The sequence below is a fragment of the Lysinibacillus mangiferihumi genome (assembly GCF_003049665.1).
In the GTDB taxonomy this organism is placed as follows: Bacteria; Bacillota; Bacilli; order Bacillales_A; family Planococcaceae; genus Lysinibacillus; species Lysinibacillus mangiferihumi.
Genome location: NZ_PYWM01000018.1, coordinates 1 through 56960, shown reverse-complemented (window position 1 = coordinate 56960; position 56960 = coordinate 1). Strand labels below are relative to the sequence as shown.

76 protein-coding genes are annotated in these 56960 nt (G+C 36.1%); 16 read left to right on the top strand and 60 right to left on the bottom strand.

The window, feature by feature from the left end:
• Positions 1-78: 78 nt before the first annotated feature.
• From C9J37_RS16505 to C9J37_RS16490, 4 genes are all read right to left on the bottom strand, one after another.
• A complete protein-coding gene (locus C9J37_RS16505; protein WP_107896220.1) occupies positions 79-417 on the bottom strand; it encodes a hypothetical protein in 339 nt (112 codons plus the stop codon).
• Between the two features lie 153 nt (positions 418-570).
• The gene (locus C9J37_RS16500; protein ID WP_107896219.1) at positions 571-2382 is read right to left on the bottom strand and encodes an ABC transporter substrate-binding protein; all 1812 of its coding nucleotides are present in this window, start codon (positions 2380-2382) and stop codon (positions 571-573) included.
• 24 nt (positions 2383-2406) lie between these two features.
• On the bottom strand, positions 2407-3903 hold the full coding sequence (locus tag C9J37_RS16495) for an ABC transporter permease (protein WP_107896218.1): 1497 nt from the start codon (positions 3901-3903) through the stop codon (positions 2407-2409).
• 16 nt (positions 3904-3919) lie between these two features.
• Positions 3920-5350: an ABC transporter permease gene (locus tag C9J37_RS16490; RefSeq protein ID WP_107896217.1), complete on the bottom strand. Its 1431-nt coding sequence runs from the start codon at positions 5348-5350 to the stop codon at positions 3920-3922.
• A 168-nt stretch (positions 5351-5518) separates the two neighbouring features.
• On the opposite strand from C9J37_RS16490, the gene C9J37_RS16485 reads away from it, so the two are divergent.
• Positions 5519-7255, top strand: coding sequence for an ABC transporter ATP-binding protein (locus tag C9J37_RS16485; RefSeq protein WP_107896216.1), 1737 nt, complete (start codon positions 5519-5521; stop codon positions 7253-7255).
• Here C9J37_RS16485 and C9J37_RS28325 read toward each other — a convergent pair.
• On the bottom strand, positions 7237-7410 hold the full coding sequence (locus C9J37_RS28325; RefSeq protein WP_167397335.1) for a hypothetical protein: 174 nt from the start codon (positions 7408-7410) through the stop codon (positions 7237-7239). The two genes, C9J37_RS16485 and C9J37_RS28325, sit on opposite strands and share 19 nt — an antisense overlap.
• 55 nt (positions 7411-7465) lie before the next feature.
• Here C9J37_RS28325 and C9J37_RS16475 point away from each other — a divergent pair, with 55 nt between their 5' ends.
• Positions 7466-7636 carry a YjcZ family sporulation protein gene (locus tag C9J37_RS16475; protein ID WP_080653337.1) on the top strand — a complete coding sequence of 57 codons (171 nt, stop codon included), beginning with the start codon at positions 7466-7468 and terminating at the stop codon, positions 7634-7636.
• Positions 7637-7981: 345 nt separating this feature from the next.
• Here the strand turns inward: C9J37_RS16475 and C9J37_RS16470 are convergent, their stop codons facing one another.
• The 5 genes from C9J37_RS16470 to C9J37_RS16450 form a co-directional block, all read right to left on the bottom strand.
• Positions 7982-8548 (bottom strand): DUF4256 domain-containing protein, encoded by a 567-nt coding sequence (locus C9J37_RS16470; RefSeq protein ID WP_107896214.1) that lies wholly within the window; start codon positions 8546-8548, stop codon positions 7982-7984.
• Positions 8549-8609: 61 nt separating this feature from the next.
• Entirely contained in the window at positions 8610-9431 is an 822-nt protein-coding gene (locus C9J37_RS16465; RefSeq protein WP_107896213.1) for a hypothetical protein, read from the bottom strand.
• Entirely contained in the window at positions 9428-10717 is a 1290-nt protein-coding gene (locus tag C9J37_RS16460) for a DNA methyltransferase (RefSeq protein ID WP_107896212.1), read from the bottom strand. The genes C9J37_RS16465 and C9J37_RS16460 overlap by 4 nt, the downstream gene beginning before the upstream one ends.
• A gap of 826 nt (positions 10718-11543) precedes the next feature.
• Complete coding sequence (locus tag C9J37_RS16455; protein ID WP_024363234.1) at positions 11544-11984, bottom strand: YfmQ family protein; 441 nt, start codon at positions 11982-11984, stop codon at positions 11544-11546.
• 337 nt (positions 11985-12321) lie between these two features.
• The gene (locus C9J37_RS16450) at positions 12322-12696 is read right to left on the bottom strand and encodes an HsmA family protein (protein ID WP_107896211.1); all 375 of its coding nucleotides are present in this window, start codon (positions 12694-12696) and stop codon (positions 12322-12324) included.
• Between the two features lie 202 nt (positions 12697-12898).
• Here C9J37_RS16450 and C9J37_RS16445 point away from each other — a divergent pair, with 202 nt between their 5' ends.
• Entirely contained in the window at positions 12899-13123 is a 225-nt protein-coding gene (locus C9J37_RS16445) for a phosphoglycerate mutase (RefSeq protein ID WP_107896210.1), read from the top strand.
• Positions 13124-13254: 131 nt separating this feature from the next.
• Here C9J37_RS16445 and C9J37_RS16440 read toward each other — a convergent pair whose 3' ends face one another.
• Entirely contained in the window at positions 13255-13482 is a 228-nt protein-coding gene (locus tag C9J37_RS16440; protein ID WP_107896209.1) for a hypothetical protein, read from the bottom strand.
• 199 nt (positions 13483-13681) lie between these two features.
• On the opposite strand from C9J37_RS16440, the gene C9J37_RS16435 reads away from it, so the two are divergent.
• On the top strand, positions 13682-15064 hold the full coding sequence (locus C9J37_RS16435; RefSeq protein WP_107896208.1) for an SMI1/KNR4 family protein: 1383 nt from the start codon (positions 13682-13684) through the stop codon (positions 15062-15064).
• A 41-nt stretch (positions 15065-15105) separates the two neighbouring features.
• Here C9J37_RS16435 and C9J37_RS16430 read toward each other — a convergent pair whose 3' ends face one another.
• The 5 genes from C9J37_RS16430 to C9J37_RS16415 form a co-directional block, all read right to left on the bottom strand.
• Entirely contained in the window at positions 15106-15813 is a 708-nt protein-coding gene (locus tag C9J37_RS16430) for a DUF4274 domain-containing protein (RefSeq protein ID WP_107896207.1), read from the bottom strand.
• A gap of 31 nt (positions 15814-15844) precedes the next feature.
• Positions 15845-16048, bottom strand: a complete 204-nt coding sequence (locus C9J37_RS29030) for a DUF1963 domain-containing protein (protein ID WP_235617146.1) — start codon at positions 16046-16048, stop codon at positions 15845-15847.
• 3 nt (positions 16049-16051) lie between these two features.
• A complete protein-coding gene (locus C9J37_RS16425) occupies positions 16052-17131 on the bottom strand; it encodes a DUF1963 domain-containing protein (protein ID WP_235617145.1) in 1080 nt (359 codons plus the stop codon).
• A gap of 38 nt (positions 17132-17169) precedes the next feature.
• Positions 17170-18198, bottom strand: coding sequence for a DUF4303 domain-containing protein (locus C9J37_RS16420; protein WP_167397334.1), 1029 nt, complete (start codon positions 18196-18198; stop codon positions 17170-17172).
• 145 nt (positions 18199-18343) lie between these two features.
• Positions 18344-19399 (bottom strand): ankyrin repeat domain-containing protein, encoded by a 1056-nt coding sequence (locus C9J37_RS16415; RefSeq protein WP_107896205.1) that lies wholly within the window; start codon positions 19397-19399, stop codon positions 18344-18346.
• A 198-nt stretch (positions 19400-19597) separates the two neighbouring features.
• Here C9J37_RS16415 and C9J37_RS16410 point away from each other — a divergent pair, with 198 nt between their 5' ends.
• The 8 genes from C9J37_RS16410 (at position 19598) to C9J37_RS16370 (ending at position 26434) form a co-directional block, all read left to right on the top strand.
• Positions 19598-20002, top strand: coding sequence for a hypothetical protein (locus tag C9J37_RS16410; protein WP_024363243.1), 405 nt, complete (start codon positions 19598-19600; stop codon positions 20000-20002).
• A 501-nt stretch (positions 20003-20503) separates the two neighbouring features.
• Entirely contained in the window at positions 20504-20668 is a 165-nt protein-coding gene (locus C9J37_RS28320) for a hypothetical protein (RefSeq protein ID WP_167397333.1), read from the top strand.
• 310 nt (positions 20669-20978) lie between these two features.
• The gene (locus C9J37_RS16405; RefSeq protein WP_107896204.1) at positions 20979-21188 is read left to right on the top strand and encodes a hypothetical protein; all 210 of its coding nucleotides are present in this window, start codon (positions 20979-20981) and stop codon (positions 21186-21188) included.
• Positions 21185-21757, top strand: a complete 573-nt coding sequence (locus C9J37_RS16400; protein ID WP_107896203.1) for a hypothetical protein — start codon at positions 21185-21187, stop codon at positions 21755-21757. Before C9J37_RS16405 ends, C9J37_RS16400 begins: the two co-directional genes overlap by 4 nt.
• A 431-nt stretch (positions 21758-22188) precedes the next feature.
• Positions 22189-23283, top strand: a complete 1095-nt coding sequence (locus C9J37_RS16395; RefSeq protein ID WP_107896202.1) for an NADH-dependent flavin oxidoreductase — start codon at positions 22189-22191, stop codon at positions 23281-23283.
• Positions 23262-23468 carry a hypothetical protein gene (locus C9J37_RS16390; RefSeq protein ID WP_107896201.1) on the top strand — a complete coding sequence of 69 codons (207 nt, stop codon included), beginning with the start codon at positions 23262-23264 and terminating at the stop codon, positions 23466-23468. Before C9J37_RS16395 ends, C9J37_RS16390 begins: the two co-directional genes overlap by 22 nt.
• Positions 23469-25019: 1551 nt before the next feature.
• Positions 25020-25511, top strand: a complete 492-nt coding sequence (locus C9J37_RS16375; RefSeq protein ID WP_107896198.1) for an RNA polymerase sigma factor — start codon at positions 25020-25022, stop codon at positions 25509-25511.
• Positions 25511-26434 carry a sigma factor regulator N-terminal domain-containing protein gene (locus C9J37_RS16370; RefSeq protein ID WP_107896197.1) on the top strand — a complete coding sequence of 308 codons (924 nt, stop codon included), beginning with the start codon at positions 25511-25513 and terminating at the stop codon, positions 26432-26434. Before C9J37_RS16375 ends, C9J37_RS16370 begins: the two co-directional genes overlap by 1 nt.
• Positions 26435-27274: 840 nt before the next feature.
• Here the strand turns inward: C9J37_RS16370 and C9J37_RS16365 are convergent.
• The 4 genes from C9J37_RS16365 to C9J37_RS28315 form a co-directional block, all read right to left on the bottom strand.
• Positions 27275-27571: a hypothetical protein gene (locus C9J37_RS16365; protein WP_025219648.1), complete on the bottom strand. Its 297-nt coding sequence runs from the start codon at positions 27569-27571 to the stop codon at positions 27275-27277.
• Positions 27572-27634: 63 nt separating this feature from the next.
• Positions 27635-28036 (bottom strand): hypothetical protein, encoded by a 402-nt coding sequence (locus C9J37_RS16360; RefSeq protein WP_107896196.1) that lies wholly within the window; start codon positions 28034-28036, stop codon positions 27635-27637.
• A 62-nt stretch (positions 28037-28098) separates the two neighbouring features.
• Entirely contained in the window at positions 28099-28992 is an 894-nt protein-coding gene (locus C9J37_RS16355; RefSeq protein WP_201262176.1) for a helix-turn-helix domain-containing protein, read from the bottom strand.
• 33 nt (positions 28993-29025) lie between these two features.
• Positions 29026-29202, bottom strand: coding sequence for a hypothetical protein (locus tag C9J37_RS28315; RefSeq protein ID WP_167397332.1), 177 nt, complete (start codon positions 29200-29202; stop codon positions 29026-29028).
• Between the two features lie 165 nt (positions 29203-29367).
• On the opposite strand from C9J37_RS28315, the gene C9J37_RS16350 reads away from it, so the two are divergent.
• The 4 genes from C9J37_RS16350 to C9J37_RS29705 all read left to right on the top strand — a co-directional run bounded on the left by C9J37_RS16350 (position 29368) and on the right by C9J37_RS29705 (position 30952).
• A complete protein-coding gene (locus C9J37_RS16350; RefSeq protein WP_107896252.1) occupies positions 29368-29571 on the top strand; it encodes a helix-turn-helix domain-containing protein in 204 nt (67 codons plus the stop codon).
• A 1-nt stretch (position 29572) separates the two neighbouring features.
• Entirely contained in the window at positions 29573-29740 is a 168-nt protein-coding gene (locus C9J37_RS28310; protein ID WP_167397331.1) for a hypothetical protein, read from the top strand.
• Between the two features lie 90 nt (positions 29741-29830).
• Complete coding sequence (locus C9J37_RS16345; protein ID WP_107896195.1) at positions 29831-30571, top strand: FxLYD domain-containing protein; 741 nt, start codon at positions 29831-29833, stop codon at positions 30569-30571.
• 174 nt (positions 30572-30745) lie between these two features.
• A complete protein-coding gene (locus C9J37_RS29705; protein WP_107896194.1) occupies positions 30746-30952 on the top strand; it encodes a helix-turn-helix domain-containing protein in 207 nt (68 codons plus the stop codon).
• A gap of 20 nt (positions 30953-30972) precedes the next feature.
• On the opposite strand, the gene C9J37_RS16335 is transcribed toward C9J37_RS29705, so the two are convergent.
• The 40 genes from C9J37_RS16335 to C9J37_RS16150 form a co-directional block, all read right to left on the bottom strand.
• Positions 30973-31611 carry a GNAT family acetyltransferase gene (locus C9J37_RS16335; RefSeq protein WP_107896193.1) on the bottom strand — a complete coding sequence of 213 codons (639 nt, stop codon included), beginning with the start codon at positions 31609-31611 and terminating at the stop codon, positions 30973-30975.
• A gap of 11 nt (positions 31612-31622) precedes the next feature.
• Positions 31623-31805: a hypothetical protein gene (locus C9J37_RS16330; protein WP_107896192.1), complete on the bottom strand. Its 183-nt coding sequence runs from the start codon at positions 31803-31805 to the stop codon at positions 31623-31625.
• A gap of 301 nt (positions 31806-32106) precedes the next feature.
• On the bottom strand, positions 32107-32880 hold the full coding sequence (locus C9J37_RS16325; RefSeq protein ID WP_107896191.1) for a peptidoglycan recognition protein family protein: 774 nt from the start codon (positions 32878-32880) through the stop codon (positions 32107-32109).
• Positions 32877-33140, bottom strand: a complete 264-nt coding sequence (locus C9J37_RS16320; protein WP_107896190.1) for a phage holin — start codon at positions 33138-33140, stop codon at positions 32877-32879. The genes C9J37_RS16325 and C9J37_RS16320 overlap by 4 nt, the downstream gene beginning before the upstream one ends.
• Positions 33130-33444: a hypothetical protein gene (locus C9J37_RS16315; RefSeq protein WP_024364938.1), complete on the bottom strand. Its 315-nt coding sequence runs from the start codon at positions 33442-33444 to the stop codon at positions 33130-33132. Before C9J37_RS16315 ends, C9J37_RS16320 begins: the two co-directional genes overlap by 11 nt.
• A gap of 46 nt (positions 33445-33490) precedes the next feature.
• The gene (locus C9J37_RS16310) at positions 33491-33673 is read right to left on the bottom strand and encodes a hypothetical protein (RefSeq protein ID WP_107896189.1); all 183 of its coding nucleotides are present in this window, start codon (positions 33671-33673) and stop codon (positions 33491-33493) included.
• 12 nt (positions 33674-33685) lie between these two features.
• The gene (locus tag C9J37_RS16305) at positions 33686-33952 is read right to left on the bottom strand and encodes a hypothetical protein (RefSeq protein WP_107896188.1); all 267 of its coding nucleotides are present in this window, start codon (positions 33950-33952) and stop codon (positions 33686-33688) included.
• A gap of 12 nt (positions 33953-33964) precedes the next feature.
• Positions 33965-34465: a hypothetical protein gene (locus tag C9J37_RS16300; protein ID WP_107896187.1), complete on the bottom strand. Its 501-nt coding sequence runs from the start codon at positions 34463-34465 to the stop codon at positions 33965-33967.
• On the bottom strand, positions 34465-35331 hold the full coding sequence (locus C9J37_RS16295; RefSeq protein ID WP_107896186.1) for a hypothetical protein: 867 nt from the start codon (positions 35329-35331) through the stop codon (positions 34465-34467). Before C9J37_RS16295 ends, C9J37_RS16300 begins: the two co-directional genes overlap by 1 nt.
• Positions 35332-35333: 2 nt before the next feature.
• Positions 35334-36431, bottom strand: a complete 1098-nt coding sequence (locus C9J37_RS16290; protein WP_107896185.1) for a siphovirus ReqiPepy6 Gp37-like family protein — start codon at positions 36429-36431, stop codon at positions 35334-35336.
• A 2-nt stretch (positions 36432-36433) separates the two neighbouring features.
• On the bottom strand, positions 36434-37312 hold the full coding sequence (locus C9J37_RS16285) for a phage tail domain-containing protein (protein ID WP_107896184.1): 879 nt from the start codon (positions 37310-37312) through the stop codon (positions 36434-36436).
• 15 nt (positions 37313-37327) lie between these two features.
• Positions 37328-42157 (bottom strand): phage tail tape measure protein, encoded by a 4830-nt coding sequence (locus C9J37_RS16280; RefSeq protein ID WP_107896183.1) that lies wholly within the window; start codon positions 42155-42157, stop codon positions 37328-37330.
• Between the two features lie 194 nt (positions 42158-42351).
• A complete protein-coding gene (gene gpG / locus C9J37_RS16275; protein WP_107896182.1) occupies positions 42352-42663 on the bottom strand; it encodes a phage tail assembly chaperone G in 312 nt (103 codons plus the stop codon).
• A gap of 72 nt (positions 42664-42735) precedes the next feature.
• Positions 42736-43320, bottom strand: a complete 585-nt coding sequence (locus C9J37_RS16270; protein ID WP_107896181.1) for a major tail protein — start codon at positions 43318-43320, stop codon at positions 42736-42738.
• A gap of 30 nt (positions 43321-43350) precedes the next feature.
• Positions 43351-43638 (bottom strand): DUF2829 domain-containing protein, encoded by a 288-nt coding sequence (locus tag C9J37_RS16265; protein WP_107896180.1) that lies wholly within the window; start codon positions 43636-43638, stop codon positions 43351-43353.
• 24 nt (positions 43639-43662) lie between these two features.
• Positions 43663-44007 carry a hypothetical protein gene (locus C9J37_RS16260; protein ID WP_107896179.1) on the bottom strand — a complete coding sequence of 115 codons (345 nt, stop codon included), beginning with the start codon at positions 44005-44007 and terminating at the stop codon, positions 43663-43665.
• Positions 44004-44429 carry an HK97-gp10 family putative phage morphogenesis protein gene (locus C9J37_RS16255; protein WP_107896178.1) on the bottom strand — a complete coding sequence of 142 codons (426 nt, stop codon included), beginning with the start codon at positions 44427-44429 and terminating at the stop codon, positions 44004-44006. The genes C9J37_RS16260 and C9J37_RS16255 overlap by 4 nt, the downstream gene beginning before the upstream one ends.
• Complete coding sequence (locus C9J37_RS16250) at positions 44430-44762, bottom strand: phage head closure protein (protein ID WP_107896177.1); 333 nt, start codon at positions 44760-44762, stop codon at positions 44430-44432.
• On the bottom strand, positions 44740-45072 hold the full coding sequence (locus C9J37_RS16245) for a head-tail connector protein (protein ID WP_107896176.1): 333 nt from the start codon (positions 45070-45072) through the stop codon (positions 44740-44742). Before C9J37_RS16245 ends, C9J37_RS16250 begins: the two co-directional genes overlap by 23 nt.
• Entirely contained in the window at positions 45072-45305 is a 234-nt protein-coding gene (locus tag C9J37_RS16240) for a hypothetical protein (RefSeq protein ID WP_107896175.1), read from the bottom strand. The genes C9J37_RS16245 and C9J37_RS16240 overlap by 1 nt, the downstream gene beginning before the upstream one ends.
• A 45-nt stretch (positions 45306-45350) precedes the next feature.
• Entirely contained in the window at positions 45351-46532 is a 1182-nt protein-coding gene (locus C9J37_RS16235; RefSeq protein WP_407656260.1) for a phage major capsid protein, read from the bottom strand.
• Between the two features lie 72 nt (positions 46533-46604).
• Positions 46605-47357, bottom strand: a complete 753-nt coding sequence (locus C9J37_RS16230; RefSeq protein WP_107896173.1) for a head maturation protease, ClpP-related — start codon at positions 47355-47357, stop codon at positions 46605-46607.
• On the bottom strand, positions 47350-48588 hold the full coding sequence (locus C9J37_RS16225; protein ID WP_407656259.1) for a phage portal protein: 1239 nt from the start codon (positions 48586-48588) through the stop codon (positions 47350-47352). The genes C9J37_RS16230 and C9J37_RS16225 overlap by 8 nt, the downstream gene beginning before the upstream one ends.
• A 15-nt stretch (positions 48589-48603) precedes the next feature.
• Positions 48604-50307 (bottom strand): terminase large subunit, encoded by a 1704-nt coding sequence (locus C9J37_RS16220; RefSeq protein ID WP_107896172.1) that lies wholly within the window; start codon positions 50305-50307, stop codon positions 48604-48606.
• Complete coding sequence (locus C9J37_RS16215) at positions 50304-50822, bottom strand: phage terminase small subunit P27 family (RefSeq protein ID WP_107896171.1); 519 nt, start codon at positions 50820-50822, stop codon at positions 50304-50306. Before C9J37_RS16215 ends, C9J37_RS16220 begins: the two co-directional genes overlap by 4 nt.
• A 124-nt stretch (positions 50823-50946) precedes the next feature.
• The gene (locus C9J37_RS16210) at positions 50947-51318 is read right to left on the bottom strand and encodes an HNH endonuclease (RefSeq protein ID WP_107896170.1); all 372 of its coding nucleotides are present in this window, start codon (positions 51316-51318) and stop codon (positions 50947-50949) included.
• A 13-nt stretch (positions 51319-51331) separates the two neighbouring features.
• Complete coding sequence (locus C9J37_RS16205; RefSeq protein WP_137067839.1) at positions 51332-51661, bottom strand: hypothetical protein; 330 nt, start codon at positions 51659-51661, stop codon at positions 51332-51334.
• Positions 51627-51812 (bottom strand): hypothetical protein, encoded by a 186-nt coding sequence (locus C9J37_RS16200; protein ID WP_107896168.1) that lies wholly within the window; start codon positions 51810-51812, stop codon positions 51627-51629. The genes C9J37_RS16205 and C9J37_RS16200 overlap by 35 nt, the downstream gene beginning before the upstream one ends.
• Positions 51809-52384, bottom strand: a complete 576-nt coding sequence (locus C9J37_RS16195) for a hypothetical protein (protein WP_107896167.1) — start codon at positions 52382-52384, stop codon at positions 51809-51811. The genes C9J37_RS16200 and C9J37_RS16195 overlap by 4 nt, the downstream gene beginning before the upstream one ends.
• A 3-nt stretch (positions 52385-52387) precedes the next feature.
• Entirely contained in the window at positions 52388-52621 is a 234-nt protein-coding gene (locus tag C9J37_RS16190; protein ID WP_107896166.1) for a hypothetical protein, read from the bottom strand.
• 3 nt (positions 52622-52624) lie between these two features.
• On the bottom strand, positions 52625-52801 hold the full coding sequence (locus C9J37_RS28305) for a hypothetical protein (RefSeq protein ID WP_167397330.1): 177 nt from the start codon (positions 52799-52801) through the stop codon (positions 52625-52627).
• A gap of 113 nt (positions 52802-52914) precedes the next feature.
• Positions 52915-53079, bottom strand: coding sequence for a sporulation protein Cse60 (locus tag C9J37_RS16185; RefSeq protein ID WP_107896165.1), 165 nt, complete (start codon positions 53077-53079; stop codon positions 52915-52917).
• A 668-nt stretch (positions 53080-53747) separates the two neighbouring features.
• Positions 53748-54104 carry a hypothetical protein gene (locus C9J37_RS16180; protein ID WP_107896164.1) on the bottom strand — a complete coding sequence of 119 codons (357 nt, stop codon included), beginning with the start codon at positions 54102-54104 and terminating at the stop codon, positions 53748-53750.
• 106 nt (positions 54105-54210) lie between these two features.
• Positions 54211-54633, bottom strand: a complete 423-nt coding sequence (locus tag C9J37_RS16175) for a DUF722 domain-containing protein (protein ID WP_107896163.1) — start codon at positions 54631-54633, stop codon at positions 54211-54213.
• Positions 54634-54663: 30 nt separating this feature from the next.
• The gene (locus C9J37_RS28300; protein WP_167397329.1) at positions 54664-54837 is read right to left on the bottom strand and encodes a hypothetical protein; all 174 of its coding nucleotides are present in this window, start codon (positions 54835-54837) and stop codon (positions 54664-54666) included.
• Positions 54838-54861: 24 nt separating this feature from the next.
• Entirely contained in the window at positions 54862-55317 is a 456-nt protein-coding gene (locus tag C9J37_RS16170; protein WP_025220154.1) for a class I SAM-dependent methyltransferase, read from the bottom strand.
• Between the two features lie 14 nt (positions 55318-55331).
• Positions 55332-55859: a nucleoside triphosphate pyrophosphohydrolase family protein gene (locus C9J37_RS16165; protein WP_107896162.1), complete on the bottom strand. Its 528-nt coding sequence runs from the start codon at positions 55857-55859 to the stop codon at positions 55332-55334.
• Positions 55846-56280 carry a YopX family phage-derived protein gene (locus C9J37_RS16160; RefSeq protein WP_167397328.1) on the bottom strand — a complete coding sequence of 145 codons (435 nt, stop codon included), beginning with the start codon at positions 56278-56280 and terminating at the stop codon, positions 55846-55848. Before C9J37_RS16160 ends, C9J37_RS16165 begins: the two co-directional genes overlap by 14 nt.
• Positions 56277-56693: a YopX family phage-derived protein gene (locus C9J37_RS16155; RefSeq protein ID WP_107896160.1), complete on the bottom strand. Its 417-nt coding sequence runs from the start codon at positions 56691-56693 to the stop codon at positions 56277-56279. The genes C9J37_RS16160 and C9J37_RS16155 overlap by 4 nt, the downstream gene beginning before the upstream one ends.
• Positions 56680-56907, bottom strand: a complete 228-nt coding sequence (locus tag C9J37_RS16150; protein WP_107896159.1) for a hypothetical protein — start codon at positions 56905-56907, stop codon at positions 56680-56682. The genes C9J37_RS16155 and C9J37_RS16150 overlap by 14 nt, the downstream gene beginning before the upstream one ends.
• Positions 56908-56960 lie beyond the last annotated feature (53 nt).

Below are 56960 nucleotides of genomic sequence, written 5' to 3'. Positions count from 1 at the left end.
GGATAATGGTAGAAGGGCTTTTTAATGGAAGTAAAGTATTTTTAAATGTCGGAATAAAAGCTGCATAACTTTTCTATATTACTTTGCACTAGGTGGAATAATCTCTGCAATTAGTAGGAGAAAAAACACCAGTCCAATTAAACAAAATAATACAGAAGCCAAAAATATCGGACCTTTCTTGGTAGTAAATCCCTCGCTTTTGTGAATGATTCCTGTTTGCGCAGTAACTTGAACTTCATTGTATCTAGCCATTGGTCCACCACTACTAGAAAGGTAAAAAATTCCACATGCAATGGCAAAGCCAACAAAAAACATAATTTCGATAAATCGAACAGAGAAAAACGATGCAATCAAGTAAGTAATGATTCCTTCTACAATCAAAGTGACTAGCATAATAAGTACATCTTTCTTTCGCATATGCCTCACTCCCCTTCTTTATCTTTTTTCTCCATATACGATTAAAACTCAGAAAAGTTCCAATTTTAAACAAATAATGTATCTTTGTACTAAAAAAAGCACTTCAACCATAAAAAATGGCTTTGAAGTGCTTTGCATAAAGTGGCAGATACTTTATTTACTAGCTTTATAAGCACTTAGAAATTCTTTGACCTTTGTGCTATCTGCTGTTAATTTTAGGCCTGTGTCAACAAGTGGGGAAACTGTTGAAACGGCTGGTTTTTTATTACCTTGATAGAAACTAATAAATTCATCTTGGTTGATAGAGTAAAGGATGGCTTTACGCAAGTCTGTAGATTTCGAAACTTCACGGCCTTTTGGATTGATTAGTAAATATGATACGGCATTACTATCCGCTGTTTTTAACGCTAAGTTTGCATCACCTTTTACAACATCAATTTTCGTTTCAGGCACAGATTGTAATACGTCAATTTCACCATTACGTAGAGCAGAAAGTGCTGAGTCATTATCTTCAATGAATCGAACGTTAATATGATTAATTTTCGGCTCGTTTTCAGTCCCTACTTGGTAAGCTGGATTTTTGACAAACGTTGCTTCATAATCATTTTTTTGAACTAAAATGTAAGGTCCAGATGCCGCTAAATGATTGGCATATGTTGCCCCTTCCGTTACAGTAGCTTGGTCACCGTATGCCACATTTACATTTGGGTCATAACTTGCTACGTCAAATGTATTGACTGCTTTAACTGCCGCTTCAGACACAATTCCGCCCGATTGGTGAGCTAAATAGTTTAGCACTTGTGGGAAAGGATTCGGTGTTGTAATTTTCACAACTTGATATTTACCTGCTGCATTGTCTACACTCGCTTCGTCCGTTACAACTTGTGCAATCGCTGCAGGAAGTTTAGCCGATAATTCATCTAAAACTGATTGACCGTCAGCCGTTTTCACTGCTTCAAGTGCAGTTATATCTGAAACAATTTCTACAGAATCAATATTCTCATGAATAGAGTATGTGCGGTGATCTGGTACTGAATTTTGATCTTTTGCACGTTGTAAAGAGAATACAACGTCTTCAGCCGATACTAAATCGCCAGTATCTACCGCTTTGCCATTTTCCACCTTAGCAAAATTGATATCATCACGTAAGACGAAATAGTATTCTTTGTTATTTTCGGAAATAGCGTGATTATAGGATAGTGAACCATTAGAAACGACCTCATCCGTATCAGATAAATTCACTAATCGTACATACATATTTGTATTTAATGTATTAATGGAACCGTCATTTCCTTTTACCGGGTCAAGAGAAGTTAAGGAAGCAATCCCTTGATGTAAAACTAATGTATCTGTTGCATTTTTAGCGGTATCATTAAATGAAATTGTTTCCCATGCTTGTGCACGTGATTTTGATAAACGTACAGTGTCTGGGTTTACTTCTTTTGCATAAATACCTTGGAACTTTTGAGAAATATATAATGGCGCAATATACGCATTATCAAACACTAATGCTTGCTCTAGCTCTTTATACTTCTCTTTTGCAGCATCCCCCGTTAACGTACTGGCTTCATCTATTAATTTATCGACAGTAGCATCGGCATGTACACTAGAACTTCCATTTGTTCTGAATAACCCACGCACTGCATAGTCTGGATTGCCGGTTACAGTTGTCCAGCTAGATACCGCTACATCATAGTTACCAGCATCTTTTTGTGCCGAGTAAGAACCGTAGTCTGGTTGAATATTTAACTTTACTTCAAAACCATTTTTCACTAATTGGTCTCGTACAATATTCATATCTTGTTCTTGTGAAGCCATCCCTAGCACTTCAAGAACTGGTTTAGTACTAGCTGTTTCTGATTTATCATCTTTATTTTCTACATTTGATTTTGTTTCTACACAACCAGCTAACGCAACCGCAGCAACAGTTGCTGATGTAGCCAATGTAAATAATTTTTTGTTCATTGTCTTTTCCTCCAATATAATAAGTTAATTTGTTTTAGGATCAAGGGCATCGCGTAATCCATCGCCGAAAAAATTAAACGATAAGACGAGTAACATAATGCATAACCCTGGGAAAATAGCCACATAAGCATTGGTTTCTAAATACGTACTACCAACTTTTAAAATATTGCCCCATTCTGGTATATGCGGCTCTATACCGAGTCCAAGGAAGCTTAAACTACTAGTCGAAATGACCGCTCCGCCAATTGTTAAAGTCGCTTTTACTATCATCGGAGCAAGAGCGTTCGGTACGATATGTTTAAAAATAATGGCGGCATCTGATACGCCTAGCGCCTTTGCTGATTCAACAAATTCAAAATTGGCAATTTGCATCACATTGGCGCGCATCGTTCTTGCATAGGTTGGAATAGCCCCTACACTTAATGCAATAATTAAGTTCACTGTATTTGCACCAAATGCTGCAATAATTGCAATAGCTAGTAAAATGCCTGGGATAGCATATAAAATATCTAGCAAACGCATGATAATGTTATCTGTATTTTTTCCGTAATAGCCTGAAAACGCACCGAGTGCTCCTCCTATTACAGCTGGTATAATCGTAGAAAAGAAACCAACGATTAATGAAATTTGAGCACCAAATACGATTCTAGAAAATAAATCCCGACCAAAATTATCAGTCCCGAGCGGATAGTCTAAAGATGGCGTCTGTAGCAAGGCACTATAATTATTTTGCACGGCAAAATCGTAATCAAATGTCCATGAACTCACGACTGACAGCGAGAACATAAAAATAATAAAGAACATGCCGAATACAGCCATCATATTGCGCAAGATTTTATTCCATATTTTTTGCCATTTTTCTACTGCCGATGGATCTGTATTGCGCGCTTTTTTAATTAATGTCAAGCCAAGCAGTAATGAAAATAAATTGCCAGTTAGTGTAGGTAAAAGTAACACCACACCAAGGGGTATCATCCATTTTGGCGCATTACTAGCCGTAACGTAACGCGCTACAAGTATAGCCATCACGGCATAAAAGACAGCGAGTGCTAAAAACGCACCCATTGCGAATAAAAATGTATCGACTACATACGGCTTAAATAAATTGAGTGCCGAAATACCGATAATAAAAATTTGTGTAATGAAGGCATAGATAGCAAAAGTATATTCTGCCGTTTTATTTTTTGTTGCGAGCATAAAACCGAAACCTGCTGCAAAAACATTGCCCACAACGACTGTTAGCATTAATGGGTAACCAAGCAGTCGTGTTCGCTTTTGAATTTCTCGGTGTTTTGCTAAATCCTTTTTTATTTGCCACGTTGCGACCCATACATATAAAGTGGTAGCAACGTAAATGATAAATAGCCCAAGGACATAGGGACGCCATACACCGTCAGCAAAATTAAAACTATTTAGTAAAAACAGCACTGAAAAAATAGCAGAAAAGACAATGGTAAACTGTGCATTGACATATTCTTGCGTTATTTTCATTAGCAGCTTTACATTCGAGATGAATTTCACACTATACCCTCTCCTCCTAAGATTTCTTCATTTTTGAACGAATACGTGGATCAAAGAATGCATATAACACATCAATCACCATGTTGACTATCGAAATCGTAATCGCAATATAGACAACCCCTCCAAGGAGTGCCGGTATATCCGGAATAAATTGTTTATCAACGATATAGCTACCGATACCACTGATGTTAAATACTTTCTCTGTAACAGAAGCACCGCCAAGCATACCACCAAATAACAGACCGATTACCGTAACAATAGGAATCATTGCATTGCGAATTGCATGTTTTGTGATAACCTTGCGCTCACTCAATCCTTTCGCTTTGGCTGTAATAATATAATCCTCATGAATCACTTCAAGCATGCTCGACCTTGTCATGCGAGCAATCGATGCTGTAATAGAAGTACCTAATACAACAACTGGCATAACAATGGATAACCAATTATGCGGATTATACGTAGCTGGGAACCATTGTAATTTTAATGAAAACGTTAAAATAAAAATCAAACCTTGCCAGAAGCTCGGTATGGATAAACCAATAAGTGCGATAAACATAAACGCATAATCTGCAAAAGAATTTGGTCTTACCGCTGAGATAATCCCAACAGGAATGGCAATCGCCACCGCCATTAGTAATGACAATAGGGCAATTTCCAATGTCACAGGAAATTTATTCATAATACTTTGCGTAATATTTTCCTTGCCTTCAAACGAATTGCCTAAATCAAACGTAAACAGCCCAGATAATGAATGCCATAGTTGCACTAAGTAAGGTTGATCGAGTCCATAAATTTTATTAAAATTTGCGACTTGTTCAGGTGTTGCCTCAATACCTAGCAAATTGCGAGCAGGGTCAAATGGTGATAAATATAAAATCGTAAATACTAATGTGGCAACACCAACGATGACAAAGGCACTTTGAACTAAACGTTCAACGATAAACCGACTAAATGCGTTACTACATAAGATAAGGAAAATATACATAAAAACGCCTGGAATAAATGACAAAACTAAAAACAGTGGATTTCCAAGCAGTTCGCTAAAATAACTCTTATAGGAAGGCTTTGCTAAACCATCCTTTGTTAATATTTTTTCTATTTCTCTATGTAGCTTTTGTTCTGTTAATTGATTAACAACCAAATCCAGTTGACGTTCATTCAGTGATTTATTAAAAAATGCAGCCTTTGTTTGTTCCTGTAGCCTATATTCCGCTGCCCAAGCATGTACTTTTCCCTCTGAAATAAATTGTTGTTTCATTTGTGCAAACAACGGCACATATAAATTTTTATCCTTTTTTAACAAATATAAAAAATATGTAACAACATGAACTGGGAATCCTAGTAAAAAAAGTGCAATTGAATAACTATGTTTCCTCGTTATCTCGCTAAAAACCCGCTTGAAATAATAATTCCCATCAAACTTTTTAATATTCTGAAAATTAATCATGTATTTCCTCCTTTCTGCGTTTACTATAGTAGTAAGGTATGAAAATCAAACGAAATAATTTACATGACAGGTTATATTGTACAATCCCTACCTGTATAGTATAGTATGTATGAACGACTACATTTCGTCAACAAGAATATTTAAAATTTATAAAAGGATGAGCATTCGATGAGTGAAAAAATTCTTGAAATACAAGATTTACGCGTTTCTTTTATTACAGGTGAAAGTGAATTTGAAGCAGTAAAAGGGGTAAACTTTTATGTCAATAAAGGAGAAACAGTGGGCATTGTAGGCGAATCTGGTAGCGGTAAAAGTGTAACGGCTCGATCCATCATGCGCCTTCTCCCTTCCCCCCCTTCTTTTTTAAAGTCTGGAACAATTCTTTTCCAAGGGGACAATCTAGTGACACAATCGGAAAAGCAAATGGAAGCAATTCGGGGAAAAGATATTAGTATGATTTTCCAAGACCCAATGACTTCCACTAACCCAACCATTCGTGTTGGTGAACAAATCGCTGAAGGTTTAATGAAGCATCAAAAAATGACTAAAAAGCAAGCCTACGAAAAAACGATTGAATTATTAAAATCTGTTGGTATAAAAAATAGCGAGGAGCGTTATCATCAGTACCCGCATGAATTTAGTGGTGGTATGCGTCAACGTGTCATGATTACCATGGCTCTTGCCTGTAACCCTGCCCTGTTAATTGCTGACGAACCAACAACAGCACTGGATGTCACAATCCAAGCACAAATTTTAAGCATTATGAAACAAATGCAAGAACGTCTAGGGACATCTATTATCTTAATTACGCATGATTTAGGTGTAGTTGCCGGTATGTGTGATCGTGTCATTGTCATGAAAGAGGGAGAAATCGTTGAGGAAGGCACTACGGAAGAAATATTCGCTAACCCACAGCATCCCTATACAAAGCGTCTGTTAAACGCATTGCCAAAGCTTCATGAAAAAAAAGAACCGAAACAGCCACCCCATATCGCACAAGATATCGATTTAACTGTACCGCTAATTGAAGTTCGCAATTTATCAAAGCATTTCGATTTAAAGAAAGGTGAACTTTTAAAGGCAGTCGATGACTTATCATTCCGTATTTTCCCTGGCGAGACATTGGGGCTCGTTGGTGAATCCGGATCAGGCAAGTCAACAACAGGACGTACGATTTTACAGCTCCATGAACCAACAGATGGTGAAGTATTGTATAAAGGGGTACCTGTTACACGCTTATCTAAAAATGAGTTAAAAAGTATGCGACGCCATATGCAAATTATTTTCCAAGACCCCTATTCATCACTAAACCCTCGTAAAAAGGTCCTTGATATTATTGGGGAAGCGCTTGATGTACATAAATTAACGACATCAACAGAACAACGTCGTGCCCGAGTTGAAGAATTACTCGAACTAGTAGGCTTAAAAAAAGAACATGCTTTACGCTACCCTCATGAATTTAGTGGCGGGCAACGTCAACGTATTGGCATTGCACGTGCTTTAGCTGTCGAGCCAAATTTTATAGTATGTGATGAACCACTGTCTGCTCTAGATGTTTCCATTCAAAAGCAAGTTGTGGATTTATTGAAAGACTTACAACAACATTTAGGATTAACCTATTTATTTATCGCCCATGATTTGTCGATGGTCAAACATATTAGCGATCGCGTTGCCGTTATGTATGGAGGAAAAATTGTAGAATTAGCAGAGAGCGAAGAGCTGTATGCCAATCCACAACATCCTTATACCAAAATGTTATTGCAGTCTATTCCGATTCCAGACCCAGCAATTGAAAAACAAAAGAAACGCCAAGTCATGACCGAAGAAGAGTTGATGGTGAACCGTTTTAACTTAGACAATACACAACTTGTGGAAGTTTCTAAAGATCACTGGGTTGCGATGTAACCAATAACGAACCGAAGAACAAATGGTTTTTGTGGCGATTTTGGAGGTTTTTGTGGCGATTCTTCCGCTTTAGTGGCGATTTCTTTTGTTCTAGTGGCGATTCCAACGATTTTTGTGGCGATTTCATTATTTTTCTTACCCCAATGGATAAACACCCCTCCACTTCTTAGTAGTTTACATACTATATATTGAAGAAAGGAGGGATTTTCCATGGGATACTTCGGCGGAAATGTAGGGGGCAATTGGAACAACAATTATTGTGGTAACTATGAATACGGTAATAACAATGGCTATGGTTCAACATTCGCTCTAATCGTTGTATTATTCATTCTTTTAATTATTGTTGGCGCTACTTTCATAAATAGCAAAGAAGACTGCTAATTCTAACATACAGATTCATTGCACCTCTCTTTAAAAAGGGTTATGCCCAGCCTAATGACCCTTTTCATTGTGTTTCAAAATAGACGAGCTGGTTGAAATACGGTCTTTACATTTTTTCACTAGCTCCCGCTTTCATATGAAAGAAACAGTCACCCTGCAAATTTGCATGGATGACTGTTTTCATTATTAACAAAACTAGCTCTTCATCGTTTGGACTCTCCTTATGGTGATTAGCCTTCAAACGCTAGAAGTCGCTAGTATATGAATGTTTTGCTTTAGCATTCAATACTAAAAGCTTCCTAAACAGCATAAACGCTTTAGAAAGCTCTCCGAAGTTTTTTTATATTATACTTTAAGCGCACCACGGAAGCCTCTTGCAGCATAGTAGGAATCCGCTCCATTGTGGTACATAAAGACCGTATCGTAGCGACGATCACAGAAGATGGCCCCGCCCAGCTTTCTAATATTTGCAGGTGTTTGTACCCAGCTCGATGTTTTTAAATCGAAAGTACCTAGTTCCTGCAATGCTCGGTATTGTTCTTCTGTTAAAAGTTCAATGCCCATAGCCGTTGCCATATCTATCGCAGTATTTTCTGGTTGGTGCTTCTTCCTTGACTCCAATGCTTCACGATCGTAACAAACACTTCTGCGACCTTTCGGGCTTTCCTTCGCACAATCATAAAAAATAAACTCCCCCGTATTTTCGTCATGCCCTACGACATCAGGCTCACCGCCAGTACTTTCCATTTCATTGAGTGACCATAATTTTTCGGCTTTCGTTTCGAGCTTTGCTTGTACTGTCGCCCAATCAAGACCTTGATGGCGATTCATATTTTTCTCAAATCGCTCTTGCAAAGTTTGAAGTAATTCCTCACATTGTTCGAGTGATAACATTTTATTTTTCTTTGACATATTTGTTTCCTCCTTATTATTTCTAACTTTGCTTCATAACCTATTATTTATTCATTATTTATTAAATCTCATCCTTAAGTAAACCTTCTGAACTTAAAATATACTTTGTCTGCTGTTCAATGCTTGAAAATGATTCGGTAGCAAAAAAAACACCATTAATATGTTCATCTTTTAATCTGGTTTGTAAATTAATATGTTCACTCGTAAATGGGTAATAAATTATTGCGTAAAAGCTAGCATTCGGACAAATTTTTTTAAATTTTCTCGCCTTATTGATGATTTCATCCGCTCTTTTATGGATATCTTGTTTTGCCTCAATTCTCCTGACATCGATACCAACCTTATAGGGCGCATTGGATGGATGTACTGCATCTAATTGAAAGTTTTCCCCATCACATTCAAACTTAACTTTTTTAAAATCATCCGTTCTTGCATTCTTTTTTAAAATAGTAAGAATCGCTTTTTCCCAACTACCTTTAAATTTTCTTATTTCTTTATCTACATAAAACCATCTATCCAGCTCACATATTGCAGGAATTGCAAGTTCATTGGGTAACATCGGTTTAATATAACCTGCTAAAATAGCCGCTTTTTCTTTCGGTAACTTATCACTATATGTATCAATAGATATATCTAAATCTCGCTTAATCGCCCTTCCTGCAACATTTACCGTCGCTAAAATGGATTTGACCACGATAGGATAAGCGCTAAATGCATTCGCTAATTCACCAGCAGTCATATTACCAAAATTAATAAATGGTACTTCTTTTATAAAAATAAAAGGTTCGAATGCGTGTAATAAAGCATTTTCGACGATATTTTGTCTATCTGACACACGATGAACTTGTGCTACTTGTTCTCTATGGCTACTATACTCCGTCAATTTTTCCCCTTCTTTCTTATAAGAACAGCATCCTCATAGTAAATTTTATTTTTCACATATTTCGAAGATTTCGTATTAACATTGGCTAAATGATGTTTCACAACATCTCGTTTAATAATTTGTGCTTCTAAATTAAGGGATTGAGCCATTTCCACATACATTTCTCCTAGTTTAGCTTCTACATCTTTATAATAAGAAGATTGCACCACAAGACAAGCTTTTCCATTCGGTTTTAACACTCGTTTGATTTCACGTAATGACTCAAATGCATCTCTAAAATACTGTAGAAATATAGGTAGGTAATAACTTTGGGAGGCTTTTGCATGATGTTCTTTCACTTGTTTTAAAAAGGAACAAATACAACTACCCCATTTTTCGTTTATGTCTATATTTTTATCAGCAATAACAGGAGCTCCCATAGTCGCTCTTCTCACTCTATCAAAATCCGTATCTTGTTTATAGCCTAAAAACAATAATTCTGGCTTTGTAGAAACAGCGTAATCAATGCGTGTTAAATACGGAGGAGAAGTAATGATATTATCTGCGGTACAATCAGAAAAAATCATTTTTTTACTGTCCCCTTCATACAAAGAGGGATAGAAATAGTCATAATTTAAAATATTCGTATAGTATGTTTCTAAGTCTTTTATCATGGCCTTTACATAATGATAAAATAAATGATATGTATCTACTTCGTCGGTTCTCGCTTTGCGTATTTCATTCACTAGCCATGTTGGATTTTTACCTATCTTGAATTTCCCTACGTATCTTAAACATCTAAATAGAACTGCAAAGTAAAAAGCTCGTATTGTATCTGATAATGGTGCATCCGAAATATCGCTGTGATGCTTACAAACGTCGTCGATAGCTAGTTGAATTTTATTTAACACATTCAGATGTTTATAACTTACAAATTCTAATGTGTCTTCATTATTTAAAAATTCATCTTCTGCAAGTTTCACATGACTAGCAGTTTCCTTAATAGCATTTCCGATACTATCCAAATTAAATTCAATTAAATTTCTAGTTTTAGCTTTCGAAAAAATGACCATCACTGGGTTGATATCTATACCAAAAGATTTGATTCCTCTCTTTTGGCACACTAAAGCCGTTGTCCCACTACCCATCCAAGGATCGAGTACAATCGAGCTTTCATTAGCTCCTAAATAATCTAGCATATCCTCCACAAAGTATTCAGAGTAACTAGCATAATAGGGATGCCAATTGTGAATACCATTCCGTTCATTTTTTCCTCTTTTAGCTGACCTTATATTTTCTGCTAACATTTACTGACACCATCCATTCAAACGCCATGTATTATTAATCATTTTAACTAACCTCTAACCATTAGTAAGAAAATCACGTGTAATTCATGTATTTGCTAATTTTTATAGAAGGCAAATGCTGCTAACTTAAAGCTATTTTGTGCTGTAAAAACCACTAACTTACTAAACACAGTACACAAATTTTATAAACAAAATCCATCCTAGTCAATTTTCAAATAAATACAATATAAAAATTTTATGATCTTTCGTAATAGAATTGCAAATGCTATTCTTTTTAATTGCAGCATTTTGCTATAATTTTATAAAAAAAGGATAAAGAGGGGTTTTACTTGTAATCGTTGTTGCTAGTTTTTTTATTGCAATAAAAAGTCGAACTTATTCTGCAACAGATGTATTAACGAACGCTAATTTCAATGCAGCCAATCCAACTGTCACTGTTCATAGAGTCAATATAGGCGACAAAGATATATTTACAGAAATAAAACTCCCCGAAGAAACACAAAAAGAACTTTTAGAATCTTTTAAAAACGCCAAATTTGAAAAAGCATCAGCATCCTTGCTTGATTATGATTACCGAATCAACTTCACATTAAATACAGGTTATGCGATATTCCTTGATTCACATAATAAATCACTGACTGTCATAAGTACCAAAGAGGACTATACAATCACAAACGATAGCAATTTTTTTACTATTTTAAAAAAGACGACGCAATAAAAGGCACTTACAATTTGGTAAGTGCCTTTTTCATTTCATGTAAAACGAAAACAACCAGTCGCCGCTATAATACCGACAACTGGTTGAATCATTTGCTATGAAAGCTTTTTATACTAAACCTTTAGACGTTGAAAAGTTTTGTAAACAATCAGAACTTACACTGTACGAAACGACTTTTTCCTTGTATTTCTTCACGATATCAACGTGATTATCGTAATTAAAAACAAAGAAGTGTATATCCTTTTTGCCTTTTTTAAAATTGATAACAAATGGCGTGATATTCGATTCAGGTTCTAAAAATAACTTTTCATTACCTGGGAAAATATAATGCTTTTTTAAAAACGAAGCTTCATTAAAATAGTTAGTAAATCTACTTTTTTCTTCTTCTTCTAAATTCTTTCCGTTATAGGTTACGGTAACATCTTTTGCATCCAGTTTTTTGTGCAGTTCAAATTTACTGACAGTCCATCCTACAACGATGCTTGGAGGACTCATTACCAATTTAACAATAGATCCAATCACTATTGTCATAACTAAACCCCATGTCATATCTTATCAGCTCTTTCATAATTTATTAATGTAGTAGCAAGTAATTAAATTGTATCACCTTCATTGCTCCGTGTTTCATTAGAGGGATGTTTTCATCCACCACTCATTCAAAAGGGATTTACATTAATTGTAACCATCTAATTGGATGTTATTTTGCCCATACATTTATTTTAGAACTAAAATATAATGTTGATTTAGATAGCGCCCATTGAAAATTGGAATTCAGTAAATGCCCCATTCAAAACCATACCATATAAGATTTGAATATCAAATGAAAGTATTGTGACATAATAATAAACAGGGTAATTTTTAGAACATTTTTTCAAAGAACTAAACTTTAAATTTTATTAATCATTCCAAATATCATTCCAGATATATAAGGAAACAACCAGATGAACCATACCACCATGCTTAACTTATGGAACTTATGCTTCATTTTAGAGTCATTTTTCACCAATACAATAGAAGCCCAAATGGCATGAAATAACATTAACACAATAGCTAATAAACCTGTTACGCCATGAAAGCTAAATAAAGATCCTTCTGTAGCCATTTTTTCCATCATGGTCGTTCCAAGCGTATCGCACATGAAGCCTATCCAAAAAATAATCACATGCCACAATTTTAATGTTTTTCGAAATTTTTCTGACCATACTCCTACTGTATAAAAAATTAGTGCTGCTGTAATAAATATTGTAGCCATTATTAGCATTTCAATCACCCGATTCATAGCACAAATTTAAATGTACCTTTATAAGAATGCATACATTTATTGCCCAGATATATTTTACAAAGGCAAGATGAACAACAGATGAACTGGTTAAGATATATTTCATCAGTTTTTTGAGGACAGCGCTGTGCATTGGTTACTATTATTACTAATATTGTATTATCTATAGTGGGGGTGAGTATTAATGGATGAAATAGACATTTTAAATAAAGAAGCAATCAAAACAGATTTAGCGTTAATTAAATCTTGTTTGCGGTTAATCAATCAAACAGTCACGTTAAGCAAACGAAGAGGAGAGACGTTTAACGCTTCAGAAAATGAAGAAATACATATGTTAATTTCAAAAATTGATAGGGACTTGCACAAAATCAAAGTAAACATCCAGTATGAAACGAAACAGACGATTTAACGTTAACCTTTTTATTTACACTAATCGCCATTTTCTATAGCGTAATATTATATAAACAAAAAGGAAGCGATTAGAGCTTCCTTTTGAAATATAGTTGTAAGCATAACGATAAAAACATTAAATTCATTGAATTAATCAAATGTGACAACATTTTGCACGACCGATACCTTATAAACTTCCTTCGTGCTAATTAATATCGTTTTAAAATGTTCAGTTTCGGTAAATGAATACCAAGGCTTTTCATTAAATCCATTAGACAGTTCTTCTACAAATGTTTCTTGTCCAATATTATTTTTAATTTTATATTCTTCTTCACGGCTTTCGTTAAAGTAAAACTTCACGGTGTATTCATAATCCATTAGCCTGCACCCCCCATCTACCTATATCATGGGACAAATGGGCATGAAGTAATCAATAAACAATCAAAATGTAAATCCGGCTTAATGGTTTCATACAGGAAAATTCTAGAATCCTTCATTTATAGATGTTACTATTTTAAAGGTAAGGATTGACCAGATACATAGGTAGTATTTATTGAATAATCATTTGGAGGTAGCAATGGAACAAAAGCTTATAAATCAATTGAACGAGTGGCATGAAGTAGATGAGCATCAGCGAATTGTCGATACCCTTTTAGCAATTCCTGAAGAAGAACGAGACGATGAATTGATTAGCATTTTGGCTAGAGCCTATAACAATTTGGGTCTTTACGAAGAAGCGCTCAATCATTTTAGTAAAATTTCTGAGGCAGGTAAACAAGATGCGCTATGGCATTATCGGGTAGGCTTTGCTTTCTATTATTTAAAGCGCTATGAGGAAGCAGCTCAAGCTTTTAGCATATCTGACCAATTAGATTCCGGAGATCGCAGCACCGAGTATTTTTTAAGACAGAGTACCCTTAAAGCCAAGAAGCAAAAAAGTGAAGAACTTCGGCTTGCCCAGAAGAAAGCTTACTCCGAGCGTGGTGGCTCCGTAGAAAAGAGGATTCCTTTTTCAGAGATGTCTCTACATGCATTTTGGGAAGATAGCGAGTATGCAAGAAAATCCTATCAATCAGAGCCACCGTCGGATGAATTAATTGCCTCTATAGAGAAAGAGCTTGGTTATAAACTCCCCGCTTCGTATATTTATTTAATGAAGCAACATAATGGCGGAGTACCGAGGAATACTTGCTTTCCAACAGAGGTGGCAACTTCCTGGGCGGAAGATCATATTGCCATTACAGGTATTATGGGTATTGGACGTGAGAAAAGCTATTCCCTATGCGGAGATTTGGGCAGTCCGTTTATGATAGAGGAATGGGGATATCCAGACATTGGAGTAGTTATTTGTGATTGTCCTTCAGCCGGGCATGATGTCGTGATGTTAGACTATCGAGCATGTGGTCGAGATGGTGAACCTGAAGTGATTCATGTCGATCAAGAAGATGATTATGAGATTACGTTCCTTGCCGATAATTTTGAAGCATTTATTAAAGGCTTAGTGAATGAAGAACACTATGATACTTCTGAAGAAGACAAAGAAGAAGCCCTGGCTAAAGTAGCGCATGGGAAGTTTTCTCCTCTGCTGGAGGAGCTGTGCTCTCGTGTAACAGAGGTGGATCAAGTGGAACAGAAAATCCGTAGCATATGTACACAGATTGTCGAAGAGAAAGGCCATTTTAGTTTTCATGCAGATCAATTATCCTATACCATGTATGATGTGCAATTTTGGTTATATACAAAGTCGTATCCTGAAACTAGTTACGACCAATATATAGAAGCTTATCAAAACATCATCGCATTTGGCAGTGAGTTCGGTCTAGGTGGGTATGCACCTTCCTTTATTACAGATTGGCTCGATCATCGCCTCAACGAAGGGCTGATTATACAAGAACATGGAATTATTCGCTTTAGCAATGTGTTTGCAGAGAAAGTTATCAATAAATTAAATGCTTACTAATAATACAAAGAGCTCGCTTGCAAAGCGGGCTCTTCTTATCATTAGTGACGGCACTGCTTTAATCTTTTATACAGTGCAACAGCAAGCTCCGTAAAACGCTTCTCCTCACCTGTGTTTAATAAATCATGTGAATCCCTCTTGTCCATCCAGTAATCCCCATCTAACAAATCATACATATCAAGAAGTGTAATTTCTGGCGTTGCTGGATTATGAAAAACGCATAGCATCGGTTCCGGACCATCATCCCAGTTATATCCGTTCACAATGGCATGTAATATTTCTGGCGAATTAATGTGTGCTATTTTCTCGCATAGTTTGTTTTGTGACTCTTCATACAACAGCTCCTCAACAAAGCTTTGTTCTTCCATTGTCAACGAAAGGCGAACCGCTCCTTTTGTTGCAAGCAGAAGGTCAGCAAGCTTTTTATCTGTACGAGCTGCATTCCAAGCCGTCGCTAAAATACCCAGTGGCGAATCCAGTTCGGCTCCCGCTTCGATCAGCTTCAATATAGCATCCACTTGCTTAAACTTTACAGCTTTTTTTAGTGGCGTTTCACCAAGTTTATCTTGTGCTTCAAGTTCTGCTCCGTGCTCTATTAATATTTCAATCGCTTGTACAGGCATTCGATTAGTTAAAAAAAGCATCAGCGGTGTCCTCCCGCGCTCGTCCCGTTCATTCACATCCAGTTCCATTGCTGCCTGGTGGACAAGTGACAGATTATCTGTCTTGCTAACTTCCTTCCAACGCAAGATTATTCCCCCTTTGACATGGTAACGTTATTTAACTTTGCTGATAGATGGTTGCTGTAATGCTGTCTTTTGGACAGATAAACATGTAAAAAATACCTTCAGCATATTCATCAAAATCAGCATAATCAATCTGCCCTATAAACCGCATTCTTTGTTCACAGCAGGGGCAAAGAGGATATGCTGGATCCTGCACCCAGCTTGGATAACCACCAATCTGCGAATTTAATTGTGACATTGTTCAAAGCGCAGCATAGTAAGGTGATTGTGGCTCATGTGAAAGGGCTAACATAGGTGTGATTTCAGTAGAGCTGTTTACGTCATCACTCTCTGGAAGATACGCTGGTTCTTGATTATAACGGCTCCAAACTGGAACACCATCATTGCCCAACTCCATATAAATCGTGCTAAAGCTTCCACATAAATCACAGGTTATTACCTGCAAGTTCTTGTGCATGTTGAGGTATTGCAAAGATGGATGAGCGGTAGCCACGTCCATTAATTTCGTTAACTTCCTATTACACCACGGACAGGTTGAATGGCTTATCCCAAGAAAATGCGCATACTGCTCTTCATTGAAATCTTCACTTTGTTGATCTGTTTGCCTAATTGCATAGCAGACATGGTTAATTAGGTCACGCCTCTTTCCGTCACGGCTAAGCTCCCATCCGCCTTCAAGAGCGTAGGTTTCTGGCGTTACATACAACTGCTCTGTCCATATTGGCGGCTGTTTTTGCCATTGCCGAAACTGCTCTATGACCATGGCATTACCAATCCAACCGAGCACAAGGAGGAGATGGTTTCGGTTATCCTGATCCCATTTAACACGCTCTAAAAGGAGCTGTTGTATATCTGGTGGTGCATCTTTAAAAACAAGTGGATAATGAAACAAGCTACGCTCGATCAGTTCAGGTAAAGCATTGGCGATATTTTTATTTCGATAGCATACTAGCGACAATAGAATGTCCTCTGCTTCATTTTCATTGTTTTTAGCGAGTAATTCCATGGCATATTTCAACATATTGTCCGCTTCTTGTTCTGATAATGCTATGTATATCTGCTCCATGCTTAACGGATAAGGAATGTATTGAATAAGAGGAGCATACGTTGTCGGCGCATGCATTACCTTAAGAATGTCCACATAATTCGTAAGTCCTTCATAGAGATTAACCGTTTTGCGGTGCTGCTCAATATAAGCTTGTTGCTTTTTTCGTGCATGCTCCTGATGACATGGCATACAAATACCGCCCGTTTTGGCTGCTGTAGTCGGCAGTATTGTTGCGCTACAGCCTTCCGTCTTACATGGTAGTCGTTGCGTCATATTGGATTCCCCTTTTCGCCTTATACGATTTTGTAAAATTATAAGCGAGCAGCTTGTTCTGCCAGATCTTCTAATACCACCATTAGAATGCGCCTAGTGTCATCTTTAAGTTCACTGTTCAGATGCTCTTGAATATGTGGGATGGCTTGACCTCCAAGCCCCACAAGTTGTTCATAAGCCTCATAATCTGTTCGCCAGAAGCTTCGCATGCTGCCTTTACCAAATTCTCCTCTTTCGATTACATCTACCCAATGTTTTACCTGTTGAACAAGGGGGCGTTGCTGTATAGCATCGACAGCAGCATGGAATTCCATATCTTTCTTCATTAAGTCAGGCATTGATTGATACAATTGGTCTTCGGGTACAGTTTTTCTTATGAGCTGGCTTAATGTCAAATAATCACCACCAACGCCATCCGCGGCTGACACGTAGGCAATAAAGTCCTCCGTACGGTTCAATTGCTTTAGGTCATTTTGCAATCGATGAATAACTTGGATGGCAATTAAAAAGAGCTCTGAATCTATAATGGTCTTCTCAAATATGTAGTTCTTGTCATTACTTAAATACGCGGGTGTTTCTTGGCTAATACAGTTGAACATTTCAAGATAGGTTTCAAGACCATTCGGCATCTCGTCGTACATAAAGGGATAATCGCCTTCACTAAATTTACAGGAACGATAGATTTGCTCAAGAGTTTGATTGTAAAACTTGCTACCAGTTTCCAAGTAACTTTCTTGATATTGTGCATAGTATTGAGCAACCGTTTGCTCTAAAGAATCCCGATTATTAATGTACACTATATAGCTTCCATTATAGCTATCCGTATAGAGTGAGAAAGTATACACATCCTTGTTTCTTCCTTCTTCTATATAGCGAGCAATTGCAGATTTGCAGAAGTCGTAAAGGCCATTCTCCAAATCACGCGTACTAATAAATATCCCATCTTTGGAACCAAATGTCGTTATTTCTTGAATCGTTTGATTGGCCGTACATAGTAGATAATTACCCTTACCTTCTAATTCTCTTCTCCCACTGATTAACCTTCCGATATGAACATCATAACTCATAGTGAAACATTCCTTCCAAATATGTTTAGTAAGCCAATAAAGGTGTTTTGTCATTCCTTATCTGTCCGATTCTCTTTTTTAGCTTGTAAAGTAAGAGAATTGTTAGTGCATTAGATGCTTATTGGGCTGAACAAGGCATACATAGTTATCGCTTATAACCTGGCTGTTCCAACCTTATTGGGTTCGGATTGCTAAGTACCCAGTGCACAGCTAGTTCACACAGTCTCGCAGGTTCATCACAACCATTGCCGTTGTGAAGTTCTTTCACTAATGTTTCAGCCTCTTGCAAGGTAGCTAGGTTTAATGGCGTGCCCAGACGAAAATAATGGCCCAAACGCTGGAGCATCTTACGATATTGATTATCCCAGTTGATGCCACCGTTATCTAAAATTTCATAAGCGACTTTACCAGTAATACGAATTACCTCACCCTGTATGGTTTTCGCATGGCCTTGTGAAGGAATGAGTAAACCCCATAGTTCATTATGCTGCGCCTGCCAACCATTTGTAGATACCGTTATTGGAGAGCTGCCATCATGCGTCTTTCGTTTTCCGACTGGGGGAACAGCAAATAGCTGATATAGACGGTAAAGTGCCTCATCCGTTTGATTCAAATATTCCTTATTAAAGTTATCTCGGTGAAATTCAAAATCGTCTCCAATTCGCTTAATAGCGTTTTGCATATCCTGCGTTACAGTCACTCCAGCGTTTAACAAAATTTCTGCAACCTTTGCCATATTGACGATATCTATGTTTCTACAGGTTGCCAAAGCTTTTTCTAAGGGTGTTTGTTTCATCTTGTTTTCTGCGCTAAGATTTGCGCCTTTGCCAACTAATGTGTAAACTGCATTTGGATTAAATGACTCTGTCGCTGCAAATAAAGGTGTCTCATTTTGATAATCCAGTGCTTCTATCGCTGCACCCAACTCAAGCAGCAATTCAATATTTCCACACCAACTCATTGCCTGTTTATGTAGAGCCGTTCTTCCGTAACTATCACGCGCATTAATATCAGCCCCTTGATCCACAAGCCAGCGAACCAAATCATTCGGTACTTTAAAAAAACTTAAAGCTGTTGATTTACTGTAACCACCACGAGCATCTAATTCACATTGTAAAAATACCTCTTTTAACGCTGATAGATCTCCTATTTCAATGAGTTCCTCGAAATTTTTCGGTAAGGTTTTTCGCTTCCTGCCCATTTGTATTCTCTCCTTAAGTCAGTTTTTTTAAATCAATCCATTCCTATATTTTACTACTTATTCATTTCTTGTAGTATGCATTCTCCATAATTCGCGTGTTATTCGTCTGCTTCTAACGAAAAGTTTAATAATGCATATTTAAAGTATTAAACGAAACAAAAGTTCATAGGCTATTGTAAAATGTAATGGAGGATGGCTATGAGCATTGAAGTTATTACATTATCACCGACATTATTTCATGTGTTTAAAGCAGGCGAGTCCAATCCTAAAAAGGAAAAGCGTATTATCTATGGGCAAGCTACATCAGATGCTAATGGTGTAGCGACGTTTTATTTTACAGACAATGCTTTAGCTACGGGCAATACACTGTTATCAACAATCGACTACGCAGTGTCAAGCGTCTATTCCACCAATTCATCGATTAATGCAAGACCGCGGGTACAAATGAGAGAAAAGAACATTGCTGCAAAATATGTCTCTGCTAACGTTACCAATATTAGTGGTGTAACAGTCTTAGGCATTAATGTTTTAGGTTCAGAAAACCCCGTAAGTGGCGTAGTGGTAGATTTTATGGTATTAGGCAGCTTTGATACCCAAACTTAAATCAAAGATGTTCTGTTCCTATTATTTCCTTCTACATAACAGGATTTTTTACGATCCCCAACATTGAAGATTGCCTATTATTCCAGAATAATACCCTAACTTAAAAGTGCTGGCAGTTATCCACTTTCTAGGAAATCGAATTCTACGCTTTTATATGTATATCAAATGAAAAAGAAGTATTGATTTAAGGTAGTATTGGCTATTTTATTACGCCACCTATTTTTTGTAATGTTAACAATATTTGCACCGATTTTCTTTAGTTTGGACGCTATTCCTCATTCCAATCACAAAATTATCCTTCTATCCTAATTAGAAGAAACTTATTTCAGCAGATACCTATTATGGTTATCTGTTTTTTTATTTTTGTGTGCTATCCATTATCGTCGCTATCAAAGCCTGTCCACTAATGGTCGGAATGAAAGAATTTTGAAAATGTGAAGTTGAAAAAAATAAGGATATTTTATTGAGATAAGTTAAATACTATTTTTAGGAGGTGTCGAAATGAAAAGGGATAAAAAAGATACAGAATTTGCAACAGACGAGTCAACAAAACCATCCAATATTAAAAAACCTAATGAGCGTGTCGGGCATACTGAACCCCCTCGCCCAAAACATGAAGAAGACCTTATTATGAATGAGAAAAAAAGTAAGTCGACTTCATTATAAAATAAGACCCTTTTGATCTATTTTGACCACTTATTCGGAGTGGTCTTTTCCTTTTTACAAAATCTGTTTTATCCTATATTAGTTAATAGAAATTTTAAGTGTTTTCATGTTATAAGTGCGACAACAAACAAATCAGTTTCTCAAATGATGCTAAATTTTAGCCATTCTATAAAACGATTGTTTAAAAAACAAATTTAAAGATTTAATTATGTAAAAAAATTGAAAATAAGGAAAAGGTACTATATAATTTCATTAACCTAAGTTTTGTAAAATTTCAGGTTAAAATTTGTATACTGAATGGGGGCTGTTTATGAAGAAAACGTTATTAGCAACATCAATTTTATCTTTACTTTCTTTAAATGCTGTTAGTATTGGTAGCGCTGAAGAACCTGTAGACCTTACAAACTCAGTACAAGCAAGAGGAACTGAAAAACTATGGAGTGCAGGCAAAGTAATAAGTTCTAAGACTGTGACAGGAAAATGGACGTATACTAGTTGGAGCGATAAGGTTAAACAATGATAAAAATTAATCGTAAATATTTTATTTTTATGCTAGTTATTTTATCAACTATTTTTGTGATAGCATGCGATAATAATCAACAAATTGAAGATAAACAAAGTAAGCAATTAGAGGAAAAACAAAGTAATCATCAACAAATGGAGGAAGTCAGTAGTACCATTTCTTTAGAAAAGCAATTTATTCCACCAAATTTTGGCGTTGATGAATTTAAAATAAATACCAATGATAAATTTGTGGAATTTAAAATTTCTTACAGAATCAGTCCTCAGCTTTATGATGTGTTAAGTAAAATTGATAGTAAATATTATTTTGAATTAAAGATACCCGGAAATATATCTTCAATAATAAACAAAGATAGTACAGGGTTAGTTCCTGGAGCTATTATGGAATTTAATTCACTAAAATATATTGTTACTCTTAATATAGAAGTAGATAAACCATTGACTACTAGTGAAATAAAAGAGATAGTACAAAATCAAAATGGTTATGGATTATATATTTATGACCAAGATAAAGATGCGATTCATTACTTTGATGATGTTGAGTTGTTTTCTACGATACGTAAGTAGAGGGCTAGTTTAAAAGGTTACACGATATTGTAAGCTAATGATAGACATAGAAAAAGGCGACTCTTTGGCCGCTTTTTTTTATGTTTTATTAGAATACGTAAGTGTCCTTCGTTCGGCTAACGTGAAGCAAGATGTATCTTGCGCATTGTGTAAGGGTGAAATAACGAATAGTCGTTTTCAAAGGCTCCAATCATGGCAGTATGCTGTGAATCAATATTTTACGATAAGACCTTTTTCCAAACGAAAATCTGGTCCATCCTGTTAAATCCCCGCACCTGTTAGACCGACCACTTTTTGCCCCTCTTCCTCCATACAATCATTCTTTCTACTGATTTTTTCATTACGTTGTAGTAAATAGAGAATAGCCGTAAGCATGATCTTTGACTTTTAAATCCTATAAATTTACTCTTGTTTTAGAAGGAGTGAATAACATGACAACTTTTTTAACACCATTTACTTTTCATAACGGCGTCACAATTCGTAATCGTTACTTAATGGCGCCAATGACCACTTACTCAGCAAATGCGGATGATACGGTATCAGATGCGGAGATTACATATTACCGTGAGCGCTCATATGGCGTCGGTGCGGTGATTACAGCATGTGCTTACGTACTTCCTAATGGGAAAGGCTTCCCAGGTCAAATTTCGGCACATAGCGATGAATATATTTTGAGCTTAAAACGTATTGCTGATGCGATTCACGACGGTGGCGCAAAAGCAATTTTACAAATTTATCACGGCGGTCGCCAAGCAGTACGTGACCTTGTACCAAATGGCGATATCGTAAGTGCAAGTGAAAACGTTGCAGCAGATGGCGGTGTGGCACGTGCATTAACGGTAGAAGAAATTGAGGAAATCGTCGTAGCATTTGGTGAAACGACACGTCGCGCCATTGAAGCAGGATTTGACGGTGTGGAGATTCACGGTGCAAATACGTATCTATTACAACAATTCTTCTCAGGCTTTACAAATAAACGCACAGACCGTTATGGTGGCTCTGTTGAAAAACGTATGACATTCTTATTAGAAATTATCGAAAGTGTAAACCGTGCAAAAGCGCAATATGCGAATGATCAATTTATCATTGGTTATCGTTTTAGCCCAGAAGAGCCTGAAGAAGACGGCATCACGCTAGATGAAACGGTTCAACTTGTAAATCGTTTAGCAGATGAAAAGCTCGATTACTTGCACATTTCATTAGGTGATTTCCGCTCTAAAGCACATCGTTATAGCGGTGAAAAAGAAAACCGTATTAAAATTTTAAAACGCGTCATTGACGGTCGAATACCGTTTATCGGCGTTGGTTCAATTTATTCACCAGAAGATGCGAAAGAAGCGACGGAAACAGGTGCTGATTTACTTGCACTTGGTCGTGAGCTATTAATTGAAGCACACTGGGTGGAAAAAGTAGCCGCTGGTGAACCCATTATTACGGAAATGGATATGAGCCGTGAGAATAACATTCCAGAGCCCCTAATGAACATGATGAAACGTAATGTAGGTTGGGTGCCTGGCGTAAAATAATTGTAAAAACGAACCACCATGACGCACTAACTAAACAAATGACACAACATAAAGAACAAATTATATACGATGATCTGTTTTGGGAAGCAACAGGTTGTACCGATGCTAGCGATTGTCAACAATTATTTGTGGGCTTTCATTTTATAACTAAGCTTGTAACAACCATTCAAGACTTCCCTGCATAGTTCATTTTCTTCTGTATTCTCATTCAAAAAAAGAAAAGCGCCTCAAACCTTTAATGTTAAAGGATTTGAAGCGCTTTTTAGTTGGTTCAAACTTATTCTATCTGAACCTTAATACGTTCCCAGGAGGACATTGAATTATAGCTTTAAATCCTTTTAGTACCAAGGTTTATATTGTGTCTTGTGTAATATTTGTGTAACACCATATAAATGTGTAATTTTCTTTATTAACTTATCTAGAAGAACGCATTGTTAAGGAATTGATCATTGAAGTGGTCTTGTTTTTGGTTATTCAACTAAAGCACCCCATTCAGGTCTCATAAAATCATCGCTAAACCACAGAAAATGAAAGATTGTTCTTTCATGGGAGTTTAAGTACAAACTATCTCACATTCTTTTCTTTATATAAAATGAGCAAAATCCTGAAAGACAAAGGCAGGCTATAAACGTCCAAAAGTTAAAAAATAAATGATTAGAATAAGGGTTTAAATAGGATATTTCGTATTCAAAATATGGATTGATTTCATTTCGAAATGAAACGATTTGGTAAATCGTCATTCCCGAAATCAGCACAAACACCGCTGAATAGTAAGCTTGAAATAGTTTCCTTTTCACTGAAAAACGTTCATGTAACTTTTCAAAAACAAACATCACTGCGAAGAAAAAATAAAGAATAATTAACATTGGAAACATAACAAACATTAAACCCGGGTTTCCATTTCCTCCAACAAAATTGTCACCTGTGGGATCGAATGAAGTAGTAGACATATTAGTGAATGCAAAACAGACAACACTTACAATTCCCGATATAACAATACTTAGCAAAAAAAGAAAACGCATTATACTCCTCCTCAACAAGCTTGCTTTGTTCGTATTAATATTACCTTAAATAAAATACATTGGTTAAATTTTCCATTCACCATTCCAGCCAATTACCTAACACTGGTTCACCATGCACCATTAATTGTGGAAGGCTATCCCTTTCATTTAACCAATCATAAAAAGGCACAGGACGTTCTTTATATGGAGTTTCTTCTATAAAATGATGGTAAAGGTAACATCAAAAGAAAACGTACGCAAGCTTAATACACATATCAGAGCATGTGTAAGAGATGCAATAGACGATGGATATATCACTTTAGACTTGACTCATAAGGTTGAATTAAACGCTACAAACAACTGCGCCGTCAGTTGGATAAAAAAAGCACACAAAGCTGTTTGGGAACAATTCTTCTCTTAACGTTGTAACCGCATCCCCCTAATAAGCAAATAAGAGCTGTAATGCAACTCAATGATCTTCAAGTAAACTACTTCACTAGTATAATAAGTTCAACAGCTTGTGTACAACGATATAAAACAGAACCGCTAATTATAGAGCTTCCAGGGTAGCAGTTACTACCCCTGATATGTTTATTTTCCAGTCTTAAATGCTTGTGAATCGCTACCTTATCCAATTTATAAATATTTCTAAACCGTACATAATATTTATTTTTTGTATAAAGTGTATACATTTTAAAACGCTCATTCGTTGTTTAATTATAGGGAGGGCAAAAGATGAAAAAAGAAGATGTACTAGCCTCCTATCTTATCAAGTTAGGAGAGGAAGTGTTCCGCCTGTTACTAACGAAAGGAGCCAAAAAAGAGGATGCGGAAGATATTATTCAAAATTCCTTTTACAAAGTGTATTTATTGTTGGACGACCTAACAGAAAACAATATACGTCCGTGGTTTTTTAGAGTATCACTCAATGAATATATTGACTTGAAAAGGAAGAAAGAGCAACAGAACATTTACTTATCTGAAGAAATCTATTCAAAGCTACAGCGAGCAGATCTTGAATTGGATGTCATATTAAATAAAAATGAGATTTTCTATTTATTAAAAGATGTCAAAACAGAATATAAAGAAATTTTCTTTTTAAAGTATTACTACGATTTTACGTATGAAGAAATTGCTATTATTTTGGACATTCAAAAAGACAGTGTCAAACAAAAATTATATCGTGCACGTAAATCTATTCACTCACAAATAGGAGGGACACATTAATGGATACTTCGATTAAAACTGCTTTAAAAAAAGCTAAACGAAAACAACTACTAAAGATTATCATTACTTCAATTATTGTTGTACTTATTCTAATACCAATCTTATATAAAACAGGCAACTACTTTGCAGCCAAAAGTTCTACACGACTTCACGATTCACTTTTCTTACATAATGCAATTGCCGAGCCGAATATTCAAATCGACTCTCAAGTAACGGCTAATTCAACAACGTTTGGTGGTAACATTATTACGAATCGTTCAAAAAATATTAATGGCTATGTAGTTCAATGGAGCACACTTACAAGTTCATATGATTGGTTTCGCCGTAAGATTGATCACAACGAGTTAACACCTGGATTTTATTGGTCCAGCTCAGATTTTTATGAGTATGATAAACAAACAAAGAATAAAGTGGCTACATTTTATCATCCTTCGATTCAAGCTTATTTTGATGGTGTACAAAACGAACTAAGTGAAGTTTCACAAATGGAAAATTACGTGGCGGAAGTTGCTATTTCTTTTGATCAACCGTATACATTACAAGAAATAGAAGCAAAGATACCCGAGAATTTAAATATCGTATGGTTGTATATGACCTCACGAATTACTGATGAAAGTACGGGACCTTCTGGTACGCCAGTTTATGGATTTGTTCCACCGTCTTCACTGAAAGAGGGAGATAAAGATTTTTACAAAGGCTTTATTGATACGCTCGAAATATATGATGACAATGGTAATGATGAAACAATCCAGAAGTTTTTAAAATTAAATAAAAATAAACAGTGGAATGAAGTGGGTATTTTAGGGGTAATGTTGACCGGCCAAACGCAAAATTTTAAAGCGTTAGAAAATCAAGATTTTATTCGAGGAGCGTCAGTAGGCGCAACTGCAAAAATGGTTCCTTATATTAAACCCGAAAAATAGTGAATAGTAATTATAACAATCAGTAGTTTTACTTTGTAGGAAAAATAAAGGTATCAAGGAAAAAGAGACAGTACCCAAAATATACAGGTGCGGTCTCTTTTTCTAAGTGTTTATTCAACTAAACGACCCTGTTAGTTGAAGGAAAAAAAGTCCCCAAAGCGGGATTTGGGGACATTCCTTTGCTTAACTTTGTATATCCGCATAAATCTGACGGGCCCCCTTATTCAACAATATGGCCCGTTTGTTGAATAAATCAATTACATTTATAAACACATTTATTATTTTTCAAAACTAATCAAACTTAATGATCAAATTTTTTAAAACCCTACATTAATAAAATATTTATCGGGAAACTGCACTTTTTAAGGTCACTAATTAAATGATTAAAAAAGAATTGATTGATTATTAAAAATTAATGGAATATAGGTTGTCTTGAAGTCTGCTCGGCAATTTGTATGCAACTAACCTTATTGCGGCTTAGTTCTGTAACAGTCACCAAACGTTTTAGTAACACCTTATTTTGTGTAGAAAATGTGTAGAAACTTTTCATTTTCTATCCTTTTCTAACGTATTCTCAAAAAAAGGGAAAACGCCCCAAACCCAGTATTCCCAAGGTTTTAAGCGTTTTTCTTTTTGGTTAAAAATCAACCTACGATTTGTTATAGACGTCCCAGGAGGACATACAATAACACTGATATATCAATGGTTTACAACTACAATGTTTACCTTTTGTTTACCTTAGTTTTTAGACCCCCATTACGGAGTGGTCTTTTTCTTTTGATAATATTAAATAAAACATTTATCTTATTATAAGAATAACATATGTTAAAAACTCTAAAATTAATAACCTTCCTTATCTAGTCTAATAGCATCATCAATTAATTGACGTTTAAACTCCTCATCTCTTCGTTCAGCATCTGTCTTGATTGCTGGATCCTCATCATCTGTAGGAAACCCATCTAATATATATCTGCATAAATCACCAACGTACTTTTTATCACTTGTGTTATATAAGTTACACTTATATTCATCGTATTGTACTTTTACCATATATCCGCCAAAACTTAATATTAGTATCAATCCGATAACTATTATCACTTTTACCTCTTTATCTAGCTTATCGATAAATTTAAACAAAATATATACTCCTCTTTAACTTTAATAAATTTTATGATCCTTTGTTTTTATTTCAATTTACACCTATTTCATATCAATTATTTTAAGATGGTATTCTTCATTTAATTTAAAATTAACCCACTTTTTTGCTTCGGATACATCAATCTTTTCTGTTGTCTTTTCATTTGTTCCGTCATCATTTTTACTATACGCTATTTGGATTTCAACAGTTGAATTAGCCTTGTCTAGCGGTATATCATACCAAATGATTTGTCCTTTTTTGAAAGGAGTATTATCGGCATTAACTACATTTTCATCTGTGACCTCTTCGCCATTTACAAATTTAATTAATCTCATAAGTTTGATATCTTGAGAATTATCCATTTCTACAGAAATTCCTTTATCAAATTGTTCAGCTGTTTTACCCTTCTCTGCACATCCTACTAGTAAGAATCCAACTAAACATAATACAATTAGCCTTCTCATTCATACAACTCCCTTGATCATTTATAAAGAAAACGTTACTCCTTACAAATGGTTCCCCTTATTTACCATTCCAACCAATTATATAACAATGGTTCACCATGCACGATTGATTGTGGAAGGCTATCACGTTCCTTTACCCAATTGTAAAAAGGTACAGGACGTTCTTTAACAGGAGTTTCTTCTATAGAAGATGATTTATATACCTTATTATTTGAACACTCCACAGCCTTGTTATATGCCCCTACAAATACAGCTCTTAATGTACTTGCTACAGTTAACGTACCTTCTTTAATATCCATAGCAATTTTGAATAGAACATTTTTAGCTTTAATGAAGTCCTCCACAGAATTAACTTGTGCTGCCAATACAACCTTATTCAATTCATCTTTCAAGTTATCTGCTAATGGTAAGCTATTCATGAAATCGAACAGCATGACTTGATATTCGTTCATGTATTCCTTTTTCTTTTCAGCTTGCAAAGCTAATTCATTACCAAGACTCATAATATTATTTGCTTGTTTAGAACTTAAAAGATTAAAAGAACTAGATGGTTGGTTTTCAGATTGTGGACGACAAACCACGTCATTACTAGCTTCATCGGCTGTCATTCGTTGGGACACACTCGATGGGACATAAGGTAAAATGCGATAAATACTTGCCCCTTTAATACCGTTTAATTTCGTTCCTGGTACTTTTTCAATGATGCCTAATGACTCTAATTTTTTTACACTTCGATAAACTGTCTTTGTGCTAATCTCCAATGCTTCAGCAATTGTAGAAGCTTTTAAATGACATGCCCCAGTATGTTCTAAGCTGTGAGAAGCAAGTTTATAAACGATGGCACGTTCTGATTCTGTTAAATCGTAATAATGAAGCGCCATGTGGTCCTCCACACTCTTATCCATATCTGCTATTGAATCAAATGTTGTATATTGTTCTAAGTATTCGAATGCCATCGTTTTCCACCTCGCTTTCACTAGACCTTTACATTACTTAAATGCTTTTTGTAAATTCTCACGTATCTCTTTTACTTCTAAATCAGTCAACAGACTGTGATACCTTATAATCCATTTCAAGCGTCGCTGATACTTGTGGACATCAGATATTGAATCATGTTGTTTCATCTTTACTTGAAGATACTCATTGCGTTGTTGGATTGTTTTCAATTTGTCCACCTATCTTTCCGTTTATACGTTTTTCCGCCTAAACGTTTTATTGTTTTTAATATTATATACGTTCAAACGGAAAGTCAACTAATTTATTTACGTTTAAACGGAAATGTTATATAATGTTCATAGGAATATTATTGAAGGAAGGTGATTATAGTGGAAATGCGAGTAAAGCTTAAAGAAGTGTTAGAAGAAAGAAATATGACACAAGGTGAACTAGTAAAGATGACCGGGCTACGACAAGCTGTTGTAAGCGAATTAGTGAATAACCAACGAATGAGCTTAAAAAAAGAGCACATCACAAAAATATGTGAAGCACTCAATATTAAACGAATTGAGGATATATTAGAGCTTGTGGAGGGCTAACATGTTTAAAAAGTTGATTAGTAAAAAGAAGCGACAATTAAAGAAACAAGCTAAAAAGGCAATATACGAAGCAACTGGAATTAAGCCTATTAAGATTAAGAAGCCTAATTCGTTGATTAAGAAGCCACGTAAACCATCATTGAAACGGGCAATTAAAAAATTATTTTAAGCAGATAACTAATTATGGTTGTCTGTTTTTTTGTATGTACTTTTTCCTTCAAATTTCCTAGAATGGTAATATAGAGGGAGGAATATAAAAATGAAGAAAAAGTTAATTTTTAGTGCTGCATTAGTATTAAGTTTAGCATTAGCAGGCTGCGGAAGTGGTGGCAGCACAGCTAGTACAGGTGGAGATACAAGTAAACCAACTGAAACAAAAAAAGAAGCAGAAAAGGAAATAAAAACAGTTGCTGAAATCACTAAGCATACAGGAGTCGCTTGGACTAATTCTATTGGTTCGGTTTATGTTCATTCTGCAGCCATATTTGAAAATACAGGTGATACACCAGTAAAAGTCGGCGAAACACAAATGAATTATAAAGACAAAGATGGTGGTATGCTTGGTACATCCACAATGATTTACTCTGTTCCAAGTATCATAAAACCTGGTGAAACTGCTATTATAGCTGAATCAACAATATTAGATGGTGCACCAGCTGATGCATATAAGGAAACGTCATTTAATTTTAGTTTTGATAAAACTGAAGAAGATTCTAATCTTTTAGAAGTTAGTGGTACAAAAGGTATCGCAGGAGATTATGGATACAAGGTAACTGGTGTTGTCAAAAATATAACTAAAGAACAACAAGATGATGTACGTTTAGCTGCTGCTTTATTTGACGCAAACGGAGATTTGTTAGGAGCTTTAACTGGTAGTGTTGATGTAGGAATTGCGCCAGGTAGTGAAGCTGGTTTCGAATTGAGCTACCCTGAATTACCACCAGATGTTATAAGTAAAATTTCTACTATTGAAGTTAAATCTTATGGTTGGAGTTGGTAACGGCAATAAGATATATATTAGTCACTCAAATGAGTGGCTTTTTATTTTGTAAAGATAAACAACAAACAAATTTTCGTTTACAACCAACAACATAACGTTTATACTAAACGTAGTTACAAATTTACACTGAATCAGAATTTAGAGGTGATTACTATATACAATTTAAATGATGTAATGAGTGTTCAAGAAGCTTCTGAAAGATGGGGTGTAAGTGTTGATACCATACATAGTCGAATACGGGCTCTGGTGAAAGATGAAGCGAAATTGGAAGGAACAGTTGAGGCAGGATTAATAAAAAAATCACACAGGACATGGATTTTAACGACTACCTTAATGAAAATGTGGTTTGGTTCAGAAATACTAACTGGTAACAATGAGTAAACAAAAAAAGACCAGCTCTGCTATATTGCTGCGCTGGCCTTACTTACATTTTCAATTCGTTGTACAAATATACAATAACCACTATCTGATCTATAATTCAGGATTTCTCTAAAACCCAATTTAATATAGAAATCTTTAAGGGGTTGTACATCCTCACATTCCAGATAAAAGATTCTTCCGCCAACAGTCCTATATGCTTGATACATTGACTCATTTGCTAGTGCTATTAAATCCGCACCACTAACCATGTTAGCTGCTAGTGCTTGTTCCGAATAATTTTTTCCAAGTTGCCCAAGCAAAAAACCTTTAACTTCATAATTAGCGGCATCTGTTTTATGCCCAATTCCCATTAGACTTTTCTTCAACGAATTACTCAATTTAGAAAAATTCTTTTTACTAATAACTAATGGTTTATTGGATAGAGAATAATATCCAGCTAAGTAAGGAGTGTTTTTATATGTAGAAAACACAAGGAATGTTCTTGAAATATCCATTTTTTCAAACTCTATGGCTTTATTATGTAGGAAAAACTGTACGTCATGAACATCATCTGGATTAGAACATGGTAATGAACAAAAAGTAAGAAGGATTTGTTGTATTTCCTCCTTACTTCTACCTGTATCTAGTAAATCCTTTAATTGAACAACTTCTAATGACACGTACTCTTCACCTAGTTACCACGGGCTCCCAATAATGAATCCATCATTTTATTAATTACTTCCTTATCTTTAACCACAGTTACTTTTTGGCTGAAAACATGTTCATTTGTTTTCGAATTTTCGATTGCTTCTAGAATATTTTTGCCTGACTTTGCTGTGAATTTAAAATCGCTAAGAAAGCTTTGAGTAGCCATCGTTATCACCTCTATAATAGTCTATGGGAGAATTAATTAAAAATACATGACGATTGTATTTCTTATTTCCTATATTCTCCCATTGCTTACCCTTATTAAACACTTAATAAGACTTGTTTTCAAGTATTTCGATCATTTTTAGGTCTTATAACACATAAGATAATTAAAAATACAATAATTTTCACCTAACATTTTCTTCAATAGCATTTTTTTATCAAAAGATTCATTATAAACGCAAATATTTGTGTAATAAATAATAAAAAACATTCTATAACGATTAATAACTCTGATTTTGCAAACACTACTTATTAAATTTATCGTGGTATCTTTTAAGCATTGTTGCCATTTGTTGACGTGTAAGCGCGCCTGTAGGATTCATGCTTTTGCCGTCACCTTTAATAATACCTTCTTTAATGGCCCATTCCCAAGCCTCTTTATGTGACGATGCTACCTCTGATTCAGATTGTAGATTTGCTTTTTCTGCAATTAAGCCTTGTAATGTTTTAATTTCCTTTTTCAATTCATTATATTGGTCCACTGTTAGGCCCTCCTCGTTTAATCCGTTTTGTATGTCTCGTTTAAATTGTGCTTCTGTAATTCCCATACTTGCTAAATACGCATACGGATCTACATGTGTAGTGCCACCTAAATTATTTGTAATCCATCGATGTGACTTGATACCATTGCCACTACCATCTAGCACAATAGGTATGCCAGCGTCTTTAGCAAGTTTTCGTAATAACCAAATATAAGCTGCATAGTCCTTTTTAAACTGCTCCTTATCAGCTGTACGTGCCAATTCTACTTGGGCATAGCTAAGTGGATTGCCTTTAGGTCCACAACCATATTGCAATTTATTGACTGGGGCAACTTGTACAATTTTACCGCCATCTCCAACCCAATGTGATGTAAAGGCATTTGCTTTATTACGATTCATAAAGGCTAATTCATTTTCTAATGCATTCGGACCATTGTTTTTGGCATTACCGGATTCATGCGCAATAACATATTTAACTGTAGTTAAAGAGTAGTTCGGCAATCCTGACATTATGCGTTGTTCGATAACATAAGTCATTTTGTTTCACCGTCCTTTGGTGTATCGTAATACAATGCTTGTGTACTATCTGAAACGCCTTTTGTTGTTGGGTCAATGATAATACCAAGTAAGCCTAAAATGCTTAGAATCGTCTCTGAAATGGCTGTAATTTGCTCATTGTAAATCGTAATATCGACATTAAAAATGCCTGCGATTTGATTCGCAAGCACAAGTAATAATGCAATTAAAGACACCCAAAATTGTTTGTGTTGTAAACGTACTTTCCAATTAATTTTCATACACTTTATCCCCCAATTCATCGATTCGTTTGTGTGCTTGCTTACTTGATTCTTCAACGCGTGTAACACGTTCTGATAAGTCCATACGTGCCTTTTGCTCGACTTTCATGTCCACTCGTATGTTTTCCACACCATTATTAATTGAATCTAATTTCGTACTGATAACCGCTGATTCTGCAGCACTTTGTTGCACGTCTTTATCTCTGTTTTTCAAAAATGCGAGGTATGTGAAAAGCATTCCAAACAAAGCACTTAGCACACCTACGATAGCTGTTAATTCCATTACAACACTTCCTTTTCGCATAATAAAAGCTCTCCACAAAGTGGAGGGCATAAAAATAACGCTAAGCTTATGCTTGCGTTGCTTCTGATACTTTATTTTGCTGTTCGTTCATTAATGCACATAACTTCGAATACTCCTCTTGACTGACTTGTTTATTTAACATAAGTAAACTTAAATTTGTTGCCATTACATCATAGTTACATCCCGGACTAGTGATTAATAACTCCGCAGCACGATATACAATATTCATATTTGTTCCTCCCTACACTCCGATATTTTTCATTGCAATTAATACTTCAGTATTTAATAATGTTTGAGCCTGCATTTCTTCTAATGTTGGTTGAGGTTCGTTTGGCGTTGGTTCAGAAATAACAGGTGGCGTAAATTCGCCTGTTTGTCTATTATAAGTACTTCCCATTACAACTTTTAAATCATTAATTAATATCATGTTGTCATTATCTACTTTTCCACTTAATTGACTTATACCAACAACAATATCTTCATTATTTAATTGTGCGTATATAAACATTTAACCACTCCCTTAATAAAATTCAATTACTTGCCAAGAATAGTCATATCTAGAGGTTCCACCAACATTCGAAGTTACGGTAAACGAAGTGGACGATAGACTTCTCAACATCACTGGTACGGCTCCATTTGATGATTCTTTGCGTCCATCAAGAAGCACTATAGTTTTACTAACATCCACTGTGGAAATGCTAACTGTATCATCCGGCACTTCTTCACGTGACCGCATTCCTCTTTGTATACTCTTAACTACTCGACCCGACACCAATGTTTGTAAATTAGTTAACAGCCAATTTAATTTAGCGTGAGCATTCCCACTTGTGGAACTACTTGCGGATGAAGTAGGAGTACCTACATTAGTGTTTAGTGTATTTACATTAGTGTTTACTGTTGCCACATTTGTTTTAACTATAGCAACGTCATTCTTAACACTTGTTACATTTGTATTTACATTATCTACATTTGTTTTTATAGCATCTTGTGTTGCCTTTGTAGGTAAATTAATTTCTGGCATTATAAAACCTCCTCATAAACAAAAATAAGACCATCCTTTGCTTGATTGGTCTTAAATCCATATTTGTAATTTTTGTTATCTGTTGTATCTAAAAACTTATGAGGTAGTGCGGTATTTTTGTGTTCCTCAATCATGTTATATAAATTTCCTGCTGCATCCTCACTTAATTTACCTTTTATAGTTTCAAACCAAGCAAGAAATAGTGCTTCTTCCGCACGTCTCCAGTCTATAAAATCTTTTTCTTGTGCATCAATCCAAGCTTCTAAAGCTGTTGTTACATTGGTCTGCCATTCTGCAAATTCATTTGCCTTTGTGACACTATAGCTATTAAACCATGATTGGTATTGATTAAAGATTGTAGTTGTGTCTACTTGATTTACAACTGCATGCATCATACCGCAAAGGCTATTATTTAATCGTGTATCTGTAATAGATGCTTGTGTAATTGTTAATGCTCCTTTTGCAATATAAATATCAGCTAAAGCTAATTCATAAACATCTGCATCACGTTTTAATGTAGGAGCTACTGGAGTTGCTGATAATGTACCTTTCTTGACTTCCACACTCATCTTTCTTTGGAGGAAATCTAATCGTATAACAATGCGATCAATGCGGTTAAGCGATGTATCACCAACTGCTAGTGATAAACTATAATCCTCATCATTAATTAAATAATATCCGTTAATCCACGCTTTACCTGGTCTGATAATAACTTTCATGGTATTAGAAACAGCCATTACCTGTAAACAATCAGAAGGTTTAACGAAAATACCATTGCCGATAAACGTGGCAAAGTACTGGGCAAAATCTTCTGCTTTGTATTTTCTATCTCCATTAATAGAGTTAAACATTCCAAATCTCATCATTACTACTTCACCATCCTTTTAATAGCCTGTGGAAGGGTAGGCACTGATTTACCAACCGTCACGTAGATTGATTTACCATCCTCCTGAAATACTTCATCTGCTTGCATCACACGGCTATTCATTAAAATTCCTAAATCATCATCTTTAATCGTGACTAAATCACCCAAGAAGAAATCTTCATTGTATTTTGTATTTTCTTTGGTCACATCTAACTCGCAATCAAAGCCGATGAACTCTGTATATTCGGCTATCTTTTCGTTGCCTTTAGCTACAAGTAAATTGTTGTATTCACCGTATGGAATCGGTATCTGCTCGCCGTCACCGTCCCTTGTATCGGAAATTTCCCGTGCATCGATAAATATTTCACGTCGGTTTAACCCTGTAATAGATGTTCCGATGCTCGCCATCTTACGAGCTGTACCTTCACCAGCACCGCCTATAAGAGCTGTTGTTTTCAAATCATTATCTGCATCCTCGTACGTTCGTTTAAGCAAGTTACTACGATTCTTTGATAAGATAATACGAGGATTCAAACTTTGATTAATGGTTCTGTCTGTCCCTTCGTAAAAATCATATTTGAGTGTTCGTCCATCGAATAAACAGCGCATTCCAACATCATGAGTGGTACATAAATTTTCACACACCTCAAAAACTTGCTTATAGGATATTTGTTGTTGAATGGCTTTACCGATATTTTTTACCATAGCAAGTTGTACCTGTGGAATTTTACGTGCTGAATCAGTAGGACTAATCATATTTTCAATGATGCTTTGCCTCATGATTTTTTCAGGAGTATCATTAAAATCATATTGCTTCCACAGGATTCTTCGGTCTGTCCATCGTGTAAGAGAGAAGCATTTGATAACCAATTGATCTACACCATTACTATCATCGAATTGACGATAATAAATATACATAGCTTCGTTATCATCTTGGCGGAAAATAATATTACCATTTTTCAACAACTCAATATTTTTAGGTGTTACATCAACATGTACTTCCGCCTCACTACCAGGACCATACTTTTTCCTCCACAGTAAATATGAGAAGTTGCCAATGTACCCTAAACGTTCAAATTTCTCATTACATACATAAAGCATCGCTACACCCCCACGAATTGAGGTGTGAAGTAAATAGACACCTCTAAATTAGATACAAATTCAGCAGCATCATAACGAATCAAGTTGTCGCCAACATCTACACTTAGTTGAATGTCGGAGTCATATGAAAGGTAATTGAAATAATTTATTTGTTGGCCATTACGTTCCAGAATGGCATACTCATCTCCACGCTTTGTATTAACGGTAACAACGTCCCCACCTTTTAAGGTAGCTTCTATTTTTACAATTCTTCCTGTATCCACTACCTCGATGTACGGATTAACCACACTTCCGATGGCTTTAAATTGAATACGTAAAGGAGAGGCTGTATCGCTATCATTGAACACGTTGACTACATTATTCGGCTCACGATAACCCATTTCAATACCGTCTCCTTCCGCGTCTATTTCAAGCTCAAATTCAAAGGCTGCCACCCACATAGCAATTTCATATTTTTGTTCTTCTGTGTACCACCAAGGATTCGGGCATAAAAACGAAATCATAAACTCGGGCCATATATGTTTACTGACGATAGGCGATTTTTCAACACGACAATCGATAAAGCGAGTGAAGTCACCGTTTGTGTACTCTAATGTAAACTTGTTTTTTGGATTAAAGAAACGAATTAACTTTTGCCGATTCATTTCTTTATCCTGTCGTCTCAACTGGCCCCCCACAACAATATTTCTTTCACGAACACTGGAACCTTTAATATTTGTGCCATCTTCGTTATAGTTTTTAACGTTGTAAAATTCATTTTCTAACGAGTCAATACCGTCTGCTGATTGCAAGAAAAAAGGACTCGTCACTGATATTTCAAGTGACTGTCCCTTGTTATTGTGGAAGATTAATTTTTCATTAAAGCCAAATGATGTTCTCACATTTTCACCTCGCTATCAAATTTGTAATGCAATCTCTTTCCAACCGTTTTTGCTTAATCTAGCTGTTTCGTATGGATCCAGTGGTTTAGGACTATTCACTGTTAGGTTATAGTTATTTTCTGTATTGTGTGTTGTGGAAGACGATGTAGTTGTTCCTGGTCCCGATTTATAAGAACCATCTGTTACAGCTTTCGCTAATCGATTGGTAGCTCCTGCAACCTTTCCAACCATATCATTGATACCCAATACAAGACCCTCACCAATATTCACACCATAACCACGCATAACACGTGATGGACTATGAATATCTAATGCAGTTGTAAATGCACTTGAAACAATAGCAGCAAGCGATTGTGCAGCATTCAACAAATCCCCTTGCTTAGACATCATACCCTCAATCAAACCACTGACAGCAAAAACACCAATGTTAGGCATTTCAGCCATTTCCGTTTTCACATTACCCTTTAATGCAATCATGCTGTTACGCCACTCATTTTGATAAATACGTAACTGTTCGGCAGTTTTTGTTTTTAACTCATTGATTTGTTTTTCTGTATTTTGTTTCAACTCTGTAAGCTCTGATTCAGTTTGAGTCCGCGCTTGTTCATTCTTTGTCTTCCACAGTCCTGTATACTCGGCCAATTGTTCTTCTGTCAAAGTATTTAATGCTGCTATCTCTGCACCGGCTTTAGGCCCCATTGCTTGTAGTTCAGCCAGTAGCCCTTCGTTTATACCCTTTGAAGCAAGACTCGCTATATTCTTCTGCCAATCTTCAAAAGCCGTAACTTGAGACTGTAAAGCAGCTATAAGGGTCGCACCGGTAACATCTCGTTGTGCAATCTCATCGAATAAACCTGCAAATGAATAGTACGCATTTCTTCGCTTATCAAATTCGTCTTGATAAACCTTAGTTAATCGTTCTTCTTCTTTGATATAATCATCATTTAATTTTTTAACGTTATCAACGTAAGTTTTATCAATGGACTCTTTTTCTTTATTGATACTTTCTGTCACGTTTTTATACATTTTTTGAACTTCAATTTTTTCTGCTGTGCCATCTTTAAAGAACTTTAATGACTGTTCTAAAATATGTTGTTCAGTAGCCAATGAAAGTTCGTTTGTTGAATCTTTGTCAGCGATGTATTGTTTAAGAACTTTCAATCGCTCACTGGACGCTTGTTCTTCTTTTTTGACCATATCAGACCAAGCTTTGTCGTTGACCTTTTTTAATTTTTCTTGCGTGTCTTGTTCAAGCTTCACAAGCTTAGCATTCGCATTTTCTTTTAATTGTTGAATCTTGATATTGTCATTTGCTGTAGCCCCTTTTTTCTTAGCGCTTATTGTGTTGTTTGCCTTTTTAAGATCTACACCTAATTTATTTTCAATTTCAAGTTTCTTTTTAGCCGCATCTTGTTGAATTTTAGTACGCTCTTTTTCAGCTTCATCTGCTATTTTAGTTACTTCAGCTTGGTTGGACTTTGTTGTATCAACTAGTAGTTGGCCAAGTTCTTTCATTGCACTTTCATTACGGGCTTGGGTTGATTCAATACCTACTGCTAGACCTTCGCCAATATCTTTACCTACTGCAATCATTACACGGGATGGAGAATGAGTGTCTAATCTACCACGTATAGCTTTTTCAATTCCGTCTGCAATACTTTTAGCCTTTTCCCGTACAGCTTTTGCCATTGAACCAATACCATCAATTAACCCCTGAATAATGTCTTTACCAACTTGAAGTAAATCTATATCCTTGAAAAACTGAACGATGTTTTTCATGATTTTTTCAGAAGTTGCCTTAATGGTTTCCCAAGCACCTTTCCAGTCACCTTGAATTAATTTAAGGACAGTTTGGATAATGCCAAGAATTATATCTAAAGTATTCCCAATGGTTAATTTTATTGCGTTCCAAGCGATTTTAACTATTCCGGATATAATTGGCCAAATAATTTGAAAGTGTCCTTTTATGATTCCCATTACTAGTTCTATATTGGACTGAATGTTTTCGAAATGGCCTTTAACTAAAGTGAATATTGCCTCGCCATTTTCATCCCAAAAATCTTTAAGTTTATCAAGTTGCTCTTTTACAAAATCAACGACACCGCTTAAATGCTCCTCAACTGTAGTCTTGATATATTCATAAGCAGTAGAAGTGATTTCCTTTAATGAATCAGTAACTTTTTTGTAATACTCTTCGACCGAATCGAATATTTCGGAATGCTTATTCTTGAATACTTCCCACTTTGATAAAATTTCACCAGTTTCCCAGTTCACTTTTTCAACATGTTCATCCGCTTGCTTTTGAGCGGTTTCTACAATTTTCAGGTGTTGTTCTTCAGCTAAATAAATAGTTTGATCTTTAGCCCTTGTTGCTTCAGCAATCATCTTATCGGCTTGCTCTGCAGTGATAACACCTGTTTCATCACGCATTTGAAGTATTGAGGCCATTCTTTTTTCGTAAGTCTCATTCGCTTCCTTAACTACTTCTTCTTTTTGCTTTACAGCATTTTTCACAACTTCTGCTGCTTGTTCTGCTGAAATAATAGAAGCATTTTCTTTCATGCGTTCGAAGATAACTTTTTGTTCTAATTCACTTTCAGAGAACGTTCTTATAGCATTCTCTTTCATCAATTGGTTGATGTTATTGAGAACTTCATTTTCGCGCTCTGTTAATTCTCTTTTTTCATTAGCTGCCTTTTGAGTAATTTCTTTTGCTATCTCATTCATGGTTATCTGGTCTTGAATTTTGTACTCATTACGTTTTTTAGTATCAGCAATTATCTTCTCTTCTTCTTCAGATGTAAGTGCCGAGGAATTCATAAAGAACTCTTTTAAATCTGACATTTGCTCAGCGTTACGTTTCTTCATGCCATCCACAATCTGAGTATTCATTTGATCATACTTAGAAGTAAGTTCTTTTGCCATTTCAGTCGTTACTTTTGTGGACGTCACATACATATTTGTGACAGATTGCGAGGCACCTTCACTTAGATCAAAAAATCCATTAAGTGCTTCTTTTGTAGAATCAGAAACGCCTTTGCCAAAACGCTCGACGCTTGGTAAAGCATCTTTGCTCATATGCTTAGCGAAAGCAATCGTACCAATAGTTAATCCGCCTATAGCTGCAACAGTTAATCCTATCGGGCCAGTCAGTGCAGTAAATACAGGTGCTAAAAATGATAGTTTAGCAGTCAGTAAAGCTACAATTCCGCCCGCCTCACCTATTGCTAATGCAAACGTTCCAACTGTAGAAACAATAGTCCCAATACTGGATATGAGCGTTCCAATCACAACAATTATTGGTCCTATGGCTGCGGCTATTCCGGCGATAATAACAATTAATTTTTGAGTGCCTTCACTAAGCGTTGCGAATTTTTCAATCCACGGTTGTATCACATCAAGTACACTCATTACCATTGGTATCAAGATGTTACCTAAAGTGATTCCAATATCCACGATTTTATTTTTCAACATTGCCATTTGAGATGCCGTAGTTGCATATCGTTGTGAAGCTTCGTTTGATAATGCCGTATTTTCTTTCCATGCATCTGTGGACGTAGCTACTGCAGATGATAATAATTCACTAGCTCCAGCCATACGCATCATTACATCTGATTCATATATACCTTTGATGCCCATATCCTCTAGTACTACTGCAAGGTTTTCACCACGTGAAGAAATAGTGGCAAGCCCTTTGATAACAGCATCTAAACCATTGATAGCACTTTCGTCATAAAGCTTCTTAAATTCACTACTAGACATTTGAGCGACTTCAGCCCACGTACCTAAAGCTGCGCCACCATCCATTACGGCTGTTTGCATCTTTTTAAGCACAGTTGTCATCGCAGTACCACCCATTTCAGCTTGTATACCTAAACTGGACATAGTACCTGCTAACGCCATAATTTGCGCTTCTGACATACCTACTTGTTTACCTTGCGCTGCTAGACGCATCCCCATAGACATGATTTCTGCTTCGGTTGTAGCCATTGTGTTACCTAGTCCAACAATCGAAGAACCTAAACGATCAAAATTGTCTTGGCTCATACCTACGATATTGGCAAAACGAGCAAACTCTGTAGCTGCTTGTTCGCGTGTTAAGTTGGTGGATTCCCCTAAATCAATAATTGTCCGCGAGAAAGATAAAATTTTATCTTCTGCAATCCCTAATTGACCTGCTGATTCAGCCACTGCAGCAATATCCGATGCACTTGCGGGTAGTTCCTTCGCCATATCACGTATGCCTTGTTCAAGCTTTTTGAATCCTTCTTCGCTTGTGTTAACAGTTTTACGAACACCTGCAAAAGCTGATTCAAAATCAACGGCCGCTTTAAATGCACCTGCACCTAATGCAGCAATAGGCGCAGTTACTTTCATCGATAAGTCTTTACCTAGTGAAGAGAGATTGCCCCCTATGGCTTGCATTTTATTACCGACTTCTTGTAATTGTCGACCTGCTTGTGTCCATTGGGAAGATTGAACACGCAATTCTTCTGTTACCTCTCCGAGTTGTCGTTCCAATCGATTGTATTCAGCTTGTGCCCGGTTAACAGCATTTGCTTGTCGTTCAATTGCAGCTTCTGACGCTGTTCCACTAGCCACTAATTCATCGTAACGTCTACGTTGCTCCTGTAGCTTTATACTTGCTGCATCGAATTGACGAGTTAGAATGTTCTGCTTCTGGCCTAAACCTTCTACGGATCTACCATAAGCATCTCCTCTTTCTGATAAAGCCCTTAGCTCACTTCCCATTGCTGTCATTCTTCTATTTACTTGAGCAATCGAGCCGTTAAAATTAGCTGCATTTAGACTAAGACTGACTTCTAAAGAACCGATTTCTGCCATATATTCTCACCACCTTCTTGGCAAAAATAAAAATCACAACCACGAAATTTCGTCGGCTGTGACTTCTTCTATTTCTTCATATTCATCTGAAAGCTCAAACCAAAAATGGATGTCCATTTCATCGATTTCATGTAATTTATAGCCCTCTTTCAAAAGGCTTCTATAAAACTGTTTAATACTTTGATATGGACTTCTTACTTTCCCTCATTATCTGTGGAGGGCTTTGTTTCAAGACCACCGATATTAAGCACATTATTAAAAACACGCATGATTTCATCATTTAATTTACCTGCTTCTAAACCGTCCCATACGTCATCCACAGTGAATTGATTATCAAAAACATTTACAACAAATCCAATCATTTCATCGAAAGTTTCCACTGAAATCTCATTGCCTTCATTACGCATTTTTTCATTCATCTTTAAAGCATTACGGAAAACCCTTGCCTTGATAAAGTCGTTAGTAAAAGTTTTTTCTTCCTTGTTAACTCGTAATGTGATTTGCATGTTTCATCCATCCTTTTCGTTAGTTACATAATTTTATTTAAAAGAAAAGAAGCCCTCGAAAGGACTTCAGTTTTAAGGAGTTGGTACTGTTTGTTCTGTAGGTTTTGCAACTGAAGCAAAGAATGTTTCTGCTGTAGCTGTTACCCCTGCATCGCGCGTATCAACTGTATGTTTGATATTCCCGTCAATTAACGGTAAAGCTTCACCACTAAATGGATATACTTTATAGTTTGTTTCGCCTTTTTTACGTGTTGCATTTGATTCTTCGCCAGGCTTTAATTTTGCTTTGTAGAACCAAACCAATTTAGATCCTGATTCAAATCCGATAGCAATAGCATTAGGTGAATCATTTGAGTTGGTGATAATACCACCTTCTGCTGACTTTTTATGCCCATACCAATCAACTAAAACTTCTGTTGGTAAATCAGCAGTTTCACCTGCAATTGTAATGGAATCCATTTGTGCTTCTTGGTCCACCACGCGGTCTCCAGCATCTAAGGATGCCTCTGAAAAGTTAGGTGTTAGCGTTAATGAAATAGGCATCGTTAATGTTTTAACGTCACCCCATGTTTCAGTTTGTTCATTTGTCATTAAAGCATAGTGGATTCTTTTTAAACTAATTTTTTGCGGTTTTTCATTTACCGTTGTAGCTGCCATTTACATGACCTCCTATTGTTTTATAAATTGTTATTCAACAGTTTCCCAATCTTCTGCCAACATATCTGTTTGTGAAGCTAACCATCCAACTACTATAGAACCATCAGCCGCTTTCATGTCGATATGAGCGTTAATTTGCACACAAGTAGTTAGTGCTGGAACAGTAGGTTGAACATGTTGTTTCGCTTCATTTCTTAAGTTTTCGCGGAATACTTTTGTTCCGTTGACTAAATAAATGAACATTCCTTTCCCATTCCAACCTTTACGAGCCACTTTGTGACCTTGTTTTAACTTTTCTAATGCTTGCCCGAAATCCAAGTTATATCACTCCAATTTTCAATATTAATATTCATCAAAAAAGACGAATCGCAACACTTTGTTAAAGTGCGAGTCGCCTTCTTGTTTTGGTGCATCGTATTCAAATGTTCGTTCATAACCTGCTGATTCCATTGTATTTCTGATGTCTTCCACAAGATTATGATAATTTGTTTTCGACCACACATTCACTTGAATTAATCGCCCTGTTTCAAGCTCTTTATCACCAGCTTCTAGTTCAGGATTTGCATTCACTTCAAGAAAAGTAATGTATTGAGCAGGAATATTCGAACCAGTAGGGACTGTATTAAAATAAATGTCTTGAATTAACGGCTCTAGTAATTGAGTGATGTACTCGCTAATATCAATCACAATCTCAACGCCTTTCTAATTTCATCAGCCATAGCATTGACTGCCTCTGACTTTTTATTTTCAAATCCTCTTGTAAAGAATGGATTAGGAGCAATTGGTCCCCATGTTACTAACTGACGTTTGCCATTCTTGAGCGTATATTTACTCCCAGCAGAACGGCCACCTTCGATAATGTGTGCATGGTAAGCACTCCCTGTATGCACTTTGGCTTCTCCCTCTTTAGCTCGCTTTATCTTAATATTATTTTTGATAGAAGTAGCACTAGAATTTTCTTTTCTTTCATCCTGTGGGGCTTCTTCAATCACTGCTTCTTGAATTACTTTTGCCGCTTTATTCAATGCTCTATTTTCATCAGCTTCTTCTAGTGGCAAATTCATTAGATTCTGTAGTATTGCTTCCATCCCATTCAGTTCTAAGCGCACTTACAACACCTCCGTAACAATGATAGTGAGCCATTGGTTACGCTCGTCATCATTCACTAAAGATTCAATTTCATAAAGCTTGCCTGCTATTTCAACCCGCATTTCTTCATGAATATCGTTTCGATAGCGAATACCCACAATACGTTTACCTTGCCATTGTGTAGCGTCCGAATTAAACACTTTGTAACCTTTTTGCGATTTTACTTCTGCCCATAATTTTTTATACGGTGTCCAATCTTGACTCGGCCAACCATTTACTATTTGCCCTGGTGGGTTAAAGAATGTAACACGTTTATTTAATCGAGCAGCATTATTGTTGTACTGATAATTCATCAGGATTCACCCACTTCAATTGCAGAATCATCGACTGTAAACCGTACGGAATGGGCTGTTGTGCCGTTTTAATTGTGGAAGGCGTAATTGCTATGCGATTCTCATAAAAGTGTGTAGCGAGCGTCATAATGGCTAATCGGTGCTGTGCAAATACGTCTTTGCCCTCCACAATCAAATAGTAGTCACTTGGTTGCTTAACCCCTGCATTTTCAAGGTAAAATTGTGCTGATTGAATAAAAGTAGAAAGGGAACGATTTTCATCATCCCCATCAATTCGTAAATATTCTTTTAGTTCATCGAGTAATTGCATTAAGCATCACTCTTTTCATCTGTGGAAGGCTCTTTAGGTGCTTGCTTTGCAGTAGCCTTTTTAGGATCCTCTACAGCTTTTAAGAATGCTACCCCATATTCTTCATGGATTTCTGTTAAAGACTCGGCACGTGCCTTCACTAGCTTTTTACCATCGACTGGATAGTTGTCACCCACTTCATAAACATGGCCGTCATGATTTTTTTCTTGAAATCGATTAATTACTTTGTACATGCAGTTCACCTTCTTTCGTTAAAATAAAAAACCCTATTCCTTTTATTAAGGAGTAGGAGTTACTTCTGCGATACGGAATGCAGATGATAATTTGATACGGTGATCGAAGTAAGCTGTAACAACAAATTGTTCGATACCTGTTTTGATATCTTTATCACGTTCGAATGTTTCACCAATATCGTAGTTAAAGTGAGAATAAGAAAGGTCTCCAATAATCGGCTTTGTTGCAGCATCCGCAAAAATAACTGGCTTACCTAATACTTGTTCTGGTTGTGCTGTATAAAGCGTTGCGTTTCCGTTTGCTAACGTTTCGATAATATCGCTATAATCCTTGAATGTCATAATGATTTTTGCATTTTCACGATAATCCTCATGTAAGTCAGCAATAGCATTTTTGATAGCTTTGTACATATCTGCACCAGCCACTTTTACAATTGCATTTTCAGTTGAGTAGAAGCTCATATGTTCTTCTCCTACTTTTGGTGAAGTAGCAAATGCCACTTTCTTTTCTTTTGCTGCCACACCTGATTTAAGTGCGTTTTCAACATGCCCAACTAAATCAGCATCAGAACCGTTAATTACAGTTTCAGATACACCTGCAAATACTTTGAATTTATTTCGCGTGAACGCTACTGTATCACCTTTTGCTTTTAATTCTTTAGCAGTTGCCATATCTGCGATGAAGTCGTCATCATCTAAAGTGAAAGATAAACGTGGTAGTTCAAGATTTGTAATTTGTGTTACTGCAGAATGGCCGCGTAATGGGTTTTTTGCTAAAGGCGCTAAGATTACGTCTTGTGAAACTGTTTTAGGCAAGAATTTACCTCCACCCGATGCTGCATCATCCCCAAGTGCTGCACGAATATCTGCATCGATAGCTTTTCCACGCATAGTAGAACGAACCAACGATGCTTTGGCAGCAATAACTTTTTGTTGCGGGTTATCGATGGCATTTAACCCTTTGTTAGCATCAAGTTTAGCTTTAACTTCTTTTTCTACTTGATCGTGTTGTTGCTTAATTACATCAAAACGTAATTTTAAATCATCACGAGATTTTTGAGCCGCCTTGATATCTTCTGGATTTGAAGTTGGATCAGAAGCTTTTGCAGTTACTTCGCCTTCTGCTTTCTTTAATTGTTGACCAATCATCATTAATGATTGTTTTAATTCGTAAAGATTTTGGTCACCTGAGAACAGTTGAATGTTCAATGGCATTAGCATTTTCATCGCGTTTTTGTTTTCCAAAGATTTTAATAGTTTTTTTGTTTGAGTTTTCATATGAAATTACCTCCTAAGTAATTAAAGAATAGTTTCTAAATAAGTTAGATTCGCCTTCGAATCTGCAATTATGCGTTCACGTAATGCTTTTTCTTCCGCACTCATTACTGGCGTGGATGGCTTTTGTTGTAGAAGTTGTTGTGGTACATTTCGATATTGCTTCGCCCACTTTTCGTCAAACGCATAGGCAACAGCTTGATTAGCTTCAACAATTTCGTCGCAAAGACCTAACTCTAAACACTGTTCTGCAGTAAGCCACTTATCTTCTTCGAGCATCTCGTATAACTGTTCTTCTGTCATTTTGTCGCCTGATCGATCTAAATAATGTTGGCACATTGCTTTGCTAATACGCTCTACATCATCCGCAGCTTTTCGAAGTTGTTTAGCGTTGCCCCAAGCACCTGTCATCGCATGATGAATCATCATTAATGCGTTAGACGGCATAATGATACGTTTCGAAATCATTGGTAAGACAGATGCGCAAGAAGCAGCTAATCCATCAATGTGCGAGATAATGTCAGCTGGATGACGTTGTAGCATAGCGATAATCGCCATTGCTTCAAATACAGAACCACCCGGAGAATTAATGTATAGATTAATAGTTTCGATTCCATCACCAAGCGAATCTAGTTCGTTCTTAAATGTAATAGATGAAACCTCTCCATATTCTTCCCATGCGTACTTAGTTATTTCGCCATAAATAAAAACGTCAGCCGATTTCCCATCAGTAGACGCCTTCATTTGAAAAAACTTTTGTTGTTGTTTTTTACTCACTTTTCCCACCTCCTTCCACAGTTGATGCAGTAGCAGTGGACTTCCGCAATACAGGATCCATTTCTTGTGGATATAAGTCTCCGGAAATCCAAAGTACATCCGCCTTACCGCCCATCGGCGCCAAATCTTCAAGCATCCGTACCTCATCCGGCTTCATTGCCCCACTCCGTAACATTGCTTGATAGAAGTTTGTACGCGCTGTAGTATCTCCTCGTAAAAGTCCACCAAGGTTGAATTTAAAATACATACCTTGCTTTCGGTCTGCTTTCGTAAGTAACTTTCGATTAAATTCATGTTCGTATTGTCTTACGATAGGCAACAATGTCATGTTTACGAATTGAATTATTAATTGCTCATTGGACGCCATTGTTCCGCCTTCTACATCATTAAGGAAGGACACTGGCACATTAAAAACATTGGCTACCCGTGAGCGCGTTATCCGCTCTGATGCCAATGTATCGGATGCAAAATATTGTTTTTTAAGTTCAGTCAATTCAACACCAGGCTCTTGGAATAAGATACCACCATTTTCAGCATAGAATCGTTTGAAATCTGCAATAATACGGTCTCGCTTATCTGTATCAACATTCGCTGCATACTTCAAAATGAATGATTCTTTTTTCTCCATTTCCGATAAGCTAAATTCTTGAACAGCCTTGTCATACTTAATGGTATTAGCCAATACTTTTAGTGGTGATAAACCTCGGATACGCGCTGGACCACGAATATGCTTAACATGTACCATATCTGTATTAGCTACAAACATCGTCCCTCGCTCTCCTTGGACTTGGTACCATAACAATCCATCATCTTTATTGATAAATTCAGTAACACAGGATGGGTCCAGTGGGACAATTTCATTTGGTCGCATGCGTATATCGCGCAATATAATCGCGTAACCATTTCCTGTTTCATTTCTACTTACTTCTAAAGCATTTAATAAATCAAAGCTACTCATATTTTGGTTTGGCTCATTTATGAGTACATCTGAAATATCGTTTTGTATCACATCATAATTTTGATGTAATTTAATAGGTAATGCCGAAATGGTATTAGCAAGGCGACTAATAACACTAAATATGGTTTCATTTGTTGCTAATTGGCTGTTATCGATGCCCCAAAAGGTTCGACCAAACCAATTGGAGAAATCCCATGTGGAACCCTTCCAACCTGTAGTAGCCCCCGCATATGCCATATAGGCAGAAGTTTTAATTCGTTGCCATAGTTTCAATTTCTCACCTCCTCCTTATAAATCATGAATTGAAATGAAGCTGATGTTTCCATCACCACTATCGAATGTTGCGTATCTAGCTTGAACAAAAGCAGTTATAATGGCTGCTATTGGGTCAATTCTTTCTCTAGATTTTGATTTTGAAAGTTTAATACTTTCATTGGCTGCCATTTCAGCAATTGCATTACCGACTGCCCATGATAATACCTTATCGCCTACATGGGTAATTTTCTTTTGATGATCATTATTTTGATAAACATAATCTCGAAATTCTTTTGTTGGCTCTGATAATGTAGGGAAACCTTGACGAACTTCAACAATTGTTAGCCCATAGTTAGCCATGTTTTGAGCAAACTGCGTGGCACCGTATGGATCGTAGCAAAATAGAATGACATTCAATTCATTGTTATTGATAAAATCCATTATCCATTGCTCTACGAAACTATAATCTACTACTGCACCTGGTGTAACATCCATCCATCCTTCTTCTATCCACACATCGTATGGCACTTTATCTTTCGCTCTACGCTCTGCAAGTGCTTCTTCAGGCATAAATGAATGTTGTCCAACATGAAAGCCGTAGTCAGTAGGGAAAACATATCCTACTGAAGTTAAGTCAATCTTCTTTGATAAGTCGACCCCAATATAAACATCACGGCCATTCATCTCAAATGCTTCGATTTCACCGGCTTTCCACTTATTCGCGGGTATGTAGCCCCCTTCTTTCATATCCACCCATACATTCATTGTTTTTGTTAAAAAGGATCGCATCTTTTCCGGAACATCCAAAGCTGTTTTTAAATCAGAACGAATAGAAGCAAGTCCTTCTTCGTATGTAGCTACGATAGGATTTGCCTTTATCCAATTACTCTCGTCCTTTATGTCATCCCCTGGATCTAATTCGCAAATGATGCCAAAGTAATCATCATTCTCTGTATCATCATCAGGATTTAAAATTCGAGATACATATTCGTACTCAACAAAGCACGGCCGACTTAAATCAAATCCTGCTGTGGTAATAACAAACATTAGTGGCTCTTTACGAGCAACCATCCCTGATAACAATACATCGTAAATTTCAGACGTTAGATGATTATGATATTCGTCCACAATGCCTACTGACGGGTTTTTACCATCACCTGTTTTACGAGTCTCACGGGATAATGGAACAATGACAGAACCATTGTTGTAAACTTCAATTTTTCCGTATGCTTCTTTCCATCTTCCATCCAAAAGATCACTTGAATTAATTCCGTCACGAACAGCAATATATACCTCATCTGATTGGTCTTTTTGCCATCCAGCAATATACATACGTTGTTTTTCATTGCCTAGGAATGCAATGTATGAACCGACGATTGCTAAGAACTGTGATTTGGCATTTTTACGTGCGAGTTGAATATATACTTTACGGAAACGACGTGCTCCATTGCGTTTCTTTTTAAAGCAAAAGATATTTACAGATATGAAGAGTTGGAAATCATTTAACTCAACCTTTTGACCAGCCAGTACACCTTCAACATGTTCAAACTCATTTGCCCACCAATAGAAATCCTCGGCCACTTCTTCATCAAAATAAAAAGGACTGTCATCACTTTGACAATCCCTGTAGTCTTTTAAGAAGCGTTGAATAGCCCATTTATGTTTAATACTAGCTTTAATTTTTCCGCTTAGAATATCATCACAATAATTAAAAACACGTTCTAAAACCCAATTCATAATCTATCACCAAACCGCTTCTGGGCTTCGCTTTTGCCTTCCACAGTTGAAGGGGAAGGGATAACCAATTTCAAGCGAGATGTAATAGTAAGACCAAGATCAGCAGCTGCGGAACGACATTCGTTAAACAATGTATTCTTAGTACGTTGTAGTTTTGGATAATCCTCATTAGCAATTACTATTTTTTTACCGTTCTCTTGTTCGATTGTTTCAGTTGGCTTTATTTTTCGTATATCTTTAACCAACTGCAAATACTGATGTTTTGAGTCTAAATATCTTGCTAATGAATCAATATCAAGCTCACTGAATATTTCAAGGGCAACAAGCTTTTCAGCAATATCAGCAAACTCTTTCTTTTGAGCTGCTGTTAAATACGACGGAATTTCAATGTTTTCTGTAGGCCCGCGCATCTTTTCTTCATGATTTTGACGCTTTTTTATTTCGTCTTTTGTTAAATGTTTTGAGCGCCCATTCCCTAGAATCACTTGCAACGGCTGCTTAATTCGACCTGCCATACTATCACCTCACTTTCATATTTCTTTAGGTTTCTGAAAAAATTTTTAAAAACGGGTTTTTCTGCGCGGAAAACGGGCATCCGGTGTAAGTTGTTTGTGATTTTCACACAATTCAAGAGGGGGGCTATCCCTCTTTCCTCTCCGAACCTGTCTTCTTGTTGTGGCATGACTGACAAAGTAGCTGTAAGTTATCTTCATCTAATCGTTTATTCCAGTTTTGTTTGATTGGTATGATGTGGTCGACAATAGTTCCGACTGTAATTCGTTTTTGATTTAGACATTCAATACACAATCCATTATCGCGAATCCGAATTAAATCCCGTGCTCGTTTCCAAGCTGCTGAATGGTAGAATTGTTTGCTTCGGTCGCTTCGATGATACTTATCGTAATAACGATTGTTATCGACTTTGGCTGTCTTATGTTGGTCACAATAGCCATCACGAGTTAGCTGTCCACAACCAGGCTTGTTACATGGTCGTAAAGGTTTACTGTTCATGTGTTGTCCTCTCTTACTTGATGGTGTCCATGCGGTTCTTAATGTCTGCCTTTAGCTTGGACTCCTCTTGCTTCAACTGTGCCAGCTTGTCACCATCAGCCCACTTCATCTTGCGGTGTAGCTCACGCATCTTTGCTTGTAGTTTACGTATTGATTCATCTGTATAAAAACAGACATACTCACGTCCACAGTTAGGACAGTTGAAGTATGTCTTCTCAATTGAGTTATGAAGTTTGTCTTTCTTAAAGTGTTGGACATAAAACTTATGACCGCATGACTTGTTGCACTTAGCGTAGATTGGTTCCATATCATTGACCGCCTTTAAGCTTAAGGATAGCATCATCTATTTCAACTATTGTATTTTCGATTTTTGTTTTGTCTTTATTCAATTTGGTTAATTGTTCGGAATGGTGATTTATATTTTCATTCGTGTGTTTCAATTCTTTTTGAGCATTTCGTTTTTCCCTCTCAAATATTTCAATTGCTAATTTCATAACCAGTTGCTCCCTTCTATTCGCGTTGTAAAATCTTTTAATGCGCTGTCAATTTCCTCGGCACTTTTACCATTTACTTTGCCAATTGATATTATTATTTCTTTAAGCTTTTCGATTTGCATCTGTGGTCCATCTTTAACAATTCCATTATCAATCCTATCCAACTCATCAGCCAATGCACCAACATGCTTTGCAATTGCTCTAAGCTTTAACTTAGATTTGTCATCGAAATTTAAATCAATGGTGATTGTAGACTTTGGTTTAGCCAGATATTTAATGTTCTTAGTCCATGTATCAACGGAAGCACCATTACATTTCTCACACACAAATACATCAATGGCTTTGTTATTACATTCATTTTTCTGAACATGCTTGCATCTTAAACATTCACTTTGTATAAACTTTTTATTGTATTGTTTCTTTAAGTCTCTGTAATATGGTAAGCTCTTATCTTTCTCCTTGTCATAAGGCTTAAGTAAAACAGGACCACAACAAACAGGGCAAGTTACACCATCTAAATGTCTGCCTTTAAATACATGGGACGAGTCATTCATACATTCACAAACTTGCATTGTTCATCCCTCCTCTTGATTAAGCGATTCATCTAATATACTGGTAACTAATTTCTTAACAGCACTTGGACCAATCTCACTCATTTCGTTTGGAGTTGTATTACCTGCCAAATCAATTGCCATTACATCAAGTTTGCTAACAGATTCTTTTCCGCATAGTTCGATAAGTACTTCAACACCTATACAATCAGTAACCATAGATACTAATACAATCTTTTCAGCCTTTGTTAATTCCATTGTTCAGCCCTCCACAACTCTTAGTGATTCAACTTGACGCTTCAACCGTTCTGTTAATATTTCAGTACATACATTAGATTGAATACCTTCAAATAAATTACCAACCTCATGATAAAGTGCCATAAGCTTTGCATCTCTTTCGCGTTTCAGTTCATTAATTTCTTGTGATAAATCAATCATGATACAGCCCTCCACAATTCATAGTTATAGCTTTGGTACATCATGTACTAGACCCTCTTATGGCATAATAAAAAGCCGCAACTCATAGTGAGTGCGACTTCTTATGTAATTTATTATTTGTAAAGTATTACAGCCACAAAAGTCTCGTCCTTACCATTATTAGCACCGCTAACTTTCAAGTCAACAAATTCATATGACTCTATATTAGCTAGAGCAGTATTGATTTTTTCTTCTAAAGTCGCTGCACCTGAAGCTTTAACAACTTTCACTTGTAACATATTTAACACCTCCAATCTACCTATATATCATAGGATAAATGGTATGTTATTCCAATAATATAAATCTGACATAAATAATAAGAGACTACCAACATAGTAGCCTCTCCGTAGTGTTGACGATCCCGCAATCGTCTTATTAAGTTATATGGTTGTCTTTCCTGCCTTCAACCAAGGCTTTGTAGGTACCTATACTATAAGTATGATACGGTAAACCTAACGACAGGTAAGGATTTACACCTTACATGATTAATCTAACCGTTTATGCACCACTTTAGAATTATATGAATCGTAGCCATTATATTGTTACTGGCGCCATAATTTAGTTCACAAGATTACGCTTGCTTTTAGTGCCATAAAAGGCGTTTATCCATTGCACAATACACAGCCTTGACCAAGTTCTTGTTACTGTTACTTATAGTCAAAATTCATAACTAAAGCTGATTAATCTACGTTTTAGCGTCTACTTATTCCGCCACTATCGCCTTATTAAGTTGAATGCTTGTTTTTAGCAACACACGTACAAGCGATCGTGGTTATTATTGTAGATACTATTTTTCAACGCATTTCCGTGCGCTTTTGAAAACTTATCACAATATCAATTTACAACGTTTTTTAGCGAAGTTCACTATACCTCACAATTACGCATATATCCTAATTAATATTAATTACTAATAATTTTTCTCCAATTCGACTATAAAATAAATCATTTCTTCAACATATTTAAGTATTCCCTCGTTATCTTCAATTTCACTTTCATCCATATCTCTTTCAGATGGAGCATCTAATAACACTTCTTTGTCTTTTAGCATTTCCGTTTTACGTTTAGCTAAAAAAGCTTTTATAACTTCTCTAGTGTTTTTAGTTTCATTATAGTAAGATGATTCTTCTTTTAATATTTGTTCTAATTCATTTAAGGTTTCAGGGATCATTCCTTTTCTAATTTCTTCTGTTTTCCCCAAATAAAAGTACATAATATTCGAATCAAGCTTATTTGAAAATATTTGATATAAATTCTTCCGAATCATTTGTTTGTCTCCTAATCTAAAAGTAATTGAAAATAAACTTTTAATATTATTAAATCACTTTTAGGATTAGCGTTATATAGTACGTTTTTGATAACTCACATTTCTGTTACATCATCCAACCAATTCGTTTAGCTGTCATGTCAATTAATGCATTGCGTTTTCGTAGTACACGTTGAACAGACATATATAATTCATCTGCGATATGCTGCCATTCATAACAGTTGTTTTCTGTGTCCCAATAACGCATATCGACAATTGTTTTTAAGTCGTTATCAAGTTCTTTGTAAATGTCCTCCACAGTTTTTACGATTCGGCTTAAATTTTGATAGTAGACATCATTCATTAGAACTACAGCTTTATTATGTGTAGGATTGGATATTTTACTACTCTTGGCATTAAAGTTTAAGGCATCTTCATTGTGTGGATTTAATAACTCCCATTCCCGATATTTTAATTGTTTTTTATAGACTTCATAATCAGTCCAGTACTTTTCAATCGTTTGTGTTTCACTACGCGATAACGTAGGCATGTGCAGCACCTACCTTGTTTGTTTATTTCATTAATCAAGCTTAATTAATCGTCTGCCTTTTCTTTCACTAGTGCGCTTTTGATATGTTGGTGTCATATAAAAATGGATTGTCCTTTCACCAACTTGAAATTGTTCTGCTAACTCTTTAATAGTTCCAACCGATAGTAGTTCATCACCTTTATACAATGCGTATTTGGTTGCCATTGAATCACCACTTCCTCTATTAATTTATTTCATAAACACTACCCAATGTGTCTTACTGCGTTTATCCCCGAATAACGGTTTGTGGCCAAAGCAGTCCAAAACCTCTCGTAAAGAAATTTGGTCTTCGTTCCATTTGAATATCAATGTGCCATTTGGTTTTAGTACACGCATACATTCATCAAAACCTTGCATCAAATCCATTCTCCAAGAAGCTTCATTCAATTTGCCATATTTTTTAACTAGCCACGAATTATCTCCAGCACGTACTAAGTGCGGCGGATCAAATACCACCATGTGAAAACTGTCATCTTCAAACGGCATGTTACGGAAATCAGCGACAATATCTGGTTTCACAACTAATCGGCGACCATCACACAATGTAGCTTCTTCTTCACGAATATCCATGTATAACGCATCCTCATTTTGCTTATCGAACCAAAACATCCTGCTGCCGCAACAGGCATCTAAGACTCGTTGCATTCCACTCACCCTTTCTACTGCACCGTATCAACACGCTTTTTACTATCCTCAACATTGAATTTATCTGGATAACGCAATTTCAATTTATCAATGTTCATTTTGCAAATTTGTTCAAAGGATGAATCGTACATTTCAGCGAGTACAATTAAATTTTGAATTAACATTTTTAATGCTAATATCATCTTACTTGAATTTAATTCATGACGATGAAACACGAATTTCTTCACTTGTTCTGAAATCTCACCGGATAGGATGATGATTTTATTGATTATGCTTTCTCTTGTGCCTTCCACAGTATAATTAGCAAGTGGCTCGTATGTTTCGCCTAAGAAGGTTAGGATACCAAAAGCATAATGCGATACATCACCAATTTCTTTTAGAATTGCATCACGATCGTTAACAGCACTCAATACCTCGACACACTCACCAATCAAGCCTAAAGCATAATTAGTTATGCCATGTTCTTTATGAATATGGTTTTTCGGCTCACCTTGTAATGGCATTGTTCGTTTTGACAACTCTTGAAATTTATTTAGTTCCATTTTGTAGTTCCTCCAGTAGTGTAGGGTTTTCGTATATGTTGCCAACGACTTTAAAATCATGTTCATTCAAATAAACTGCTTCCTCACCATCAACGCCTACTGGTAGTCTAGCTACAAAACATGCTTCCTCGTTTTTATATTCGATAACACGTAATACATTGCTGTTTATATGGTCTATATCGCCTAAGTAATCAACAATATCCCCTTCGTATATCTCTTTTCCTTTGGCATCCTTTAAACCCGTATACTGCATATAAGTAATTTTGTTATGAAGTGAATTTAATGGCTCTTTGCCACTTGTGGCGAAAATATCGTTTATTAACCCTCCCATAAATTCGATATGTTGATTCATGAATGGATACGGACCATTTTTGATGTGTTCATTTTCAACCCAAGCCCTAAACTTAATTTCTCTGCTCACGCTATGCCCTCCAACAATTCAGGATTTTCGTAGATGTTGCCGATGACTTCACAATCGTTTCCAGTTTCATCTGAGAAATCAAAATACTCGTAAAATTGGTGAATAGGTGAATAAATTAATTTCTCTTTCCAACTAAATTCAGTCCACTCTATAGTTGTTATGATGTCTCCTATTCCACTTGCTGAAGGAGTTTTTAAAATATCCCCCTCATAAATCTCCTTCCCGTTCTTGTCCTTTAATCCTGTGTATTGCATTAATTCGAATCCATCTGATATCTCATCTGTACAAGTTTCTTCTTCTGGATGTTTTTGATAAATTAAAGTACCATCTTCAAAATTTAAAAATGCTACTGTATCAAAGTATTCCATTTCTCCAATGTTGCTCCACCATGCCCGAAATTTAATCTCTCGCATTCTGCATTTCCTCCAGTTTCTGTTTTAGTACTGTCAAATAAACAATTTTGTCCATCGACTCTTGTATTGCGTGCTCAATCCATTCAATTGTTGTGTAATCCATCGGATTGACTGTTGTACCATACTTCGCAAGACCTTTCGCAGTCTGTAATTCTAGTGAATTTTGAATCTCTCGTAACACTGGATTAGCTAAAATTTCATCTTCAATTGACATTTAAATTACCCCTTGCTCAATTTTTCTTCGAATATCAATGGATTTAATGTTGT

Coding starts and splice junctions, on each gene's coding strand:
- C9J37_RS16505 (WP_107896220.1), bottom strand. CDS start 417: ATGCGAAAGAAAGATGTACTTATTATGCTAGTCACTTTGATTGTAGAA.
- C9J37_RS16500 (WP_107896219.1), bottom strand. CDS start 2,382: ATGAACAAAAAATTATTTACATTGGCTACATCAGCAACTGTTGCTGCG.
- C9J37_RS16490 (WP_107896217.1), bottom strand. CDS start 5,350: ATGATTAATTTTCAGAATATTAAAAAGTTTGATGGGAATTATTATTTC.
- C9J37_RS16485 (WP_107896216.1), top strand. CDS start 5,519: ATGAGTGAAAAAATTCTTGAAATACAAGATTTACGCGTTTCTTTTATT.
- C9J37_RS16475 (WP_080653337.1), top strand. CDS start 7,466: ATGGGATACTTCGGCGGAAATGTAGGGGGCAATTGGAACAACAATTAT.
- C9J37_RS16470 (WP_107896214.1), bottom strand. CDS start 8,548: ATGTCAAAGAAAAATAAAATGTTATCACTCGAACAATGTGAGGAATTA.
- C9J37_RS16460 (WP_107896212.1), bottom strand. CDS start 10,717: ATGTTAGCAGAAAATATAAGGTCAGCTAAAAGAGGAAAAAATGAACGG.
- C9J37_RS16455 (WP_024363234.1), bottom strand. CDS start 11,984: ATGACATGGGGTTTAGTTATGACAATAGTGATTGGATCTATTGTTAAA.
- C9J37_RS16450 (WP_107896211.1), bottom strand. CDS start 12,696: ATGCTAATAATGGCTACAATATTTATTACAGCAGCACTAATTTTTTAT.
- C9J37_RS16445 (WP_107896210.1), top strand. CDS start 12,899: ATGGATGAAATAGACATTTTAAATAAAGAAGCAATCAAAACAGATTTA.
- C9J37_RS16440 (WP_107896209.1), bottom strand. CDS start 13,482: ATGGATTATGAATACACCGTGAAGTTTTACTTTAACGAAAGCCGTGAA.
- C9J37_RS16435 (WP_107896208.1), top strand. CDS start 13,682: ATGGAACAAAAGCTTATAAATCAATTGAACGAGTGGCATGAAGTAGAT.
- C9J37_RS29030 (WP_235617146.1), bottom strand. CDS start 16,048: ATGTCACAATTAAATTCGCAGATTGGTGGTTATCCAAGCTGGGTGCAG.
- C9J37_RS16425 (WP_235617145.1), bottom strand. CDS start 17,131: ATGACGCAACGACTACCATGTAAGACGGAAGGCTGTAGCGCAACAATA.
- C9J37_RS16420 (WP_167397334.1), bottom strand. CDS start 18,198: ATGAGTTATGATGTTCATATCGGAAGGTTAATCAGTGGGAGAAGAGAA.
- C9J37_RS16415 (WP_107896205.1), bottom strand. CDS start 19,399: ATGGGCAGGAAGCGAAAAACCTTACCGAAAAATTTCGAGGAACTCATT.
- C9J37_RS16410 (WP_024363243.1), top strand. CDS start 19,598: ATGAGCATTGAAGTTATTACATTATCACCGACATTATTTCATGTGTTT.
- C9J37_RS28320 (WP_167397333.1), top strand. CDS start 20,504: ATGAAAAGGGATAAAAAAGATACAGAATTTGCAACAGACGAGTCAACA.
- C9J37_RS16405 (WP_107896204.1), top strand. CDS start 20,979: ATGAAGAAAACGTTATTAGCAACATCAATTTTATCTTTACTTTCTTTA.
- C9J37_RS16400 (WP_107896203.1), top strand. CDS start 21,185: ATGATAAAAATTAATCGTAAATATTTTATTTTTATGCTAGTTATTTTA.
- C9J37_RS16395 (WP_107896202.1), top strand. CDS start 22,189: ATGACAACTTTTTTAACACCATTTACTTTTCATAACGGCGTCACAATT.
- C9J37_RS16375 (WP_107896198.1), top strand. CDS start 25,020: ATGAAAAAAGAAGATGTACTAGCCTCCTATCTTATCAAGTTAGGAGAG.
- C9J37_RS16370 (WP_107896197.1), top strand. CDS start 25,511: ATGGATACTTCGATTAAAACTGCTTTAAAAAAAGCTAAACGAAAACAA.
- C9J37_RS16360 (WP_107896196.1), bottom strand. CDS start 28,036: ATGAGAAGGCTAATTGTATTATGTTTAGTTGGATTCTTACTAGTAGGA.
- C9J37_RS16355 (WP_201262176.1), bottom strand. CDS start 28,992: ATGGCATTCGAATACTTAGAACAATATACAACATTTGATTCAATAGCA.
- C9J37_RS16350 (WP_107896252.1), top strand. CDS start 29,368: ATGCGAGTAAAGCTTAAAGAAGTGTTAGAAGAAAGAAATATGACACAA.
- C9J37_RS28310 (WP_167397331.1), top strand. CDS start 29,573: ATGTTTAAAAAGTTGATTAGTAAAAAGAAGCGACAATTAAAGAAACAA.
- C9J37_RS16345 (WP_107896195.1), top strand. CDS start 29,831: ATGAAGAAAAAGTTAATTTTTAGTGCTGCATTAGTATTAAGTTTAGCA.
- C9J37_RS29705 (WP_107896194.1), top strand. CDS start 30,746: ATGAGTGTTCAAGAAGCTTCTGAAAGATGGGGTGTAAGTGTTGATACC.
- C9J37_RS16330 (WP_107896192.1), bottom strand. CDS start 31,805: ATGGCTACTCAAAGCTTTCTTAGCGATTTTAAATTCACAGCAAAGTCA.
- C9J37_RS16325 (WP_107896191.1), bottom strand. CDS start 32,880: ATGACTTATGTTATCGAACAACGCATAATGTCAGGATTGCCGAACTAC.
- C9J37_RS16320 (WP_107896190.1), bottom strand. CDS start 33,140: ATGAAAATTAATTGGAAAGTACGTTTACAACACAAACAATTTTGGGTG.
- C9J37_RS16315 (WP_024364938.1), bottom strand. CDS start 33,444: ATGCGAAAAGGAAGTGTTGTAATGGAATTAACAGCTATCGTAGGTGTG.
- C9J37_RS16310 (WP_107896189.1), bottom strand. CDS start 33,673: ATGAATATTGTATATCGTGCTGCGGAGTTATTAATCACTAGTCCGGGA.
- C9J37_RS16305 (WP_107896188.1), bottom strand. CDS start 33,952: ATGTTTATATACGCACAATTAAATAATGAAGATATTGTTGTTGGTATA.
- C9J37_RS16300 (WP_107896187.1), bottom strand. CDS start 34,465: ATGCCAGAAATTAATTTACCTACAAAGGCAACACAAGATGCTATAAAA.
- C9J37_RS16295 (WP_107896186.1), bottom strand. CDS start 35,331: ATGATGAGATTTGGAATGTTTAACTCTATTAATGGAGATAGAAAATAC.
- C9J37_RS16290 (WP_107896185.1), bottom strand. CDS start 36,431: ATGCTTTATGTATGTAATGAGAAATTTGAACGTTTAGGGTACATTGGC.
- C9J37_RS16280 (WP_107896183.1), bottom strand. CDS start 42,157: ATGGCAGAAATCGGTTCTTTAGAAGTCAGTCTTAGTCTAAATGCAGCT.
- gpG (WP_107896182.1), bottom strand. CDS start 42,663: ATGCAAATCACATTACGAGTTAACAAGGAAGAAAAAACTTTTACTAAC.
- C9J37_RS16270 (WP_107896181.1), bottom strand. CDS start 43,320: ATGGCAGCTACAACGGTAAATGAAAAACCGCAAAAAATTAGTTTAAAA.
- C9J37_RS16250 (WP_107896177.1), bottom strand. CDS start 44,762: ATGAATTATCAGTACAACAATAATGCTGCTCGATTAAATAAACGTGTT.
- C9J37_RS16245 (WP_107896176.1), bottom strand. CDS start 45,072: ATGCAATTACTCGATGAACTAAAAGAATATTTACGAATTGATGGGGAT.
- C9J37_RS16240 (WP_107896175.1), bottom strand. CDS start 45,305: ATGTACAAAGTAATTAATCGATTTCAAGAAAAAAATCATGACGGCCAT.
- C9J37_RS16235 (WP_407656260.1), bottom strand. CDS start 46,532: ATGAAAATGCTAATGCCATTGAACATTCAACTGTTCTCAGGTGACCAA.
- C9J37_RS16220 (WP_107896172.1), bottom strand. CDS start 50,307: ATGAATTGGGTTTTAGAACGTGTTTTTAATTATTGTGATGATATTCTA.
- C9J37_RS16215 (WP_107896171.1), bottom strand. CDS start 50,822: ATGGCAGGTCGAATTAAGCAGCCGTTGCAAGTGATTCTAGGGAATGGG.
- C9J37_RS16210 (WP_107896170.1), bottom strand. CDS start 51,318: ATGAACAGTAAACCTTTACGACCATGTAACAAGCCTGGTTGTGGACAG.
- C9J37_RS16205 (WP_137067839.1), bottom strand. CDS start 51,661: ATGATGCTATCCTTAAGCTTAAAGGCGGTCAATGATATGGAACCAATC.
- C9J37_RS16200 (WP_107896168.1), bottom strand. CDS start 51,812: ATGAAATTAGCAATTGAAATATTTGAGAGGGAAAAACGAAATGCTCAA.
- C9J37_RS16195 (WP_107896167.1), bottom strand. CDS start 52,384: ATGCAAGTTTGTGAATGTATGAATGACTCGTCCCATGTATTTAAAGGC.
- C9J37_RS16190 (WP_107896166.1), bottom strand. CDS start 52,621: ATGGAATTAACAAAGGCTGAAAAGATTGTATTAGTATCTATGGTTACT.
- C9J37_RS28305 (WP_167397330.1), bottom strand. CDS start 52,801: ATGATTGATTTATCACAAGAAATTAATGAACTGAAACGCGAAAGAGAT.
- C9J37_RS16185 (WP_107896165.1), bottom strand. CDS start 53,079: ATGTTACAAGTGAAAGTTGTTAAAGCTTCAGGTGCAGCGACTTTAGAA.
- C9J37_RS16180 (WP_107896164.1), bottom strand. CDS start 54,104: ATGATTCGGAAGAATTTATATCAAATATTTTCAAATAAGCTTGATTCG.
- C9J37_RS16175 (WP_107896163.1), bottom strand. CDS start 54,633: ATGCCTACGTTATCGCGTAGTGAAACACAAACGATTGAAAAGTACTGG.
- C9J37_RS28300 (WP_167397329.1), bottom strand. CDS start 54,837: ATGGCAACCAAATACGCATTGTATAAAGGTGATGAACTACTATCGGTT.
- C9J37_RS16170 (WP_025220154.1), bottom strand. CDS start 55,317: ATGCAACGAGTCTTAGATGCCTGTTGCGGCAGCAGGATGTTTTGGTTC.
- C9J37_RS16165 (WP_107896162.1), bottom strand. CDS start 55,859: ATGGAACTAAATAAATTTCAAGAGTTGTCAAAACGAACAATGCCATTA.
- C9J37_RS16155 (WP_107896160.1), bottom strand. CDS start 56,693: ATGCGAGAGATTAAATTTCGGGCATGGTGGAGCAACATTGGAGAAATG.
- C9J37_RS16150 (WP_107896159.1), bottom strand. CDS start 56,907: ATGTCAATTGAAGATGAAATTTTAGCTAATCCAGTGTTACGAGAGATT.